The sequence below is a fragment of the Pseudoalteromonas sp. SG45-2 genome (assembly GCF_014164115.1).
GTDB classification, from domain to species: domain Bacteria; phylum Pseudomonadota; class Gammaproteobacteria; order Enterobacterales; family Alteromonadaceae; genus Pseudoalteromonas; species Pseudoalteromonas distincta.
The window spans coordinates 1-57671 of sequence record NZ_JACJEO010000022.1; the positions used below are offsets into that span (position 1 = coordinate 1).

At 38.1% G+C, this 57671-nt stretch carries 56 protein-coding genes and 2 pseudogenes (1 of these 58 running past the window's edge); 29 read left to right on the forward strand and 29 right to left on the reverse strand.

Features of this window, described 5'->3' with window-relative positions; translation table 11 throughout:
- The 10 genes and pseudogenes from H5116_RS20400 to H5116_RS15655 form a co-directional block, all read left to right on the forward strand.
- Positions 1-146, forward strand: a pseudogene (locus tag H5116_RS20400) (site-specific integrase); the annotation flags it as partial.
- Positions 143-1153: a transposase gene (locus tag H5116_RS15620; RefSeq protein ID WP_182716573.1), complete on the forward strand. Its 1011-nt coding sequence runs from the start codon at positions 143-145 to the stop codon at positions 1151-1153. The pseudogene H5116_RS20400 and the gene H5116_RS15620, both read left to right, overlap by 4 nt.
- A gap of 329 nt (positions 1154-1482) precedes the next feature.
- Positions 1483-1959: a hypothetical protein gene (locus H5116_RS15625; protein WP_182716574.1), complete on the forward strand. Its 477-nt coding sequence runs from the start codon at positions 1483-1485 to the stop codon at positions 1957-1959.
- A 60-nt stretch (positions 1960-2019) separates the two neighbouring features.
- Complete coding sequence (locus tag H5116_RS15630; protein ID WP_182716575.1) at positions 2020-2298, forward strand: hypothetical protein; 279 nt, start codon at positions 2020-2022, stop codon at positions 2296-2298.
- A 100-nt stretch (positions 2299-2398) separates the two neighbouring features.
- On the forward strand, positions 2399-2668 hold the full coding sequence (locus tag H5116_RS15635; RefSeq protein WP_182716576.1) for a hypothetical protein: 270 nt from the start codon (positions 2399-2401) through the stop codon (positions 2666-2668).
- Positions 2669-3142: 474 nt separating this feature from the next.
- Positions 3143-3508 (forward strand): annotated as a pseudogene (locus H5116_RS20405) (hypothetical protein).
- A 121-nt stretch (positions 3509-3629) separates the two neighbouring features.
- Positions 3630-4022 carry a hypothetical protein gene (locus H5116_RS15640; RefSeq protein WP_182716577.1) on the forward strand — a complete coding sequence of 131 codons (393 nt, stop codon included), beginning with the start codon at positions 3630-3632 and terminating at the stop codon, positions 4020-4022.
- 107 nt (positions 4023-4129) lie between these two features.
- The gene (locus H5116_RS15645) at positions 4130-4573 is read left to right on the forward strand and encodes a hypothetical protein (protein ID WP_182716578.1); all 444 of its coding nucleotides are present in this window, start codon (positions 4130-4132) and stop codon (positions 4571-4573) included.
- Positions 4574-4649: 76 nt separating this feature from the next.
- A complete protein-coding gene (locus H5116_RS15650; RefSeq protein WP_182716579.1) occupies positions 4650-4967 on the forward strand; it encodes a hypothetical protein in 318 nt (105 codons plus the stop codon).
- Between the two features lie 126 nt (positions 4968-5093).
- Positions 5094-5615, forward strand: a complete 522-nt coding sequence (locus H5116_RS15655; RefSeq protein ID WP_182716580.1) for a hypothetical protein — start codon at positions 5094-5096, stop codon at positions 5613-5615.
- Positions 5616-5758: 143 nt separating this feature from the next.
- On the opposite strand, the gene H5116_RS15660 is transcribed toward H5116_RS15655, so the two are convergent.
- From H5116_RS15660 to H5116_RS15670, 3 genes are all read right to left on the reverse strand, one after another.
- Positions 5759-7930, reverse strand: a complete 2172-nt coding sequence (locus H5116_RS15660; RefSeq protein ID WP_182716581.1) for a S46 family peptidase — start codon at positions 7928-7930, stop codon at positions 5759-5761.
- A gap of 98 nt (positions 7931-8028) precedes the next feature.
- Entirely contained in the window at positions 8029-10119 is a 2091-nt protein-coding gene (locus tag H5116_RS15665; RefSeq protein WP_182716582.1) for a bifunctional diguanylate cyclase/phosphodiesterase, read from the reverse strand.
- 197 nt (positions 10120-10316) lie between these two features.
- Positions 10317-12104 carry a M61 family metallopeptidase gene (locus H5116_RS15670; RefSeq protein ID WP_182694898.1) on the reverse strand — a complete coding sequence of 596 codons (1788 nt, stop codon included), beginning with the start codon at positions 12102-12104 and terminating at the stop codon, positions 10317-10319.
- Positions 12105-12308: 204 nt separating this feature from the next.
- Between H5116_RS15670 and H5116_RS15675 the strand changes: the two genes are divergently transcribed.
- The 6 genes from H5116_RS15675 (at position 12309) to H5116_RS15700 (ending at position 19401) form a co-directional block, all read left to right on the forward strand.
- Entirely contained in the window at positions 12309-13844 is a 1536-nt protein-coding gene (locus tag H5116_RS15675; RefSeq protein WP_182716583.1) for a GGDEF domain-containing protein, read from the forward strand.
- A 62-nt stretch (positions 13845-13906) separates the two neighbouring features.
- Positions 13907-15250 (forward strand): nucleotide 5'-monophosphate nucleosidase PpnN, encoded by a 1344-nt coding sequence (gene ppnN, locus H5116_RS15680; RefSeq protein ID WP_024596931.1) that lies wholly within the window; start codon positions 13907-13909, stop codon positions 15248-15250.
- A 10-nt stretch (positions 15251-15260) separates the two neighbouring features.
- On the forward strand, positions 15261-16034 hold the full coding sequence (gene xni / locus H5116_RS15685) for a flap endonuclease Xni (protein ID WP_024596930.1): 774 nt from the start codon (positions 15261-15263) through the stop codon (positions 16032-16034).
- 69 nt (positions 16035-16103) lie between these two features.
- Positions 16104-16487: a DUF3192 domain-containing protein gene (locus H5116_RS15690; protein ID WP_024596929.1), complete on the forward strand. Its 384-nt coding sequence runs from the start codon at positions 16104-16106 to the stop codon at positions 16485-16487.
- Positions 16488-16498: 11 nt separating this feature from the next.
- Positions 16499-18187, forward strand: coding sequence for a hypothetical protein (locus H5116_RS15695; RefSeq protein WP_182716584.1), 1689 nt, complete (start codon positions 16499-16501; stop codon positions 18185-18187).
- Positions 18188-18393: 206 nt separating this feature from the next.
- Complete coding sequence (locus tag H5116_RS15700) at positions 18394-19401, forward strand: isocitrate dehydrogenase (RefSeq protein ID WP_039487666.1); 1008 nt, start codon at positions 18394-18396, stop codon at positions 19399-19401.
- A gap of 70 nt (positions 19402-19471) precedes the next feature.
- Here the strand turns inward: H5116_RS15700 and H5116_RS15705 are convergent, their stop codons facing one another.
- Positions 19472-22486, reverse strand: a complete 3015-nt coding sequence (locus H5116_RS15705; protein WP_182716585.1) for an immune inhibitor A domain-containing protein — start codon at positions 22484-22486, stop codon at positions 19472-19474.
- 489 nt (positions 22487-22975) lie between these two features.
- On the opposite strand from H5116_RS15705, the gene H5116_RS15710 reads away from it, so the two are divergent.
- Positions 22976-24700 (forward strand): acetolactate synthase 3 large subunit, encoded by a 1725-nt coding sequence (locus H5116_RS15710; RefSeq protein ID WP_165742623.1) that lies wholly within the window; start codon positions 22976-22978, stop codon positions 24698-24700.
- A complete protein-coding gene (gene ilvN, locus H5116_RS15715; RefSeq protein ID WP_002960314.1) occupies positions 24700-25197 on the forward strand; it encodes an acetolactate synthase small subunit in 498 nt (165 codons plus the stop codon). Before H5116_RS15710 ends, ilvN begins: the two co-directional genes overlap by 1 nt.
- 92 nt (positions 25198-25289) lie before the next feature.
- Here the strand turns inward: ilvN and H5116_RS15720 are convergent, their stop codons facing one another.
- The 15 genes from H5116_RS15720 to H5116_RS15790 all read right to left on the reverse strand — a co-directional run bounded on the left by H5116_RS15720 (position 25290) and on the right by H5116_RS15790 (position 36570).
- A complete protein-coding gene (locus tag H5116_RS15720; RefSeq protein WP_002962474.1) occupies positions 25290-25565 on the reverse strand; it encodes an HU family DNA-binding protein in 276 nt (91 codons plus the stop codon).
- Positions 25566-25775: 210 nt separating this feature from the next.
- On the reverse strand, positions 25776-26315 hold the full coding sequence (locus tag H5116_RS15725) for a DUF3833 domain-containing protein (RefSeq protein ID WP_165724279.1): 540 nt from the start codon (positions 26313-26315) through the stop codon (positions 25776-25778).
- A 1-nt stretch (position 26316) separates the two neighbouring features.
- Positions 26317-26805: a chalcone isomerase family protein gene (locus tag H5116_RS15730; protein ID WP_182692608.1), complete on the reverse strand. Its 489-nt coding sequence runs from the start codon at positions 26803-26805 to the stop codon at positions 26317-26319.
- A gap of 53 nt (positions 26806-26858) precedes the next feature.
- On the reverse strand, positions 26859-27359 hold the full coding sequence (locus H5116_RS15735; RefSeq protein WP_182716586.1) for a DUF2878 domain-containing protein: 501 nt from the start codon (positions 27357-27359) through the stop codon (positions 26859-26861).
- The gene (locus tag H5116_RS15740; RefSeq protein ID WP_024596923.1) at positions 27337-28599 is read right to left on the reverse strand and encodes a cyclopropane-fatty-acyl-phospholipid synthase family protein; all 1263 of its coding nucleotides are present in this window, start codon (positions 28597-28599) and stop codon (positions 27337-27339) included. Before H5116_RS15740 ends, H5116_RS15735 begins: the two co-directional genes overlap by 23 nt.
- A 37-nt stretch (positions 28600-28636) precedes the next feature.
- Positions 28637-29374, reverse strand: coding sequence for a DUF1365 domain-containing protein (locus H5116_RS15745; protein ID WP_024596922.1), 738 nt, complete (start codon positions 29372-29374; stop codon positions 28637-28639).
- Positions 29367-30623 carry an NAD(P)/FAD-dependent oxidoreductase gene (locus tag H5116_RS15750; protein ID WP_002962467.1) on the reverse strand — a complete coding sequence of 419 codons (1257 nt, stop codon included), beginning with the start codon at positions 30621-30623 and terminating at the stop codon, positions 29367-29369. Before H5116_RS15750 ends, H5116_RS15745 begins: the two co-directional genes overlap by 8 nt.
- The gene (locus H5116_RS15755) at positions 30620-31330 is read right to left on the reverse strand and encodes an SDR family NAD(P)-dependent oxidoreductase (RefSeq protein WP_182692603.1); all 711 of its coding nucleotides are present in this window, start codon (positions 31328-31330) and stop codon (positions 30620-30622) included. Before H5116_RS15755 ends, H5116_RS15750 begins: the two co-directional genes overlap by 4 nt.
- 2 nt (positions 31331-31332) lie before the next feature.
- Positions 31333-31761, reverse strand: a complete 429-nt coding sequence (locus H5116_RS15760; RefSeq protein WP_182716587.1) for a nuclear transport factor 2 family protein — start codon at positions 31759-31761, stop codon at positions 31333-31335.
- A gap of 1 nt (position 31762) precedes the next feature.
- A complete protein-coding gene (gene phrB / locus H5116_RS15765) occupies positions 31763-33157 on the reverse strand; it encodes a deoxyribodipyrimidine photo-lyase (protein ID WP_182692601.1) in 1395 nt (464 codons plus the stop codon).
- Positions 33157-34110, reverse strand: a complete 954-nt coding sequence (locus H5116_RS15770; protein WP_024606012.1) for a DUF523 and DUF1722 domain-containing protein — start codon at positions 34108-34110, stop codon at positions 33157-33159. The genes phrB and H5116_RS15770 overlap by 1 nt, the downstream gene beginning before the upstream one ends.
- 8 nt (positions 34111-34118) lie before the next feature.
- Positions 34119-34799, reverse strand: a complete 681-nt coding sequence (locus H5116_RS15775) for a ChrR family anti-sigma-E factor (RefSeq protein WP_182716588.1) — start codon at positions 34797-34799, stop codon at positions 34119-34121.
- Positions 34792-35415 carry a sigma-70 family RNA polymerase sigma factor gene (locus H5116_RS15780; RefSeq protein ID WP_002962457.1) on the reverse strand — a complete coding sequence of 208 codons (624 nt, stop codon included), beginning with the start codon at positions 35413-35415 and terminating at the stop codon, positions 34792-34794. Before H5116_RS15780 ends, H5116_RS15775 begins: the two co-directional genes overlap by 8 nt.
- 68 nt (positions 35416-35483) lie before the next feature.
- On the reverse strand, positions 35484-36062 hold the full coding sequence (locus H5116_RS15785) for an LON peptidase substrate-binding domain-containing protein (RefSeq protein WP_024596915.1): 579 nt from the start codon (positions 36060-36062) through the stop codon (positions 35484-35486).
- A 235-nt stretch (positions 36063-36297) separates the two neighbouring features.
- Entirely contained in the window at positions 36298-36570 is a 273-nt protein-coding gene (locus H5116_RS15790) for a hypothetical protein (RefSeq protein WP_024596914.1), read from the reverse strand.
- Positions 36571-36868: 298 nt separating this feature from the next.
- Here H5116_RS15790 and H5116_RS15795 point away from each other — a divergent pair, with 298 nt between their 5' ends.
- Positions 36869-38560 carry an alkaline phosphatase gene (locus tag H5116_RS15795; protein WP_182712423.1) on the forward strand — a complete coding sequence of 564 codons (1692 nt, stop codon included), beginning with the start codon at positions 36869-36871 and terminating at the stop codon, positions 38558-38560.
- 60 nt (positions 38561-38620) lie between these two features.
- Here the strand turns inward: H5116_RS15795 and H5116_RS15800 are convergent, their stop codons facing one another.
- Positions 38621-40099, reverse strand: coding sequence for a cellulase family glycosylhydrolase (locus H5116_RS15800; protein ID WP_182716589.1), 1479 nt, complete (start codon positions 40097-40099; stop codon positions 38621-38623).
- A gap of 383 nt (positions 40100-40482) precedes the next feature.
- Complete coding sequence (locus H5116_RS15805; protein ID WP_182692446.1) at positions 40483-40833, reverse strand: hypothetical protein; 351 nt, start codon at positions 40831-40833, stop codon at positions 40483-40485.
- 185 nt (positions 40834-41018) lie between these two features.
- Between H5116_RS15805 and trhA the strand changes: the two genes are divergently transcribed.
- The 6 genes from trhA to H5116_RS15835 all read left to right on the forward strand — a co-directional run bounded on the left by trhA (position 41019) and on the right by H5116_RS15835 (position 44840).
- A complete protein-coding gene (gene trhA / locus H5116_RS15810) occupies positions 41019-41648 on the forward strand; it encodes a PAQR family membrane homeostasis protein TrhA (RefSeq protein WP_182716590.1) in 630 nt (209 codons plus the stop codon).
- A 253-nt stretch (positions 41649-41901) separates the two neighbouring features.
- Positions 41902-42261: a hypothetical protein gene (locus H5116_RS15815; protein WP_045899398.1), complete on the forward strand. Its 360-nt coding sequence runs from the start codon at positions 41902-41904 to the stop codon at positions 42259-42261.
- Between the two features lie 107 nt (positions 42262-42368).
- A complete protein-coding gene (locus H5116_RS15820) occupies positions 42369-42731 on the forward strand; it encodes a hypothetical protein (protein ID WP_182716591.1) in 363 nt (120 codons plus the stop codon).
- 167 nt (positions 42732-42898) lie between these two features.
- Complete coding sequence (locus H5116_RS15825; RefSeq protein ID WP_182716592.1) at positions 42899-43159, forward strand: hypothetical protein; 261 nt, start codon at positions 42899-42901, stop codon at positions 43157-43159.
- Positions 43160-43485: 326 nt separating this feature from the next.
- Positions 43486-43995 (forward strand): hypothetical protein, encoded by a 510-nt coding sequence (locus H5116_RS15830; RefSeq protein WP_182716593.1) that lies wholly within the window; start codon positions 43486-43488, stop codon positions 43993-43995.
- A gap of 266 nt (positions 43996-44261) precedes the next feature.
- Positions 44262-44840, forward strand: a complete 579-nt coding sequence (locus H5116_RS15835) for a DJ-1/PfpI family protein (protein WP_182716594.1) — start codon at positions 44262-44264, stop codon at positions 44838-44840.
- Positions 44841-44884: 44 nt separating this feature from the next.
- On the opposite strand, the gene H5116_RS15840 is transcribed toward H5116_RS15835, so the two are convergent.
- Together H5116_RS15840 and H5116_RS15845 are read right to left on the reverse strand one after the other, a co-directional pair.
- Positions 44885-45196: an MGMT family protein gene (locus H5116_RS15840; RefSeq protein WP_182716595.1), complete on the reverse strand. Its 312-nt coding sequence runs from the start codon at positions 45194-45196 to the stop codon at positions 44885-44887.
- Positions 45186-46082, reverse strand: a complete 897-nt coding sequence (locus H5116_RS15845; protein WP_182712431.1) for a LysR family transcriptional regulator — start codon at positions 46080-46082, stop codon at positions 45186-45188. Before H5116_RS15845 ends, H5116_RS15840 begins: the two co-directional genes overlap by 11 nt.
- Positions 46083-46204: 122 nt before the next feature.
- Between H5116_RS15845 and H5116_RS15850 the strand changes: the two genes are divergently transcribed.
- Together H5116_RS15850 and H5116_RS15855 are read left to right on the forward strand one after the other, a co-directional pair.
- Positions 46205-47287: an efflux RND transporter periplasmic adaptor subunit gene (locus H5116_RS15850; protein WP_165724062.1), complete on the forward strand. Its 1083-nt coding sequence runs from the start codon at positions 46205-46207 to the stop codon at positions 47285-47287.
- Positions 47288-47289: 2 nt separating this feature from the next.
- The gene (locus H5116_RS15855; protein ID WP_182716596.1) at positions 47290-50358 is read left to right on the forward strand and encodes an efflux RND transporter permease subunit; all 3069 of its coding nucleotides are present in this window, start codon (positions 47290-47292) and stop codon (positions 50356-50358) included.
- 110 nt (positions 50359-50468) lie between these two features.
- Here H5116_RS15855 and H5116_RS15860 read toward each other — a convergent pair whose 3' ends face one another.
- Positions 50469-50801: a PBPRA1643 family SWIM/SEC-C metal-binding motif protein gene (locus H5116_RS15860; RefSeq protein ID WP_182694918.1), complete on the reverse strand. Its 333-nt coding sequence runs from the start codon at positions 50799-50801 to the stop codon at positions 50469-50471.
- Between the two features lie 242 nt (positions 50802-51043).
- On the opposite strand from H5116_RS15860, the gene H5116_RS15865 reads away from it, so the two are divergent.
- Together H5116_RS15865 and H5116_RS15870 are read left to right on the forward strand one after the other, a co-directional pair.
- Positions 51044-51283, forward strand: a complete 240-nt coding sequence (locus H5116_RS15865; protein ID WP_259398839.1) for a MetJ regulator of methionine regulon — start codon at positions 51044-51046, stop codon at positions 51281-51283.
- 343 nt (positions 51284-51626) lie between these two features.
- Positions 51627-52211, forward strand: coding sequence for a hypothetical protein (locus tag H5116_RS15870; RefSeq protein ID WP_182716597.1), 585 nt, complete (start codon positions 51627-51629; stop codon positions 52209-52211).
- Positions 52212-52233: 22 nt separating this feature from the next.
- Here the strand turns inward: H5116_RS15870 and rluF are convergent, their stop codons facing one another.
- The 5 genes from rluF to glgC all read right to left on the reverse strand — a co-directional run.
- Entirely contained in the window at positions 52234-53259 is a 1026-nt protein-coding gene (gene rluF, locus H5116_RS15875; protein ID WP_182716598.1) for a 23S rRNA pseudouridine(2604) synthase RluF, read from the reverse strand.
- Between the two features lie 86 nt (positions 53260-53345).
- Positions 53346-54416 carry a DUF418 domain-containing protein gene (locus tag H5116_RS15880; RefSeq protein WP_182716611.1) on the reverse strand — a complete coding sequence of 357 codons (1071 nt, stop codon included), beginning with the start codon at positions 54414-54416 and terminating at the stop codon, positions 53346-53348.
- A gap of 30 nt (positions 54417-54446) precedes the next feature.
- The gene (locus H5116_RS15885; RefSeq protein WP_182716599.1) at positions 54447-55661 is read right to left on the reverse strand and encodes an EAL and HDOD domain-containing protein; all 1215 of its coding nucleotides are present in this window, start codon (positions 55659-55661) and stop codon (positions 54447-54449) included.
- A gap of 89 nt (positions 55662-55750) precedes the next feature.
- Positions 55751-57286, reverse strand: a complete 1536-nt coding sequence (locus tag H5116_RS15890) for a glycogen synthase (protein WP_182716600.1) — start codon at positions 57284-57286, stop codon at positions 55751-55753.
- 80 nt (positions 57287-57366) lie between these two features.
- Positions 57367-57671, reverse strand: partial view of a glucose-1-phosphate adenylyltransferase gene (glgC, locus tag H5116_RS15895; protein WP_002958601.1) — the 3' portion only. The gene runs 997 nt beyond the window's last position; only the last 305 of its 1302 coding nucleotides appear in the window; the start codon falls outside the window, past its right edge — the gene reads right to left on this strand; its stop codon occupies positions 57367-57369.

The window sequence follows — 57671 nt, forward strand, 5'->3', positions numbered from 1 at the left end:
ATCAACTTGAGTTAGGGATGCCGCTTCATCAACTTCAACATCAGCTTGGTCACAGTGACATTAGAACCACGCAAAGTTACTTACACTGGTTACCTGAATTAGGGCATGGTGGTATTGATTTACTCGCAAGTTGGGGAAACCAATGAGCGGCTTGCATCTCGCTGATATTTTAAATTCTGGCCTTGGGAATTATCGGCAGCACCACATAATGAGCTATCAACAACTGCGTGTCTGTCAGCACCTTCAATCATGCAGAACAGGTCAGCTCGGTTGCCAAGGTATGGCAACGGCTAAATGGGTGCAAAGACAACAAGAGGATTTATTACCGTGTCGGTATTTCCACCTTGTTTTTACGCTCCCCCATGAGTTGAATATCATTGCGCACTATAACCCAAACACGTTGTACCAGTGTTTATTTAAAGCCGCATGGCAAACGCTGAACAAATTTGCGAAACGAAAGAGGCATGGTCAGTTAGGCATGACAAGCGTACTGCATACATGGGGGCAAAACTTAAGTCAGCATATCCACTTGCATTGTTTGATACCCGCAGGTGCACTTGAAAAAACGCACTGGCATGAAATAGAAAAAAGCTATTTATACCCCGTGAAAGCGTTATCAACAGTCTTTAGAGGTAAAATGCTGGCGGCGTTAAATGAATGCGATAGTTCATTTACGAAGATAAACATGCCAACCAAATGGTGTGTTTATAGCAAAGCCTGTTTAACGTACAGTGAAAATTTAGTTAGCTACCTTGCTCGCTATACCCGAAAAGGCGTAATGTCAGAATCACGTTTAGTGAGAGCAAATAAACAAACTGTGAGTTTTAAATACCGAGATTATGCAGATAACAACCGCGATAAAGTAATGACACTGAGCTGTGATGAATTTTTACGGCGTTACTTACAACATGTATTGCCCAAAGGGTTTATGCGCATTCGTCACTATGGTTTTTTAGCTAATGCATGTCGCAAGCGAAAGTTAGCATTAATAAGGTCACAAGAATCACACATAGGTAAAGTGGAGAAGCTAAAGACAGAAAACGTAACACTGATACCGCATTGGCCTTGCCAACATTGTAAGGCAGGTATCTTGCGTTTAATTGGCGTATTCCAGTTATATGAAACAACGACCAAAGTAGAGCGAACGAGTTAGCAGCTAGGTAGCTGCTTAAAATCAATTAGTTAACCTGCTTAACTGCTCAGGCTAGCGGCCTCTGTACGTGTAAAAAATATAATTGCTTATTAAGGCAAATTTAGGTGTAATGAATACATAATAAGCGCTGAGCAATGCAGGGAAAGCTTACATAACACTAGCTAAGCTGATTAAATCAGCTAGGAAAGTGAGAGCCTCCAAAAAGCAAATTCCCATAGCATAAACAACACCAACTCTGACACACCGAGCAGGTAGCGGCTCAGTCCAACAAGCGATTATGCAACACAAACAGCGTGTCGCATAAATACTAAAATGTTAGGCAACGTTGAATGAGAAGACCTACAATAAACTTTTCTCAATGGAAATTTTCTGTTGATTTAAAAGAGACAAAGAGTATTCAAAACCAAGACGGATTACCGGCTTCGGGATGTGACTGTAAAGATTGCTCCGCTTGGCGAAAACATTATAGATACAATTTTCCCGATGATTTGTTAACCTCATTAAATCGAATCGGTGTGGATCTTAATCATCCTTCTGATTGTTATGGGTCTAATGGAAATTTAAGGGTAATTTTTCATTTTGTTGGTGAAATCCAAAGTGGGCCGGATTTCAAAATATTTGATAAAAAAATAAACGCAAATATTATGAATTATGTTCCCATACGTAAGGAACCGTGCTTATCTGTAATGGTGTTGCCAGCCCGTGATTCTTATGAATCATGCCCTAAGAAAACAAATGGATCGGAGGAAGGGGTTATATGTATTGATGTGAGGCTTAAATTAATCGAAGAAGGTGAAAATGCCTAACAAATGTAGTGAAGCGACAAATATTGCGCCTGCTACAGACGTTAGTTGCCAAGAGTGAATATGGAAATACCACAATATTTGGAAACACTGAGACAGACGTATCTGGAAAACCCATCAGATTATTCTTTACCAGATGAAAGTACTGTTCAAGTTGGCGGTAAAAGCTACAATCAGAATATTTGGCAAGATCAATCTGCTGATGCAGCGTTAGTAGTATTTGAACTTTCAACTAATAGATTACTCGTCTCAAAGCATTTTTGTGTAGGTATTAAACATAATGCAGAAGGTTTATATGAGCTTCTGTCCAATGAACAACTTTGGGAAATAGGAATTCCGTAATATGGCAACTAACAAAAACATCATGGTGGGAATTTTACTCGCTGAAAAAGCGCTCCTAAAATCCCCATATGTTAAGCGTTAGTGCTCAAAGGAGAATTGATTGTCTATCTATGTGAAAGATGAATCTGGCAATGAGCGATTGGCCCACTTGGCCAAAGAAGACTGGGAGTTACCATCCCAAATTGTCGAATTGGAAAAATGGCTAACTGAAAATGAAAGTGTAATTAGTCCAAGGGCATATACCGCTGATATAGGATTTTCTATGCGTAAAAATGCTTGCGGTGGTGGTGCCGTACTTTCAGTTGAGGCCATGAGAATTATGTCAAAACTAGGCATCAAACTATATTTGTCTGAGTATCCAGATGACTAATACCCAAAGCACTAACAAGTTTGTCCAGCCGACGTTTTGGTCTTCGCTCCTTTTTGTGCATGGCCTACGGCCATCTTTGCACAAAAATCCACTACAACCAAAACGCGGCTGACAAAGGCGTTAGGTATACAAGGAAGTATTGAATCTAGTGTTCATCCTTAAAGAAAAATTCAAAGCTATTTTTGAGTCTACTTTCTTAATCGTTGTATTCTCACTTGGTGGGCTGGCAATTAATGAAATCCTGATTCAGCCATTTGCAAAACTCGTATTCGTATCTCTATTCTTTTTAGGATGGTTTGTATTGCTAATTTATGGCTTAATTTACAAAGAGTCTTATATGTTTAAGTGTTCTGTAAAAAGTAGATTATTTATATACTTAGCCGAGCAATTTATATATTGTTCTTTAATAATAATTACAGGTATTGTTCTTTTTCGAGCAATGTATACCTAACAATGGTTTTCAAGTCGGACATCATGGCAAAAGCAGAAATAAGACGATTCATTAAGGATATACAGACTCGCTTTCCAGACACTGTTCCCTTAATGGAAAAACATGAGAGTTGGGCGCTTACTTTTCGAATGGAAGAGTTCGCGAACTTAACAACTTTTGCGTTTAACGAGCATAGGCTAGCCGAGGCTGAAAAACATTTATCATACATGAGCCAAAAATTAGACTCGGCCACTCTCGCAGAACTTGAGTACATCGACACGTATTAACTCGAACATTTATTTTGGAAAGCGACAGCTGATGGAATTAAATCAGGTTGGCCACTCATTCCAAACAACTTAAAAAAACTATACATAGATTTTCACGGTAAAGAACCTAAAGCGAGGTTATAAGTTGCACGCACCTAACAACTCATTTAACTCATTCACTTCGTTCACTGGGACGCATACACGCAGGGCGGCTTCGCCATTACGCCCTACATGCCTGCCCCCTTATTGAAAAGTTAGGTGTTTCATGGAGTTAGAGTACATCGTCGTGATCGGAGTTATTCTCATATTGCTCTTTTGGGTTGGTGACACCTTGCCTAAAAAGTATCGCAAGCGTAGTTGCATGGGCAAGAATTGGAAGTCAACATTTCCCAGTTCTAATAAAGAAGATATTCGTGAGTATCTCATAATGTTTACTGATGCTTTCGCATTCTCTCCAAGTGATAAGCTCAAATTCGAACCTGATGATAAGATATTAGATATTTATCACGAATTATATCCATCAAAACTGATGGCTGATGCTCTAGAAGTTGAAAAATTAGCTGAATATTGTGAGCAAAAATATAGTATTAATTTTAATGGGTTGTGGCATGATAACTTAACGTTAGGTGAGTTGTTTTTTAGTCTTAAAAACACCTAATAAGGCAAATCAGCAAGACTATAAACAGTTGGCTGTTGCTCGTGCCTCGCTATTTTAGCCAACACTTTTTAGCCTCTGTTTGAGGCGTTAGGGCACCTATTTAAACTATGGATGAATTCTCTAAAGAAATAGAATTGAAATTCAATTCGCGTTTTCCAAAATGGAAGAAGTTTGGCCGACCAACTGAATATGAAGGAGTCACTGTTTTTGAGGCTAAAGTCCCTTGCCCAAGTGGTAAGGCTGAAGAACTCTTAATTTTGGATACTTTTAATGAAGAAGTAACAGTATCTTTTGATGCCTATCATGCCCATTTTGACAACTTTGGAAACAATGATGCTTATGATGACGCTTTAGAGTTTATTCTTCAAGTTACTAGTGAAGAATGGGCAATTGTAAGTTACTGGTTAGATGAGCGATGGAATGGATCTTCTCTTTTAAAAGTAACAGAATTACCGCATGATAATTCTGACTATCCAGCAGCAAACATAATAAAAGTTAAATCATGGTTAGGTAACTTCGATAAGGAAATTAGATTTTCAGCTAAGAGTTAAAGATGCCCTAACAAATAATGTGTGGGACACGAAAAAGCCGCGTCCCATATTTGAGAAGTTATGTGCCTGAGGTGATATGAAAACTTTCGTTGCCATTTTATTTTTATCTTTGTTATCTGCGTGTGGTGTGAAATCTATAAATAAAGTGGGTTATGGCAAAATACTTGATAATGCTGTTTCTGAAAATTGTTTTGAAATCAAATTTAGCGAACTTCAGAAAGAGACAAATTATCAATTATCTGTTGTAGTTGAAAAAGCAGCTGGAAAAATTACATTTTATGATTTAACTATCGACGGCACCAAAACAGATGAAACACCTGAAGTGTTTACCCCTAAATCTTTTAAGCTATCAAAAACGTTTATGGCTAGTGTAATTAAAGAGTGCTCGGCTTAAAGTCGGCACATGCAAGCGCATAGACTCGCTCGCAAGCTCGCTGGGACAGTAATACATGGGCACTGTCGCTTCGCTTTAAGTTTTGCCCATGCATTACTGCCCGTTATGCGGGTGTTAAGGCTATACATGCTTCCGAGTATTTTAAAAAAGTCAGACACTCGTTATCAAGGTGACTTGAATTGGGAGTCATACCTAATCCAGGTTGGTGATTTCGCTGAAACAATTGATCGTGATTTTCTTAGCTCTATTTGCTTGGAACACTTTGATAGATTTAATCGTTGCTTCCCAGAATTTGACATCAACAAACACAGAGTAGAAAGGGTTTCATTCACGGCTGAGCAGATCTATAGCGAGGTTCGTTACGATGATAATAAGCCTCTAGATTTCTGGTATTTCCAAGTGGATGATTATTTGAATGGTACTAGCAGCCTTACTTATCCACTAGAGTATTGTCTTAAAAATAGAACATGGAGCTTTTCCCCAGTGGTTATTGATCATGCATTTGGTTGTGAGCTTGGTGGCTGTCGACTTGGGCATCCATATCACCTTATAGAAGGGACACATAGAGTGAGCTTTATAAACAGACTACTAGAATTAAATATAATTGATGCTAGTTCAACTCATGAAATGCTTATTATCAGACCTTAACAAACAACTACATTCCCCCCCTCTTGTGCGGGAGTTACCAATATCCGATCATGGCACTTAGCAGTCATAAATAAGCGAATCCAACATCAACAAAAAAGGCGCTTCCTTTACAGTAAGCGCCCTTCTGTTATCTCACTAATTACTTATTTTACGATTGTCATTTCGTCTAATAAGTTTTGTGCATTATCTACTTTATCCATTACCCACAGCATGTAGCGTGAATCAACGTGGATTGAGCGATTAAGTTCAGGGTTGTAATCCCAGTCACCAATAATACTTTCGTAAACACCGTCAAACAGTAAACCAACAAGCTCTGCTTTGCCGTTAAGTGTTGGCGAACCGGAGTTACCACCGGTAGTGTCTACATTTGATAAAAAGTTTACTGGTACTGTATTCATGCCGCCCGTGTAATCACCGTAAAGCTTGGCTTTAATTTGCTCTTGTAACTTTTTAGGTGCATTAAATGGGTCAACATCGGTGTTTTTAGCCAGTAACCCTTCAAGCGAGGTAAAAGGTGTTGCTACCAAGCCATCTTGAGGTGAGTAGCCACCTACGGTGCCATAGGTTACTCGTAATGTGCTATTGGCATCGGCGTATACAGGTTTGTTTTTAGCTTTGTTAAACGCAATTATTGCGCTCATTAGCTCTGGGCGAGCTGCTTGTAATTTACCTGCAAGTGCTTTTGATTTATCTTCCTGTGCTTTCATTACTTTAAATATGGCTTTAGCGTACTGCACAAATGGGTCTTGGCTTTGATTTAGCTGGCTAAACGATTGCTCAAACAATGAATTGCGAACAGTGGCATTATCAAGTCTTGACTGCTCATACATGCTATCAAGTAACGCGCTTTGAGTTGCTTTATCAAACCCATTTTGTACTTTAAATACGTTATCAACCTCGCTAAAACGCTCTTCTTTTGGAAGTGCTGCATACAGCTCTAAAAAGTGCAGTAAAATAGCTTTATCTACTTTGCTATCATAACGGCGGCTCATACGCTCAAGCCCCGCTTTAATGCGAGGTAAGTCACGTTCTTGATAACCAGATTCACGCTCGCTATTTGGCTTTTGTTTTTCGTAAGCTAGGCGGTATAAACGTCGTGCTGTGCTGATCATTTGTGAGCGATGTACATAACCTAACATTCGGTCGCGTTCACTGTGCTCTTGTGATTGTGCAATTAGCTCAGATAGCTCACCTAATACGCTTCCGTATTGCTCTTTACGCTCACTATCGCTATTGATCCATTGTGTTAACTCTTTCTCAAACTGTTTTTTGCGCTCAAGCATAGTGCCTTTTTTGAAGCTTTCGATCATCGAACCATAGTTTTTAATATAGTTGTTATAACCTGCAATGGTGCTTTCGTAAGCAATACGCGCTTTACTGCCGTCTTCTGAGTTTTCTTCAATAAGCGACACGTATTTTGAGTTATGAACGCGTGCTTTAGGGTAGCTGTCGTTAAATACGTTATCTACCTCTGTTGCAATGCGGTAGCGGTTAGTACGCCCTGGGTAGCCTGTAACCATTACAAAGTCGCCTTCTTGCACGCCTTTGGCACTTACTTTTAGGTAAGAGTCTGGTACGTAAGGTACGTTGTCTTCGCTGTACTCAGCTGGTTTTCCATCTTTGCCTACATAAGCGCGGTAAAAACCAAAGTCGCCTGTGTGGCGCGGCCACATCCAGTTATCTATATCGCCACCGTATTTACCTACGCCCATAGCTGGTGCGTAAGATAAACGTACGTCTTTAATTTCAAGTGACTTAATTAGGTAAAACTCTAAACCACCATGAAACGAATACACGTTACAACGGTAGCTTTCGTCGGCTTCACACTGGGCTACTAGCGCTTTTTCGTTTTTTACTATTGCGTCGTAGCGTGCTTTACCGCTTAGTTCTTCAATACCTTTACTAACTTTGTCAGTCACATTAGTAACTGTTTCTGTGACGTATACGCGTGAACCCGGCGCTGCTGGTAAGTCCTCAGCAGGGCTTTTAGCTAAAAAGCCATTTTCTAATATGTTGTTTTCAGGTGTTGAATTGTATTGCACCGAGCCATAAACACAGTGATGGTTTGACACAACTAAACCCTTAGGCGATACAAACGATGCTGTACAGCCACCTAGGCTAATTACCGCATTCATTGGGAATTCGGTTAATTTAGAAATAGATTCAACATTAATTTCAAGCCCTTTGGCTTTTAAAATTGATTCTAACTCTGGAAGTTGGTGTGGTTGCCACATGCCTTCGTCGGCTATGGCACTACTTGAAAGTGATAAAGAAAATGTGGCTGCTAATGTAGCTACAAGAGGTTTTAAACGCATTATAGAATCCTTTTTATTTGTTTCTATAACAGGTTACTCGTCAGTAGCTAATGAGGTCAATAGCCGTGCAATGAATTGTTACAATCGAGTGTTTAATCTTACTTTTTATCAAAATTCATCGAAAAATCAAGAAACTGTTTTGCTGGTATGGGTTTACTAAAGTAAAAACCTTGCATAAAATCACAGCCTAATTCGTTCAATAAAGTAAGCTGCTCTTTTGTTTCTACGCCTTCGGCTACCACTGTCAGCCCTAAACTGTGCGACATGGCAATAATTGCCTTTACGAGATTACAATCTTCATTGTTTAGTACAATACCGTCAATAAAACTTCTATCTATTTTGAGTACATTAAAAGGGTATTCTCTCAAATAACTTAATGATGAATAACCTGTACCAAAGTCATCCATTGATAAGTTAATGCCTAATGCAGTAATTTCAGTCAGTATATCAACAACATTAGTGTGGCAACTCATCAATACACCTTCAGTTATTTCAAGCTCTAAACTTTCGGGGTTTACGTTTGCTTCACTCAATGAGTTTTGAATAAAACTGAGCAGCCCTACGTCTCTAAATTGGCGAGGAGATAAGTTAACAGCCATTGTATATTTTTGTTGGCGTTTACAGGTACTTTGCCATGTGTTTAAAAAGTGTAATGCTTGGCTAATTACAAACTTGCCAATAGGTACAATTAATCCTGTATTTTCGGCAATAGGTATAAACTCATCGGGTGTTACATTACCTAGCACAGGGTTATGCCAGCGTAATAACGCTTCTGCACCAATGATGTGTTTATTTTTGGCGTCAAATTGGGGCTGGTAGAATAACTCAAATTCATTACGCTCAAGGGCGCCACGCATCTGCTCTTCTATTACTAGTCGGCGCTGAATAATTACATTCATTTTTTTAGTAAAAAATGAATAAGTATTACGGCCATATGATTTTGCTTGATACATTGCAGTGTCAGCGTTTCGTAATAAATCAGCTACTGTATTACCATTTTCTGGGTATATGGCTACACCAATACTCGCTGTAAGTATGTGTTCTCGGCCCTCAATTTTAAAAGGGGCTCTAAAGTTATTGACCAGTTTTTCAGTAATTTTTAAAGCAGAATGGTGATCAGTTATACCTCGTAGTAATACGATAAACTCATCCCCACCTAGGCGCCCTAACGTATCGTCTTTTCGCAGTGCCTCTTGTAGCCTTTGCGCTGATTCAATTAAAAGTTTGTCTCCTGTTTCATGGCCTAAAGAGTCATTTATTTTTTTAAAGTCATCTAAATCCAAAAACAGTACCGCAGCTTTCTCGTTATTTCTTTGTACTTCAATAAGCAATTGCGACAAACGATCAAGTGCTAAAAAACGATTAGGGAGTAAAGTTAGACTATCGTAATACGCTTGATGTCTAATTAGTTCATCTGATTTATGCTGTTCTGTAATATCTCGAATAATAACCATTAACTGGTTATGTTCTGTTATTTTATTTATTCTTGCTTCAAAAAAAACGAGCCCATGGGGTAAAGCTAGCTCATATTTAAAGCTCATCATCTGCTTTTTTTCTAATACAAGGCTGATATAGGTTTCAAATTTTTCGGCTACATCGCGCGGGAGTACATCACCCATTTTTTTACCAATAAATTGCTTGGGCTTGGTATAGAGATCGGTCTCATTACTGGCATGATACTCAATAATAGTTCCATCATTTTCCATCAAGAAAAATAAGTCAGGAATTGCCTCAAAAATAGTTTTTAGCATATCCTCATTAAATGATGCATCTGCTTGTGCCTTTTTAACCTCAAATAAGTCAATATCAATGCAATACATTTGTTTTGTATTATATTGATTTGTAAACATAACATGGCTAGAAAAAACGGATACACTTTCGCCATCTTTACCTTTTAGGGTAATTTCGGATGCTGGAATTTCTATGTCTTTTTCTACCCAATCACTGTGTGCGTCAATTACAAATTCACACATTGATTCTGGAATTATAAGGTCTTCTATTTTTTGCCCTATGGCTTCTTCTTTTGTGTATCCGTAAAGTCGCTCACTGCCTTCATTCCAATAAATAACACGACGTTCATTGTCATAACCTTGAACAGAAATTACATTTACCGCATCAAATAACTGATGCAAATAGTCGTTAATTACAAATTGGTTGGTTAAGTCTGAAGCAACGTCGTCTAATTTCATTTTGAGGCTATACCCATAGGTAATTTTATTTAGCAATAAAAAACACCAAATAATAATTAAATTTAATTTTAATTTTAATTTTAATATTAATATTAAATTTCCATGTACATTATATACGCCATTATACAAAACAAAAAAAGAGCCGAAGCTCTTTTTTAATACTTGTTAACTGTATTTAAGCGCTATAAAAACTGAATTTATTTTTTTGTCACATCATTTGGATGTTCCACGCCAATCCATGCTTTGAATAGTGCTTTTTGCTGTGGCGTTGCCTCTTTATCAGCAACTACTTTTTTAGGCTTATCGAAATCTTCTGATAATACTAATGTTAAGCTTTCAAGTGCATCGCGACGAAGATAGTCAACGGTTACTTTGTCGCCTGCCTTAAACGTTTCTAGGCTAGTTTTTAAATCTTTACCTACGTGATGTTTGTTTATAGCGACAATTTTATCATCGGTAGTTAAACCCGCTTTCCACGCACTGCCACCACGGCGTACATAACTTAACGTCAGTAATTCACCTGTATTTTTGGCGGTAGCATCAATACTTGCAAGTGCTTTTGCTTTTTCAGGACGCTCAAACTTTAAACCTACTTTAGTAAGTAAATCGTCAAAGTTAATACTTGCAGGCGACTCTACATTTTCTTGCCACCAGCTTGAATAATCACGTCCTGTTAAATCTTTTAAGATATTAAGTACATCTGTATCTGTAAATCCAGCGGGCATTTTATGATTGTTATAAAGTGCTTTGTGCACGTCGCGATAGCTTATTTTACCTTGGCTTTTTTCTAGTAAGTCAATATCTAAAGCAAGTGAAAGTAACGAACCTTCTGAATAAATATTGGTGCTGTAGTTACGTGCGTGATCGCCACCTTGATTAATCCATTTATCAAAGCTTGTTTCGCTTGCGCTTTGCACTTCACGGCCCGGTGTTTGCAAATGACGGTTAATGGTTTTACTCATTACTTTAAAAAATTCATCTGTTGTTTGAATGCCTGAGCGCACTAATAAATGATCTTCAAAGTAACTTGTTGAACCTTCTGCAATCCACAGCAGTTTTGAATAGTTCATATTAGTGTAATCGTATGGCACTAAACCTTGAGGGCGATATGCTTTAACATTCCATGTATGAACAAACTCATGCGCAGCGGTGCTAATAAAACCTAAGTAATCTTCGCGGCTACCAAATCGGTCACGTGGTCGTTGAATAATTGTTGAGTTTAAATGCTCTGTTGCACCACCAGCTCCTGATGTTGCATGCACCATAAATACATAACGCTCATACGGATAGCCATCCCAAATTACATTACCCGTGGCAACTAATTTTTTAAGATCGGTAAGCATTAGCTCTACATCGTAGTTACCATCGCCCCATATAACTAAATCATATTCACGCCCTTCTACTTCAAATGTGTGTAGTTGGTTAATACCCGTTTCGATTGGTGAATCAACAAGTACATCGTAATCGGCTGCTTTAAATGAATTTTTGCCTTTTAAATTATTCATACCCGATACAGAACGCCACTTTTTAGGCACGTCTAAATTAACGGTTACAGGCTCTTGGCGAAATGATTCACTAAACATAAAAAAGCCTGACGCATCTATAAATGCATGGCTGTCGTCAATGTGGCGAGCACGTTTACCAAGCTCATTTGCATACACCTGGTAGTCAACATTTACTTCTGTAGGTTCATTAAGATGTACACGCCATGTACTGTGATCTATTTTTTCCCATTTTAGTTCTTTGCCATCTTCATCTTTGGCTTTGAAGTAGCGAATGCCATTTGCAAGATTTAACATTTCGTAGCGACCCGTGCGCCACGCAGGAAGTTTTATATCAAGGTGTGCTTGCGCTGTTTTTGGAAACTCAACACTTACATCACCTAAATGATGCTGTGGTTGCGAGATTTCTAAAGAATAATTTACATCGGCAAATACAGGCGCTGAACATGCAGCTAAAATTGAAAGGGCTAATAACTTTTTCATAGAGACTCTTAGTGGAAACTTAATTGCTTACAAGACTAACAAGCCCCTATTTAAAAGTGAATTAAATACGATAAATGACCCTATATACGAGTTTATAAGTAGTAGCTTATTAAAATTTCTAAGTTTTTTACTAGATAACTACACATAATAAAAATTTGTTGTAAACTGAAGATAATGAAATTAATTTGATGGCGGTATGCTTAGGTGTCACAAAGATCTAACGCAACAGATAAAAAGCTAAAACAAGCAATTGATGCGCGTATGGCTGTTGAGAGTGCTCGTAAACATCAAGTAGATGTTCTATGTGACTTTACAGCTAAACTATCGTTGAGCTGTAAAGGACTAGATATCGAGTTAGATAATCGCCTCGCCAAATTTAGAAGTGCGCTTAATAAAGGCATGAGTTTTGAAAACCTTGCTCCCCTTATTAGTGAAACTTTAATCCTACTTAAAAACCAAGAATCGATTCAACAAGCTCAGCAACGTAATTTATACAACAGTGTGCAAAGTGCCGGTAAACAATTACAAAAAACCAAAGGTTTACCTGACGATACTCGTAGGACTCTAAGAAATTTACTCGATCACGAGATTAATAACGTTCATTCAACTCATGGTTACATTCCGCTACTTGATCAACTTATTAGCTTTTATCATGAAGCGTTGCTTACCAAACAAGACCCTCAAGTTGATCAGCAGCGCCCTGTAAAACAGGCGCGTGCAAAAAAACTGCTTGAGCTCGCTAATGAACTTATACTTGAAGAAGAAGCTACGCTACAAATTAATAATATAAAAAATAATATTATAGAAAGTGACTCAATCGATTCATTACTCGATGTTGCAATTAGTATTATTGATGTAGTGGTAAAAAATATAAGTAAAGAGCGTAAATCCGCGCAAAGCTTTTTAGTTTCATTAAATCAAACCCTCGAAGATCTTCATAACTCTATCGTCTCAACTAGCAAGCACTCTGAGTCTATGGAAGTTGAGTTTGACTCACTTAATAAAAGCATTGAACTAAAAATAAAAAATCTTAATGAGCAAACGCAAAAAGCTACATCAATCTCATCTTTAAAAGAACTCGTAGATAACGAATTAAAATCAATAAGCGAAGATTTTATAGCAAAAGAAAAGTTAGAACGAAAAGACAGAGAAATGCTTAGCGCTAGTTTTAATGAAATAAATACTCGAATTGTTACTTTAGAAGATAAGTTAACAACGTATAAAAAACGCTTAAACGAACAGCGCTTTAAAAGCTTACTAGATGGACTTACAAAACTGCCTAACCGGGCTGCATTTGACGAACGTTACAATCACGAAATGCATTTGTTTAATGTGCAGCCATCAGATGTTACGCTTGCAGTTATTGATGTTGACCACTTTAAATCTATCAATGATAGATTTGGCCACACCGCAGGTGATATTACCTTACAAGTTATATCAAAAGCGTTGCAAAAATCGGTAAGAAAGTCTGATTTTATAGCGCGTTATGGCGGTGAAGAATTTGTACTATTAATGCCAGGTGTGTCGCTAGAAAACGCAACATTACCCCTGGATAAAGTAAGAAAGGTAATTAAAAATATACCTTTTAAATTTAGAGAAAAACAAATTGAGATCACTATTTCGGTAGGTGCAACTCAATTTAAGAAAGGCGATACCCTATTAAAGGCATTTGATAGAGCTGATGATGCACTTTACGAAGCCAAAAATTCAGGGCGAGATAGACTTTGTACCAGTAAATAATGTCATAGCTATTATAACTTTTATGACAAGTAGTTTTACGATTTAGTAGTAGGAGCACGTCTATGTTAATACAGTTAAACCCAACTGGGGTTTTAGATTTACTGTCGCAATTAGAAGTTGATTTATTAGAGCAATCGTCTGCTAGTGAGCGTTATAAATTATTTAGAAACTGCGTACTTGCAGTCCTCAATGTAGGTAGTCATACCGACGACAGTAACGATATATACAACAAATACAAAGATTTTGATATTCGTTTAGTAAGCCGCGAACGAGGTATTAAAATTGAACTTGAAAACCCACCCGAAACCGCATTTGTTGATGGCGAAATAATTACCGGTATTCACGAACATATATTTTCTGTTATTCGTGATATTTTGTTTATTTGTCAAAAATACGAAAAAGATTTAAAAGAGCAAAAAGCCATAACCCATATGGTGTTCGATATGCTCAGAAATGCAGGTGCACTGCGTGTTAAAAGCGAGCCTAACATGGTTGTTTGCTGGGGCGGACATTCAATAAACGAGGTTGAATATAAGTACACAAAACAAGTAGGTTACGAACTTGGTTTACGTGGATTAAATATTTGTACCGGTTGTGGTCCTGGTGCCATGAAAGGCCCAATGAAAGGCGCAACTATTGGCCACGCAAAGCAACGTAACACCGATAATCGCTACTTAGGTTTAACAGAGCCAAGCATTATTGCTGCCGAGCCACCAAATCCTATTGTAAACGAACTCGTTATTTTACCTGATATTGAAAAACGCCTTGAAGCTTTTATTAGAACAGCTCACGCAATTATCATTTTTCCTGGTGGCGCAGGTACTGCTGAAGAGTTGTTATATTTATTAGGCATATTGTTGCACCCAGATAATACTAAGCAATGTTTACCTGTTATTTTAACAGGCCCCAAACAAAGCGAGGCGTACTTTAAAGAGCTATGCGAGTTCGTTGAAATGACACTTGGTAAGGAAGCGTTGGATAAGTTTGAAGTAATTATTGATAATCCTGAATTAGTCGGTCAAAAACTAAAGTCATCGATGGCTAATGTTCGTGATTACCGTAAAAGTGAAGGTGATGCTTATTACTTTAACTGGACATTAAAAATAGATAACGACTTTCAACAACCTTTTGCACCAACACATGAAAATATGGCAAGTTTAGATTTACACCTTGATCAGCCTAAACAGCTACTCGCGGCTAATTTGCGTAGAGCTTTCTCTGGTATTGTTGCTGGTAATGTAAAAGACGAAGGCGTTAGAGCCATTAAACAAAACGGTCCATACATTTTAAGTGGCGAACCTGCCCTTATGACAAATATGGATAAATTATTACAGGCATTTGTTCTTCAAGGTCGCATGAAGCTCCCTGGTAGTAAATATGTTCCATGTTACAAAATAAAAGCATGAGTTTTATAGTTTGAAACCCCATTTACTTCTTATAGATGCGCTTAATTTAATTAGGCGCATTTACGCCGTTGACGCGAATCAAAAACATCATAGCGACGAGCAAATGATACAAACGTGCTGTGCACGTGTAGCCCACGCCTGTAAAAAGCTTTTAGATACGAGTAATGCAACCCATGCCATTGCTGTGTTCGATGGTGACAAAAGCTGGCGTTATCATTTTTATAAAGACTACAAACATTCACGCGCGCCAATGCCCCAAGTATTAAAAGATGCTCTATTGCATTTTAAAGCCGCAATTGAAGAAACAGGTATTGTAGTATTTGAGCCTATTAACGATGAAGCTGATGATATTATTGCAACGCTTGCCTTTAAGGCATCAAATAATCAAATAACGAGCACTGTTGTTTCTACTGATAAAGGCTTTTTACCTTATATTGGCCCTTACATTACAGTTTACGATTACTTTAAAAAGCTATATTTAGATGAGACAAGTATAAAAGAGCGTTTTGGTGTTGAGCAAAATAAACTCGTTGATTTTTGGGCATTAGCGGGCGATAAAACAAATGATATTCCGGGAGTTAAAGGAATAGGTACTAAATCTGCGCAGCAAATAGTTAATAACTATAACTCAATTGAACAAGCAGCCGAAGATGAGTCTCTAAGCCCGAGTATTAAAGCAAAGTTAGCCGCTAATATGGATATGTACGTAATTTCAAAGCACTTGGTTAGTTTACGCACCGATATAAATTTAGGTTTTAGTTTAAAGCAGTTAAGACTTAATTAGTCGCAAGTTAATAGCCTCTAAACATTACAAAACGTATACTGATATTAGTTACCGGAGTCAGAGTAAGCCATATTGAAAAAATTTATCCGATATTTAATTTTAGGTTTAGGGCTATATGCACTGATAGCTGCATTGGTGATTACCTTTTATAAAGACGATCCTCAAGCTATGATTTGGCAAGACCGAGAGGCTTTCAATAAACGTTACATCGAAAAACTATCACTTGAGCAGCCAACAACACTAAATAGTGTTCTTGATTACTTAGGCAGCCCCGATCTTACTTATGCCAAACGAGATGGTGAACAAGTATTTCAGATAGTTTTTTATCGTACACAACATAAAACATCTGACGGTATTACCACTATGGATGAATGTACTGGCCTATTATTTAAAAATGGGCAGCTGTTTTTATGGGGCCCGAGTGCATACAATAAATACCAAGAACAAAATTAGGTGAAGGTTTAATGGATGAAGCTGTTTCAACTACCTTAGAGCAGCTGCTTAATAATACGCAGCTGTTTTTAAGTTATTATAACAATAAACAAAAATGGACAGCTCTATATCCAATGGCAAGTAAGCTAGCTGAGCAATATAGAGTGCTCTACAGCAAACAGCCATTCGCATTACAATCCCGATTAACGCTTTATAATCCAAGTTATTCTTATGCAACAAATTTAGTTGTTAGTCAGAGCGTCATAACTGCTGCCCTGTGTAAATCTCAAAATTATAATAGTGCCTTAAGTGAGCTATACATAGCCGCTACACTCATTGAACATTTATGTGTTGGAGCGCAATTAAACAAGCTTTGCGAGCAAACACCTTTTCAAGATTCTGATAAAAAAATTTGGAAAATGCGTCATCAGTTAGCAGCAAAAGTAATGTTAGCTAGTGGCGATTCAGCAAAACCTGTTACGCAGTTACTAGCTAAATTAAATAAGTATAAACAAGCATTGGTAAGTGCTCCTAAAATAATGCTTTACGATGGGGGCATAACGCTGATTGCTCTAGCAAATATTATTAGCATGAACATTACGAGCAACACGGCTAATAAACATATTAGCTTATATAAAGCACTTACCGATTTGTACATTCGCACACCTAACTTGTTCGCACTGCAATTAATTAAATCACTAATAGCGCATTTAGGGCCATTATTACCGGGAAGCCGCGTTTTATACGCTGAGCAAACCATGATTTATTTAGCAACTGATGCACAACAACGGCATGTTTTAATTAGTACAGAAAATCCAAATAAATTAACCTGGTACAGAGTAAAAGCAACGCTTAACGATAATCCAAAACAATGGCATTGCACTGATAAAACCATTAGCTTTAAAGTATTTAACAGTGAACATGTAAAACCACAAAGTGAGCTTGAGGTTGATAAGGCACAATCTTTACTTGAGCTAATAAGTAATATTAAGTTACAGCACGAATACAGCTATAAAGGATTAAGCCTACTGATGGCGCCTCACCCTCTCGTAATTGCTAATTTATGCGAGGCAGTAAAACCATATAATAAAGAACATCAGCCCGCAAAAGACTTAAAACATAGTTTATCTATGGTCGGTTATTATAATGCACCTGCAATAATTCAACGGGTTGTTTTTGAACAATTAGTTAATGTTACCCCACATCCATTGCAAGCCTACGTGACTAACAGATTAAATGGATTAGTAAAAATAATGGCTTTATTGGTTAGTAAAAATGACCATGACCAGTTTGAGCACATTACTTTACCTTTATACGCTTACGCCCATTTTTTATTAACGCAGTGCGGTACACAGCTTTCTCGTAAAACGCTGATTGACGACACACCAAATAAAACATTGAGTGCCCCTATCTGCTCCTTTTTTGGGGTAAATGCAATTAACACCGAACAACTAACACAACAGCTTACTCTTTTATTGAGTGATAACCCATGGACAGCAGCACTCTTAGAAGCAGAGCAAACACCTAAAAAGCACTTAACTGAGGCCCATAAACTTTGGATCACACTTAAGGTTGTTGCTCAAAATGTGTTTAAACCAGAACTTTCGCTAACTCCGTGGCAGCAGCAAACGTTAAATGAACAGCTAAAAATACTCAAGTGGCATAACCAAGCTGATTTTTATCAACAATTAGAATCTCTTGAGTTGTTTAATAGTATTTAGTTTATTAGAAGCTATTTTATGTCTTTATACCCATTATAACTTTCGTGTATACCCAGTATTTTTTGTATAAACTAGCAAAATGGGTGATAAATTGGTATAAATGCGCCCTTAAATTTTCAAGCACGTTCACATAAATGTTCTAACAAGCGGTTACTCTCTCAGAGTAATAATTTATGTGCAAATCAAACTCTTTAAAGGAAAAGTCAATGGCCAAACAAACCATCACAGTGATCAAAGGCGACGGCATCGGTCCGAGCATTATCGACTCAGCACTTGAAATATTAAAAGCCGCAGGTTGCGACTTTGATTATGAATTTGTTGATGCTGGCCTAGCTGCACTTGAAAAAACAGGTGAGTTATTACCGCAAGAAACAGTTGATACAATTGCTAAAAACAAAATCACTCTTAAAGGCCCATTAACTACGCCTGTAGGTGAAGGTTTTACATCTATTAACGTAACACTTCGTAAGCAATTTGGTTTATACGCTAACGTACGTCCAGTTAAATCATTTGTTGGTACTAAAGCGCGTTACGACGATATTGATATCATCACTATTCGTGAAAACACTCAAGGTATGTACTCAGGTGCTGGCCAAGTAGTAAGTGAAGACGGGAATGAAGCAGAAGCAAAATCGATAATTACGCGTGAAGGCGCAGAAAAAATCGTAACTTTTGCATACGAGCTAGCGGTACGCGAAGGTCGTAAAAAAGTAACTGCAGTTCATAAAGCCAACATTTTAAAATCAACATCTGGTTTGTTTTTAAAAGTAGCACGTGAAGTAGCTGAGCGTTACCCACAAATTGAATCAAATGAAATGATTGTTGATGCAACATGTATGAAGCTAGTAATGACACCTGAAGAGTTTGACGTAATTGTTACGACTAACTTATTTGGTGATATTTTATCTGACCTTTGTGCTGGTTTAGTTGGCGGTTTAGGTATGGCTCCAGGTGCTAACATTGGTGAAGACGCTGCAATTTTTGAAGCTGTACACGGTAGTGCACCAGATATTGCTGGCAAAAACCTAGCTAACCCAACATCTGTAATTTTAGCGTCTATTCAAATGCTTGAGCATTTAAATATGGGCGATACTGCAGAGCGTATTCGTAGTGCTGTTGCTGATGTAATTAAATCAGGCGACCGTACAACTCGCGATTTAGGTGGCAGCCACGGTACAACTGATTTCACTCAATCAGTAATTGACCGTTTATAATTAATATTTGTTATTAATTTAAATAGCCCGCTAATTTAGCGGGCTTTTTTATGTTTGCTAACTGCGTTTACTACCTAATGTATTTATGCAAGTTAGTATTAAACCTAAATAAACTTAACAGTAGTAATCCTAATAAACCCGCCAGTGATCCGCCACTTGAACCCGAACTACTTTGTTGTTTTTGTACAGTAGCAGATAACTCTTGAGTAAAAGTATCATTGGTTTGAGTATCAGTAACATTCAACGTTACGTTATAAGTCCCGTCAGCTTGATAAGTATGCCTTGGGTTTTGTAAATTTGATAACGCACTGCCATCACCAAAATCCCAACTGTAAGTGTAACTATTAAAACCGCCGGTTACTTGGGCATTAAATTGTGCGCTTAAATCACTAACTGTAGCGTTTGCGTTTATGCTAAGCGGAACATTAGCAGTTACATCAATCGCTTTTGATTGTTCAGTGCCGTCGTCATCTGTCACTGTAAGCGTTACTTGGTAATCGCCAGAGTACAAATAATTATACGTAAGCGATTGAGTCGCTAAAGTACTTCCATCTCCTAGCTGCCAATTATAAGTATACGGTGCGACTCCACCTGTAAGCGATGCCTCAGCTGTTAAAGTTCCTTGGTTTATTTCATATTCAATTTCACTTACAGTTAATGGTTCAACTAATGTAACTTGTGCTACAGCTACTTGCTGTGAAGTACCATTATCTGCCATAAACTCAACGTTATAAGTGCCATAGTCTTGGTATTCATGAGTAGGCGTTAACTCTGTGCTGGAGCTCCCGTCGTCAAAACTCCACGTAAATTTGTCCGCTGGAGTAAGTGCAAAACCTTCTACACTAAAATTAACGGTTAAACCGTTTTTAGTAAAATTAATTCCCTTAGTAACATCGTAAGTAAGCTCTACTTCTATATCTTCACTATCTGTTGACTGGCTTATAATACTAAATCCAAAACCAACCTGTGGAAGCACAACACCCGATGGTTTTTGCGCTGCAAAGCTATAATCGGTTTTATCAGTAAACCCGGTGATAGCTGATAAATCATCATCACCTAACCCTGCCCTTTGTTGATATAGGCTAAAAGCAGCATCACGTATTTGAATTGCTGAAGCTGCCGGAGTTTGCGTACTACCTTTATTTATTGATCGCTGATCGGCATCTACCACTAATGCAAAACCACTGCCTGGATGCTCGGTAGTATTATTATCTGCTTGAGATTCATTGCTGTACCACAATAATAACCCCGGTGAGTACTGCTCTGCTTGCAAACTACTGTCAACGCCTGTGTATGAACGCAGTTGTAAATAGTAATGTGATGGCGATGCATATGTGTAACTACCAACTTTTTCAAAGCCATTAAACACAGTGTTAACTTGATCTTGTGCATTATTTTGCCAAATTAAAGTATCACTTTGCTCAATGCGCATATCATCAACAACAAAACCATAATAATGTGTGTTCGCATCTGTTATGTATTCAATTTTTAAATCAATTGTTTGCCCAGCATAAGCTGATAAATCAAACTTATGGGTCAAATAGCCGTTAGGTTGCTTAGCATCACTATTAAGAAATGAATCACCTGAGATATACGGACCAATATCACCGTAGTATGGATTAAGCGCTTGCGTATAATTACTCGCGATTGGCTCGCCATTTACTTTTACTTGAACTAAATCGTAATCGCGCTCAATACTGTAATATGCAATAAAGCTTAAAGTAAGTGTCTCAGTTGTGCTTGGTAGCGCTATTGTATTAACTAAGCTATTGCTAATATTGTCGCCCGTATTTGAATAGTATTGAAAATCACCTTCTACTGGAGCCCTAAATTTTTCGAGCCTTGGTGGTAGTGTTATTTTTATTTGATTTTGCTGTTGTGAAGTACTCGCAGTATTAATTAATGTTTGCTGTGAGTTAGCCTCTATCTCATCCATATCAAGCGTAAGCTGGTTAACCCAGTTACCCTGGTACCGCTTTTGTAAATATTCAAGCGCATAAGGGCTAAACATAACTGGCTCTGAGCCTCTTGGCGAACCAGCCCAACTTCCTGTCGACATAACTGACCAAGATGCGACAGGCTCACCTACCGTGTTAGATTGTAAGTCGTATTCATCTAATAATCCTAAATCATGCCCAAACTCATGCACAACCACACCAATCCCGGCATCAATAGGGTTAATGGTATAACCAAAGAGCTTAATGTTGCTGCCTGCAATCTCGCTCGGCCCGCTATTTTCATCAAATACATAGTAGCGGTGCGACCAAATAGCATCGGTGCTTAGGTAACCGCCACCCGCTTCTTCGCCAATACTTGAATGAAATACCATTACATGGTCAATAATGCCATTAGGTTCATTAAGGATACCGTCACCATCAATATCATCTAAATCAGTTAAGTCATAATCCGCTAAATTAATATTAAACTTTGCAACTGCTTTCTCCACAGCCTCTTTAATTAAAGCGGGCGCATTTATATCCCGTGTACTGCCTTGGCGCTCACCATATATTTTTGCATTGCTATTAGCGGTTACCCAACCATATACCTGCCCGCTAAAGTTTAAGCTATTCCCCGAAGCCGCTTTATAATAATCAGCAGCCGTTTTTAAGCTTTGTCCATCAGGGCCTGTATAACCTTGAGTATTAAAAAGCATTTGCTGATAGTGCTCAGTTGAATAATCAGCGTAAAACATGTCGGTGTCTTGCTCTACAAGTTGATTGTCGTCATGTTTAAGATCAGGAAAATCAATTAAGATACCTAACACTTTTACATCATTAACGCTTTGATCTGGCACTAGCGACGTTGAAAAAGCGACCTGTCGTTTATTTGTGTTTGAAAAAAAGTTGGAAGAGGATTTAAATTGCCTAAAGCCATTTTTAATTGAGTGATTGGCAACGTCTTTGTTACTCATATATGACTTAAATGAACTATCTAACTCACTTGAAGATATTTGGTCTCTTTTTTTAAGCCAATATAAAATACGCTCTTCGTTAGTTATACCAACATCATGCGGACTTAAGTTATTAGCCGCCACCATAGGGCTTAATAGCGTAGTTAAAAGCGCAATTAACGTCACTTTTTTCACTGTGTTTTCCTCAAACATAATTATGTAGCAATCATACCTAATAATAGAAATTTAAACATGCGATAAAAACATATAGTTAACATATGCAATTAAAGCTAATGGTCTCTCACACTCTTTTATATCTAAAATCGAACTTACAACCTAAAATGCATAATTTCTGCCAGTAAACTCAATTAAACATAGGCTTTCTGCAGGTTTAAATTAAAAAAAGCCACAAAACGAATTTAAAATGCAAAAAACAGCTTTCAAGGTTGACATGAAGGCTCAAAACCCTTAAAAATAAACCTATACAAAATCTTTAATTTAAAAGCAGTGTTTTGCTAAGTAGAGTAAAAACTATGAACACACACATTAATCTTTTAGTCGTACTCGTACTGGTCTTAGTTATAAGCCCAGCGGGGATGTATTAAAAGGTGATACTGCTTTTTAAAAACCCTCGCACTACGCGGGGGTTTTTTTATGCATAAAAAAGCGCACAGAGGAATGAGGATGAGCAAACAAGAATATAATGGTTCTGAACTAGTAGTTCAGGCATTAAAAGAGTTAAAGGTAAAATACATATTTGGCTATCCCGGTGGTTCGGTTTTAGACTTATATGATGCACTTTTTCAGCAAGATGACATTGAACATATATTAGTACGTCACGAACAAGCTGCAACACATATGGCTGACGGCTATGCCCGCGCCACTGGAGACGTTGGTGTTGTACTTGCAACCTCAGGCCCTGGCGCTACAAACTGTATTACAGGTATTGCAACGGCCTACATGGATTCAATTCCTATGGTTGTGTTATCAGGCCAAGTGCCTACAAATTTGATTGGCGACGACGCATTCCAAGAAACCGATATTGTGGGTTGTTCTCGCCCTGTAGTTAAACACAGTTTTAACTGTAGAAGTGCTAAAGACATCCCTACAATCTTAGCTAAAGCTTTTTATATTGCTAGCACTGGTCGCCCAGGTCCTGTCGTTGTTGAGCTTCCAAAAGATATGCTTAACCCTGCTATTAAGTTTGAATACGAATTTCCTAAAACCACCGAGCTGAGAACGTACAGCCCTAATACTAAAGGGCACTCAAAACAAATTCGCAAAGCCGTAACAGCGATTTTAGAGGCCAAAAAACTGGTTATCTACTCTGGTGGTGGTATTGTTATTTCAAATACATCAGAGCAATTAACGCATTTAGTTGAATCATTAAATGCCCCCATTACAAATACACTAATGGGATTGGGTGGTATTTCAGGTGTGCATCCAAACTTTGTAGGTATGTTAGGCATGCACGGCACGCTTGAGGCAAACAAAGCAATGGCTAACGCCGATGTGATTTTAGCGCTTGGTGCCCGATTTGATGACAGGGTAACTAATAATGTTCAAAAGTTTTGCCCTAATGCCACAATTGTTCATGTTGATGTTGACCCAACTTCAATTTCTAAAACAATTAAAGCACACATACCAGTTGTAGGTTGTTTAGCAACCGTACTTGAACAACTACAAGCGGGTATTGATAAAAGCCCAATTAAAATAGACCGCAGCGCGCAAGAAGATTGGTGGCGACAAATTATCAGCTGGCGCGAACAAAAGTGCTTAAGCTACAACACTGCTGGCGACAAAATTAAACCACAAGCCGTGATAGAAGCGGTCTATAAAGCTACTAATGGCGATGCTTATGTAAGTTCTGACGTTGGTCAGCATCAAATGTTTGCAGCGCAATATTATCCATTTAAGCATCCTCGTCAATGGATCAACTCAGGCGGCCTAGGCACCATGGGCTTTGGTTTACCTGCTGCAATGGGCGTAAAGCTAGCCTTTCCTGATAAAGAGTCTGTGTGTATTACGGGTGATGGCTCTATTCAAATGAATATTCAAGAACTATCAACCTGTTTACAGTACAACCTAGCGGTAAAAGTTGTATCACTTAATAACCGCTCTTTAGGTATGGTACGCCAATGGCAAGACATGGTTTACGGTGGACGTCATTCATCATCTTACATGGATTCACTACCTGATTTTGTTAAGTTAGTTGAAAGCTACGGCCATGTAGGCATACAAGTAAACACACTAGATGAGTTACAACCTGCTATCGATAAAGCAATGTCAATTAACGACCGATTAGTCTTTTTAGATATAAACGTTGATGAAAAAGAACATGTATACCCAATGCAAATTAAGTTAGGCGGCATTGATGAGATGTGGTTACGTAAAGGAGTAAAAGCATAATGCGTCGTATTTTATCTATTTTATTAGAAAACGAACCAGGTGCCCTATCACGTATTGTTGGGCTTTTTTCACAACGTGCATATAACATCGACAGCCTAACTGTTGGCACAACTGACGATCAATCACTATCACGTATTACCATTACCACTATGGGTGATGACAGAGTTGTAGAGCAAATTACAAAGCAGGTTAACAAATTAGTCGACGTGCTTAAAATTATCGATTTAACAGAAATGAGTCACATTGAACGTGAGCTATTGCTTGTCAAGGTATTTGCTCAAGACGAGACTACTCGTGCAGCGGTTACGCGAGTAGTTGATGTGTTCCAAGGTGCTATTTTAGATATGGGCCGACAAAGCTATAGTCTACAACTAGTGAGCAGTACAGACAAAATAGAATCGTTTTTAGACACTCTTCGTCATGAAACCGATATTATTGAAGTTGTACGTTCTGGCGCTGTTGGCATTGGTCGAGGCGATAAAGCCTTAAAAGCATAAATTTATAATATAAAGGCATCAATTGATGTCTTTATTAAACATAAAAAAAAAGAGCTAATTAGCTCTTTTTTTAATTTAATTCGTTAAACCTATTAAGGGTTTACTTGGTCTTTAAGACCTTTACCTGCTTTAAAGCTTGGGATAGTTGCCGCTGCGATTTGGATCTCAGCACCCGTTTGTGGGTTACGGCCAGTGCGAGCTGCACGTTCTTTTACTGAGAAAGTACCAAAACCAACTAATGCTACTGAATCACCTTCTTTTAAAGAAGAAGTTACAGCACCTGTAAACGCGTCAAGAGCACGAGTAGCAGCGGCTTTAGAGATTTCTGCATCAGTAGCAATTTTTTCAACTAATTGAGCTTTATTCATTGTTAGATTCCTATTCGTTATTATTTTGCCTTCGCAAAACCTATCTTTATGCATTTTTAAAGAGTTAGCAACAGCAAATTGCATTTTTTGCTTAAATTCTTAAAAAATGAGTAAAATTTAAATAATTCTCTGTAAAATACAGCGTGTTGGGTTAACAAAGACTTAATTTGAGTACAATTTTGGCGCAAGTTAAGCAACTGGGTAAAGAAGCTATATTTTTTCGATCACTAAGGTCACTTCCCCGACCTCGACTCCAAACTTAACAATAGATGTGCGGTTTATCAAGCGCGATTGTGTAACCAGGTACATCCAATCATCAAAATTCACTTTTAAAGTACTGCCATCGTATGGAAGCTCTACATCGTAATTCCAATGAAATACGCTGCCATCACTTCTACCTTTTGCAGTACCTATAACATCATCTGCCACACCCGTTAAACTATTGTCTTCGTTTAACGTTATTTTCCAAATACGCTTTTGAGTTTCGCCATCGTCATAAACAAAGTCTTCTTCAATAACGCCCTGGTTACCATCCCAGCTCGCATTCATATCTACGACAAGCTTGCGGGTCAATTCACCCTTAAAGTCTTGTACAACACCGTAGGCTTTCAAATTTCCACTAAAAAATGTTTTAAAGTCAAAGTTTGGCGATGTATTTTTATAATGCTCTACATTTGGTGCCGAACAGCTTATCAGCAACAAAGCAGATAAGCATACAAGAGCTGTTTTAAACGCGTTAAATACATTCATATTAATTCCCTAATAGTTGCTTTCGTAGTTTCGGCTCTGAGGTTTTTTCATCCAGCCAAATGGCTAAAAAATCACTCGAAAATTGAGGTTCATTTATTTCGCCAATTTTTTCATCATTATGATAAAAAGTACTCATACCCTGCTCATTTGTGACTAACGTTAGCGAATCACCTTGTCTAATATCAGGCCAAATAGACAATAATTTACTGTCGTATTTGTCTGCTAGCTCTTTTTTTCCAATATGCTCCCACTGCTCATTTGTTGCTTTTACGATTTCTTTAGCTTCAAAGTCACGTAAATAGGTAAGTTTAAATTTAATAGGATGCGTTCCTGCGCTGTAATTACCTGAAGGGGTAAATAAAACCGCGTCATATACATCCCAAAATAAATACTCCATTCGTGCTTCGCCTACTTTGTTAAACTGTGTGTTAGCTAAAACAATTGAAGTTGTAAGCAAATAAAAAGTAACTGCCTTTAGTAAAAATTTCAAAATAAGCTCCCTTGAGTCAATGAGTAATGTTACGAAATGGGAATTGTGGGCGATCAGCGATTTATGAATAACTTGATTTTTTGGTTTATAAAAAGAATAACAGTAAACACTGTAGACCAAAGCGCACCGTAAACGAGCCAAAACTGCCATAAAGGTAAACCTAAACTTATTACTTCAAAGCGTGCTCCAGCCCAATAACTTGCTGGCGCAAAAGCCATGCATACTAAAAAGGCCTGCCAAAGCTTTAATTTACTCAAAAAAACCATAGAAGTATTTAAAGAAAGTAATAACGCAGCCCATAAAAAGACGAGCCATAGAGGGAAGGGATAAACTTTAAATTCTAACAAGCCTAACTTTACTGCTATAAATTCTAATAATAGTGCTAAAGGTAGGGCTTTAATAAGAAGTAAGGTGTCTTGTTTTTTTTGTTTTGACAACCAAAACATTAAAACAATAATCAATCCGCTAAAAAGTAGCGAATCAACTTCAAGCAGCAAGGATAAAAACCACACTGCTTGAAATAAAACAAAATTAGTAACCGAGCGCAATATCATCGTTATCGCTAACAAAACGTGGTTTACGCGCCATTAAATGCACCGTACTTGTTGCTCTAGCTCTAAACGCGCCTTCGCAATAAGCAAAATAAAACAACCATAAACGATAAAAACGTTCATCAAATTTTGAGCGGTCCAAATCAGGCCAACTTTTTATAAAACGGCTTCGCCAGTCTGCTAATGTTCTTGCGTAGTGTGCACCAATATCATTAACAGTATGAATTACCATGTCGGTATTATTTTTAATCTGCTCACTCATTTCATTAAGTGATGGCAAACACCCGCCTGGAAAAATATACTGCTGAATAAAATCAGAGTTTTTTAAGTAATGCTTATAACGCTGATCGCCAATAGTTATAGCTTGTATGAGCATGGCACCGTCATCTTTTAACAATTCACCACATTGGGTAAAAAAGCTAGGTAAGTACTCATGGCCCACCGCTTCTATCATTTCGATAGAAACAAGCTTGTCGTACTTTCCTTTCAATTGCCTGTAATCAAGCTTAAGTAATGTAATTTTACTTTCAAGACCAAGCTCTGAAATTTTATTAGCGACATAATCATGTTGCTCATCAGATATGGTTGTTGTTGTTACATGGCAATCGTAATGTGTGGCTGCATATATAGCAAAAGCCCCCCACCCTGTACCAATTTCAATTACTGAATCATTTTTTTGAAGCTCAACTTGCTCACAAATGCGTTTAAGCTTGTATTGTTGAGCCTCTTCAAGTGTCGCTTCTTTTGTAGGATATACAGCACTTGAATAAAGCATTTCTTTACTCAAAAATGATTCGTACAAATCATTACCTAAGTCGTAATGAGCAACGATGTTTTTCTTAGAGCCCGATTCAGAATTTTTATTTTTTATGTGATTAAACCGGTGTGCAATATTACTAAAAAATGCGAATTTCTTCTCAAACTCATCAAGTTGCTTCTCATTTATAGCAAATATCTCAATGAAAGAGGTTAAGTTGTCACAAGACCAATGCCCCAAAATATACGCTTCACCAGCGCCAACGCTCCCAGATAATGCAAATGCCTTATACATAGCTTTATCGTTTACTATAATCGTTGCTTTTAGCGCTGAGGATGGGTCACCAAAAACTGTACGCTCGTTTGCATCTACTAAAATAACTTGGCCTGTTTCAATTGACGAAAAGGCTTTAGTCACTAATTTTTTATATATGTTAGTTAACCAGTTTGTGCTTTGTTCGCAATTTAAGCTCGACACTTTATCCATTGAAATACCTATTAATTGTCCTGACTATCTACGTGCTTTATGGCTTGCCTGAGTGACCTAAAAAAGGAACTCGTTTTATAAACAACTTTAACGCTTGATAATAAATACCTTTGAAAATAGACCATGTCATGGCCGGAAAACGTTTAAATAACTTATTAACTTCTTCTTTAGTAAGTTCTTTACGCTTTAAGCGAAGTGTAGCATCAAATAATAGCTCTTCATTTCGCTTATTTTCAATGTGTATCAATGTTTTATCAGGCGATTGCTTAACATGCCAATGATAGTTCATATCTAGATTCATAAAAGGTGATACGGAAAAAACCTTTTTAAAGTTCACTTTTTTTTCTAAAGGTACTAAATAATAATGACGTTCGTTCCATGGTGTATTACTTACTTCAGCAATCATGTATTTAAAACGGATGTCATTATGACCAAAAAAGTAAAAATTAACAGGACTAAAATATACACCAAAACAACGAAGTTGCCCAAGCATGTAAATATGAGTAAAGGTTTCAGTAATACCTAAATTGGCAAGTTGTTCGTGTGCACGCTCAATAAGAGGACGTTTAGCAAGCTGTGAGGTGCCTTTAAGATAATCAGCTTCATTAAACTTTAACGCCTTTAAGCCTGACGTACCTATGTGTTTATGCACACCATTTAGTTGTTGAGGATTATTTAAATCTACCCACATCATATATAAAGGGTAACTAAAGCGATGTTCTTTAACAGCAAAACGGCGATGTTTAACATCGCCTAAATACACTGCACTAGTCAAATTCGACCCCAAGTTGCTTGGCTACATCTACACCACTGTGTACGCCATCTTCATGAAAACCATTGTACCAATAAGCGCCACAAAAATAACTATTGTTGTGTCCGTCAATACTGTGTTTAAGTTTTTGAGCTGCAATAGACTCTTGGTTAAATACAGGGTGGTGATAAGTAAACTCGCGCAAAATTTTACTTTGGCTTATTCCTTCAAGATGGTTAAGCGTTACACAAAACTGTGTATCTGATTGTATACCTTGCAAAATATTCATTTGGTAAGTAACAACAGCGGCTTTATCAGTGTTGTTGTTAAGTAGGTAGTTCCAGCTTGCCCATGCCGCTTTTCTATCTGGTAAAAGGTTTGTATCGGTGTGCAGCACCACTGAGTTCTCAGTGTAAGCTATTGCACCCAATACTGACTTTTCTTGCTCAGTAGCATCACCCAGTAGTGCAAGCGCCTGATCTGAATGACAAGCAAATATTACTTTATCAAATTTACTTTGCTCACCATTGGCAAACTCTATTGTTACTTCATCATTTTGACGCGTAACTGATTTAATATTTGTATTGAGGTTAATTTTGTCGGCAAAACCTCTGATCAGCGGCTTAATGTACTGACGAGAGCCTCCTGGTACTACATACCACTGTGGTCTATTGGTTACATCTAAAAGCCCGTGATTAAAGAAAAACTTAACAAAAAACTCAACGCCTACGTTTTCCATTTCTTTAATACTGGTAGACCAAATAGCCGCGCCCATAGGAAGAATATAATGGTATTTAAAAAAGTCATTAAACTGGTTATCGTTAAGCAATTGCCCTAATGACTGATCAGACTGGTAATCACCTTTTTCATGCATTGCTTTGCACAGTTTGTTAAACCTAACAATGTCGTACAATAATCGCCAAAACTTAGGTCTAAAAATATTACGACGCTGTGCAAATAAGCTTGTAAACGTATGTCCATTGTATTCAAAACCAGTGGCTTCGTTATGCACACTAAAGCTCATCTGGGTTGTTTGTTTATCAATACCAATGCGCGAAAGTAGCTTTTCAAAATATGGGTAAGTTCGGTCATTAAATACAATAAAGCCTGTATCTATTGCGTATTTGATGCCACACACATCAACATCAACCGTTGCTGTGTGGCCACCTATGTAATCATTTTTTTCAAATACGGTTACATCGTAATGTTTGTGAAGCAAATGCCCACATGTTAAACCAGATACACCAGTTCCTATTATTGCTATTTTTTTCAACGGGCTAATCCTTTTGCGATTTTAAGCCAAATCGGCAGTGGTAAAATGCGTAAAGCTTTTAATATAAGTGTAAAACGATAAGGGAAATGAACGTCTTTGCGGCGTTTTTGAATACCCTTAATCATGTAGTCAGCTGCTTTTTCAGCCGTAACGGCCATAGGCATCGGAAAATCATTTTTATTAGTAAGTGGCGTTTTTACAAACCCAGGATGAACTAAAGTCACATCAACATCATTTAAATCAACCGCTAAGCTTTTTGCTAAGTAACTTACACCCGCTTTTGATGCGCCATAAGCTTCTGAACGAGGTAGCGCAAGGTAAGTAACACTTGAGCTGACCAAAACAAGTTGGCCGCCTGGATTTATTTTAGGAAGTAACGCCTCAAGGCAATACCCCATAGAAAGTAAGTTAACGTTTATTACACGCTCAAACAACGCGCTATCAAAGTTGCGCGCATCATCTATATATTCACAATTACCAGCGTTTAAAATAACACGGTCAAATTGAGGAAAGCCAATAGTAGACTCTTTTATATCTTGCAGGTTAGTTGCATCAAATTTACATGCTTGGATATTGTCGTATTTAGCAAGCTCGGCGAGCTTATCACTATTACGGCCGCAAGCTATGACAGTGTCTCCTAGCTGTGCATATTTAATTGCTAGCTGCTCGCCAATACCTGATGTAGCACCCGTTATAAGTGTGATCATAATTAACCTGCCCTTTTATCAATTAGCTTTATAACGCTACCAAGTAAAGGAATGTGTTTGTATAACAACTCGCCCACATTAAAGTAGTCTCTGTGCTTAATAATTTTGCCATCTTTAAAAATAAGCTTACTATGACCGGCTACCGAGATAGTTTTACCTGATGAAAGCTTTGGATGTGCATAATGCATAGTCCAATAAATAAAAGCATTGTTACCGCTATTAAACGAATCACTAATATCAAACTGGCAATGCTTAACATTGCTGTATAAGTTAGCAAAGTACCTGCGCAATTCTACAATGCCGTTAATTTCATGCATCGGGTCTATAAACTGTATGTTGTCACAGTAAATATCACTCAATAAATCAAGATTAGTACTATTAAGCTGTTGGTATATTTCAACAAATTTATCTACTGGTAACTGGTTATCCATATCACACCTTAAATGCAGCAAGTGCACGTTCTCGTGCCGCTTTATGATCAACTATTGCTGGCCAGTAACATTCCTTATCTTTGCCTGTTGCGGCTAAATAAGTGTGTGGAAAATGAATGTGTTTATCTGGCACGTTTTCAAGCTCTGGCAAATACTTACGGATAAACTTGCCCGTTGGATCAAAGCGCTCGCTTTGTCTGATAGGATTAAAAACTCTAAAATAAGGCTGAGCATCACAGCCCGTACTTGCAGCCCACTGCCAACCACCATTATTTGAGGCTAAATCGCCATCAATTAAGTGCTGCATGAAAAAGCGTTCACCTTTACGCCAGTCTATTAATAAATGTTTAGTTAAAAAGCTTGCAACAACCATTCGTAAACGATTATGCATCCAACCGGTTTGCTTAAGTTGTAGCATTGCTGCATCCACTAATGGGTAACCTGTACGCCCTTCGCACCATGCTTTAAAATCGCTTTCACTTTTACGCCACACTACAGCATTATACTTTTCGTTGAAGTTATCGCCGCGCGAAAGCTTCGGAAATTCAGCAATTAAATGTCTGTAAAATTCGCGCCAAACAAGCTCGTTAATCCACGTAAACGTTTTACTTTTTGATGTAGTTAAAATATCAGGATAACGCTGCTGAATATTAATAAGCAGTTGCTTTGTGCTTACAATACCTAGTGCTAAATACGGGCTTAAACCCGATGTGCCTTTTACACTGGGAATATCACGCTGGTCGTCGTAACTTGTAAGTTTGTCGCATATAAAATTATCAACTACGGTAGAGAGTGTTTCGTCGTCAACCGGCCACTTATCTGAGCATCCATCACTTTTTAGTAAGTCGCTTTCATCAAATTTTATTGGCTCAGAAGTTAAAGGCCATTGTGGCAAACTAAAGTGTGTATCTTGATACTGCTTTAACCATGCACGTTTAAAGGGAGTAAACACTTTATACATTTCATTACTTTGATTTTTGACAGAGCCTGCAGGTGCAATTAAATCACCTTCGTACAAAGTAAAAGTAATAGAAAGCTCATCGCATTCATGCAAAATTGCTTTATCGCGGTTTACTTCATTAAGCTCATACTCTGTATTAGCAATTACGTGTTTTACATCGTTTGCTTTACAAAAGTTAATCAGCTCGCGCGTACAATCACTAAAGCTAGGCGCTTCAATAATATGTAAAGTAATACCGTAATCAGCAAGTTGTGATTGAAGATAAGTAACTCGGCGCTTGAGTAAGTCAATCTGAATAGGCGCAGCTTGGTGTTGTTGCCACTGCTTTTCAGACACAAAAAAAATGGCGTGTTTAGCGCCATTATTTAGCGCTTGAATTAACGCTTCATTAGAAAAAAGGCGCAAATCGCGCCTAAACCAAAATAATGTATCCATTAAATACCAAATCGTAGTTTTAAATCGTGAGGGTATGGGTTAAAAAACACTTGTTTTTCAAGGTACTCATTCGGATGAACTTTCAAATGATGTTTTAACAAGGTAAGTGGTACATACAATGGCACCAATCCTTCGCGGTATTCGTCTATCGCATCACGAAGTTCTTGTTTTTCAACCTTCGATAAATCGTTTTTAAAGTAGCCTTGTAAATGCATTAGGGTGTTGCAATTATTTCTGCGAGAAGCTGGCTTTTTCAGACCCGTCATCAAACCTAAAATATATTCATCCGCAACTGCATTTATATTGTCACCTACGAACGTTCCAAGCAGATTACCCAAATCTCGATAAGCTTGGTAATTATGAGCCATCAACAAGTACTTATACTGAGAATGAAATTGAGTAAGCTTGTGAACCGTAAGCGGCTCTTGTACTAATTTTTGCCAGTTTTTAAATACGTAAATTCTCATTACAAAGTTTTCACGTAAGTGCATGTCATTTAAACGTCCGTTTTCTTCACATGGCAATAATGGGTTGTGCTTCATTATTTGCTCAGCAAAAAAACCAACGCCTTCAGAAGTATTACCCGTGCCTGCTTCGTTGTATATTTTAATGCGCTCCATGCCGCAGCTTGGACTTTTTGCGCAAAATACAAACCCGCTCAACTCTTTAGCTTGTTCTGTTGCAACTTTTTTACCATACTCGGTAAGTTGTTGGCCTACGTCTCCAGTACCATCTGGGCGACATACTTTAATAGTATCTCCCACTTTAACTTGGCGAATAGTTGGTCGAGGTATTGGTAAACCTACCGCTACCTCCGGACAAAACCGTGTATATTCAACGTGTTTACCTAACTCATCCATACAGAAATTTGACTTTTTATGACCTGTGTCAAATCTAACTTTTTCGCCTGCTAAGCAGGCGCTTATACCTATTTTTATTATATCTGTGTGCATAAATTCTCTTAGTAAATCAAATTACCTATTGGATTTAGTAACTTGCTGAAGCCCTTATTAAAATGTAGCGCACTACTGACAACTGTAAAGCACAAACAACCATCTTTTGTTAAAGGTGTATGTTGGTGACTACCATCTTGCCATATAAAGTCACCTGGGACATATTTTCCTTCTTCATCACTAAACTCGCCATCTAGGAGTAAAGTAACTTCAAAGCCAGTGTGCGTGTGTTCTGGTATTTCACCACCAGCATCAATATGTAACAAGCTAGAACGTAATGGGCCATCATCAAGTGCAATACGAGATCTCGCAAGCTTACCCACTTGGGTAAATTTACTGTGAGAAATACGCGTTAGCGCACGTGGAAGCTGATAGTTATGCTCATTAACTTTAATAGAAACAGGCTCTACTTCATAAACTTCGTCGATAGAATCATCAGACATGATCATATCAAGCACATTCAATTCAAATTCTTCAAGTAACTCAGGTTGCTCAGCTTGAGGTTTCTCAAATTTAGCAGGCTCTTCACTAAATAATGCATTTGCATTACTTGCCTCAATTTTAGCTACTTTAGCTTGGCACACAGGGCACATATCTACATGTATAGAAACGGCTAAACTCAATGATGTAGCAAGTGATGCATCGCAATACTGTGTCAGTAAAGTTTCACTCGGGTGATGTTTAATCATGCTGATCTCCCATTTCATTACGTAATTTTTGCAAGGCCAAACGTAATCGTGATTTTACCGTGCCTACTGGAATATTAAGTTGATGTGCAAGTTGCTCTTGCGACATGTCTTGAAAATAAACGCCTCTTACCACTTCGCGTTGAGCAATAGGTAATTTGTCTAAATAACGTTTAATTTGTTTATCTTCTAAATGATCACTGTATTCGTGATGTGTATCTTGTGATTCGTTTAATAACGGCCAAATATCTTCGCTTATGTTTTCTTCTTTATTACTTTTCATTTTACGAAGCATATCGAATGAAGCGTTACGCATAACGGTATAAACCCACGTAGTAGCCGCACCTTTATCACTGTGATACAAATGTGCTTTACGCCAAACAGATGTTAACGTCTCTTGCACAAGCTCCATTGCTTGAGCTTCAACACCAAATTGCTTAATTCCAAAGCGTTTAATTTTTGGCGCAAAGTATTCAAATAAATAGGAAAATGCTTTTTTATCGCGTGACTGTGCAACATCTATAAGCGCTTGCATGAGTTCTTTACTCGGCGTTTCTGGCATGGCAGTGTACTTACCTGTATTAGGTTCACAACGTGGTGATTGTTGTTGACTTACCATAATAATTTATCCCGTTATTGCTTTTGTATTAAGTAATACGGGCAATAATTAATTTAGGATCATAAAATTTAGGCAAATTCGTTATTAATCACAGTATGGAGGAAATTCAGTAAGTTATCAAAGTTCGTTTCAAACGCAAGTTGCTGTTTTTTCTCAATAGAAATAGGTAGGAGCTCAAGCCAACGGGCTGCAATCCAAGGCAATTTGTCAAAGTGAGTTTTTTTGTACAGTAAATTAAGTTCCGGATTACTTTTAAACACGTTTAAAAGCGCATCATGCAATAAGTCATGTTCGCCAACTGAGTTGTTAGAATCCTTATACCAATATGGCGTATTGCAAGAAGACACCAAACCATGTCGCAGTTCGTCCTCGTCTTGATAAACGTCATTTATTTGAACGCTTTGAGAAGCAAACACATCGATTAATAATACATCGTTGTCGTCTTGGTCAAAATCAATAATATCAACAAGGCAACCTTGCGCGCTTATATTAAATGGCGTGTCGTGCTCAAATGTACAAAGCACAAACCCTGTATTGTTTTTTAATGCGGTTTTAACCATATTTAAATAGCGAGGCTCAAATATGCGTAATCGCGTATAGCCTTCAGGTAACATAAAAATGGGTAATGGAAAAATCGCACGTTTCATAAAGTCTACTTCTTTCAAACACTCTGCCTTTATTTACGTGCGCTTTTGCTAAGTCGATCAGCTTTGTATGAATCGAATTAATTACCAGCTATATAATTGGCTAAAGATTAAACCAACCTCCCATAGCTTTAAACACTTGAACCGAGTAATAAGCGCTAATCATACTGACTACGGGTGCTAACATTAATGCAAATAATCCAAGTTCACTGCTCATCGTTTTAATCCTTTAAATAATTTATTTTACGTTTTTTATACTAGTGTCAGTATTTTTAAGCGTTGTGCTATGTGTTAAAACGGGCTCATCTAATAAACCCTCTAAAACAGTTTTAGCATCAAAATAAAGCGTTTCCTTTAGTGATTTTTCAAGCTCGATTGTGGTTTGCTTTACGTAGCTTGCTACACTTTGAGTTAATATATCAGTTACATCTAGGTCCACTTCTGTTGCATGTACTTGCGCAGAACCTAATACTAATAAACTTGCCATAGCGATTTTAATTGAATGTTTCATAATGGTATTCCTTGTTTGTGTATTGTTTAGACGTAGTTAGATACTCAAGGGTTGTGCCAACATAAAAATAAATCGTAAGCAACTGTAATTAAACAATTTTACATGCATCTCTTTAATTTAAAAAATTCATACCTTGTTAATTTAACCATTTAATTTAATTTTTTGACTACTTTTTAGTTAATAAATAAAAGGGTTTAAATGTATTAATACCGTCACACTAAATACATTTAGCGTTTATAAAAACGTCATATCTACCCGCTAAAGTGCACACCACTATAAATAATTCAAAAAGTGCAGTATGACCCTTTCATCACGTCGAAATTTCTTAAAAACCTCAGCAGCAAGCATATTTACCGTCGCAGTATCGAGTGCCATTACAGGTTGTGCTCAAACATTAACAAACAAACCACTATCGGCTATTGAATTTAAACACGGTGTAGCCAGTGGCGATCCGCTCAGTAATGCTTTAATAATTTGGACACGTGCAACTACTTCTCAATCAAATTTTGAAGTTACTGCTGCTTGGGAACTGGCAAGTGACTCTCAATTTAAAAACATCATCCGCAGCGGGCGCGAACAAACAGATAAAAGCAGAGACTTTACAATAAAAATAGATGTGCAAGAACTTGCTCCAAACACAGAGTACTTTTATCGGTTTATGGGTTTAAATACACAAAGCCCAATTGGCCGTGCTAAAACACTACCAATAAATAACATTGAACAAGTAAAAATGGCTGTTGTGTCGTGCTCAAACTATCCTGCTGGGTACTTTAATGCCTACACCGATGCCGCTAAACAAAAAGATTTAGATGTGGTACTGCATTTGGGAGATTACATTTACGAATACCCAATGGGCGGATACGCTACCGAAAATGCTGAAAAAATTGGCCGCCAATTAGCAGCCGATAACAGTAGTGAAATTATTACCCTTAGCGACTATCGTAAGCGCTATGCTATTTACAGAACAGACCAAGGCCTTCAAGCTCTTCACGCTGCAGCGCCTTTTATTGCAATATGGGATGATCACGAAGTTACCAACGATACCTATAAAAGTGGTGCTGAAAATCATACCCCTGATGAAGGTGACTTTTTTAAGCGCCGTGCAGCAGCTATTCAAGCCTATTACGAATGGCTGCCAATTAGGCCGCCAATGGGCGAACAAAGCCCGCAAATATACCGCACCTTCGATTTTGGTAATTTAATAAGCTTACACATGCTAGATACTCGCGTAATAGCACGCGATAAACAACTCGCTTACAGCGACTATAAAAACCTAGAGACCAAACAAATGGATGTTGCTCGCTTTGCCAGTGATTTAAATAATCCAAAAAGGCAGTTACTAGGTAACACACAACTTAACTGGCTTACGAGTGCAATAACTAAATCGAATGCAAAGTGGCAAATATTAGGCCAGCAAGTATTGATGACTAAAATGTGGCTACCTACTGAAATATTCTCGCAATCCGATCGCACCAAAATACCCCAGGTGTTAAAAGAGCTTGTTGCCATTAAAAAAGCCGTGTTAGCAAATAAAGCGGTAACACCCGCGCAACTCGCACGCGTAAATACTTTAATGCCTTACAATTTAGATGCGTGGGATGGTTACCCAAGCGAGCGCGAAGCATTATACAAAAGCGTTACTGCATTAAATAAAAAGTTAGTTGTGGTTGCAGGTGATACGCACAATGCGTGGCATGGCACATTAAAAAATGCAAAAGGCGAAAGCGTAGGAGTAGAGTTTGCAACACCAGGTGTTACATCCCCAGGTATGGAGCATTATTTAGCGCTTAATACGGCACAAGCAAAACAAATGGCAGACTCGCTTTCATTGCTAATAAACGACTTAAACTATTGTGACTTATCACACCGTGGATATATGTTACTGACGATTACTAAAGAGCAAATCACAACCGATTGGCGTTATATAGATAACATAAACTCCCCAAGTTATAACATAGTTAACCAGCATCAAAGTGTTTATAAAGGCTAATACTTTTAAAAAGAAGGTAAATGTATTATTTACCTTCTTCGCATATTTTATAAAACGTGCTTAATTACAACTATAAAGAAGCGTCCACGAAGCATCACTTCCTGGAAGGCTATTTGTATACCAATTTGCGCTGTATGCATTGCCTTGATATTGCATTTTATCGTCGGTGTTATTGTGAGTAAACGGACCACCTGAGTAATCTTTGTTCACCCAATTAGGGTATGCATTAATACCATTACAATCTGTTGAACTTACAACACTGCATCCGTTTGTATCAACACTAGTACCTGCAGGTGTATCTGGGCACTGATCAATATCATCATTCACTCCATCGTTATCCGCATCGCTTTGTGGTTCAACTACTTCAACAACGCAACCTACATTATTAACAGCTTCACCTACTGGTGTATTAGGACATTGATCAACATTATCGCTTATACCATCGGCATCGCTGTCAGTTACTGCACAACCAATACTATCAACCGTTGTACCTGCGGGAGTATTATCGCACTGATCGTTACTATCACTGATACCATCGCCATCAGAGTCTAAAGCAATCGTACTACCACCCCAACCTTTAATGATCTCTTTAACTTTAGTGCCTGACGCGGTTAGTGAATTCCAACTACCGCCTGGAGTAAATAACGATGCACCTTCGTTTTTATCGTTTAAAGCCCAGTTAGCGTGGCTAATATTGTTTGTTTTAAAAAATGCCATCCATGCATCGGTTTCATTAATATTAACACCACCATTGCCATCAGCATTAACTGTACCCCACTCTGTGGCGAATAGTGCAATGCCGTTATCGAGTGCAGTTTGTGCTTTATTTCGATACGATTGGCCATGCGTGCCAGCATAAAAATGCAGAGTGTAAGCAATATTGGCGCGATCAATTGGGTTTTGTGATGCCACATCCACATCTTGTGACCACGTAGGCGTACCAACCACAATTAAGTTATCAGGGTCGATTGCTCTAATTTTATCAATAACTGTTTCTGCGTAAGGCTTAATATCGTTAGCCCACGAGATTTGTAACGGCTCATTATAAATTTCATAAATAACATTGTCGTACTGCCCATATTTGGTAGCTACGTCTTCAAAAAAGCGAATTGCAGTTGCTTGATCGGTATGTGCTTCATGGCTATGAAAATCAATAATAACGTACATATCTTCGCTAATAGCTGCGTTTACAACAGTATCAAGACGGCTCATATTGCCCTCCCAATCAAAGTTCAAACTACCACCGGTACTCGTACCATGGCCAATAGCTGCACGAATTAATGTTGCATTAAATTCAGTTTTTGCCTTTGCTACTGTTTCTGCGGTGTAAAATTTTTCAGCGCCCCACCCCGTATTACTCCAAAATAGGCTAGGTCCTGCAAAGCTTGTGTTTTCTCCACCCGCAAGAACTTGGTTCCCACTCACCGTTAACTTCTCAACAGCGGCATTGGCCATTGCTGAGCATCCTAATAATAAAGCTAACGATAAGCTCGCCACTTTAAAATCCTTTCTTTTGTGATTATTTGAACTGTTATTCATCGTATTTCCTTAAATTGAAATTATCAGTCGTCATTGCTTGATGTAATAAATTGACACAAAACCAATACTTAATAGCTAAACAAAGTTAATTTGGCGAGCAGAAAGTATCATTTATTTATTAACATTAAATGAATAAAAAGGTACAAGGAGAAGGAATTTAATTAACTAAATATCAACAAATGAGCAATTTAACGAGGTTTGAGGATTTTACTGGGTATATACAGGCATTTACACGATGTTTACATGGTGCAGGCAAAAATCTCGGTTACAAAAAATATGTATAAAAATGGAAAAAGCGGTAATAATTATTACCGCCATCAATAATAGCTAAATATCAGAGTAAATATTAATAAGCCAACCAAACCGAGTTCTGATTAACTGGCTTATTTTTTAGTAGGCAGCGCTTTTCTGCCCAAACGATATGCATCCAGCATACTCAGCACCCAAATTATAATCATTAAAGGTACATACTTATATTCAGCGAGTTGAGCGCAGGCGTCAGAAGGTTGTTGCGCGGCTTTTAAAATGGCCGTAACCGACATGGGTATTTTTCCGTTTACAATTTCATTTGCAGTACACTGTGCAATCGCAAATATATCTTGAAAGGTTAAAATTAAAAGAACAGAGAATACACCCGCAAAAATAGCGCCTATAAGGTGTTTTTTTAAAGAAAAATGCCCCGCTCCAGGATAAACAATGGCGGTAAGTAAAGCAGCTTTTAGATCTTGTTTCATGGTTATTTCAGCTCGTAATATGTATTACACTAGACACCAACATAGTGAATTAATTCTCTTTAAAATCAAGTAAAAGCTAAAGTAGTGTATCAAATAAAGTTATTTAGAATTACTCACAGCTAAGATTGAAACTTTCAGCGTACAGCTGTACACTGAAATTAATTCCAATAGTGGTAGGAACAGTTATGTCGTTAGAAGCGCCTTATTCCCGTAAAGAAGAGAAATTAAACGTAATCAGCCATGCACTCGGTATTATATTTGCCGCATTTGTTATGTGGGATTTATTTAGCCAAGCCACCAGCACTAAAGCGTATGTTAGTACTGCAATTTATGGCAGCAGCCTATTTGTGCTGTTTTTGTCGTCCACTTTGTACCACGCCAGTATTCAACCGCGCTTAAGAGCCTTTTATAAAAAGTGCGATCACTGCGCCATATACTTATTAATTGCCGGCACCTACACTCCCTTTTTATTAATCTCATTATCCGGTGCTTGGTCATGGGCCACACTTACATTTATTTGGGCGGTGGCACTGGCGGGCGTGGCGTACAAAGTATTTGTAAAAAACGGTAATAAAAAAATATCACTCGCCACCTACTTACTCATGGGCTGGTTTGCACTGGCTATTGTATATCCGCTTTATTCAAGTGTTGATGTAAAAGCACTTTACTGGCTACTTGCCGGCGGCATTTTTTATAGTTTAGGTACATTATTTTACAGCGCTAAAAGTACCCAATTTAGCCACGCTATTTGGCATTTATTTGTTATTGCTGGGTGTGTTTGCCATTATATTTCAATTAGTAATTATGTTTATTAGGCAGGTAAAGCCAATTAGAGTGGTCTGGTTTGAGCGATAACCGGACATTCAGGTGAGTTATCATTAACTTAATAAGAGTCAGGGATACTTTCCTCTTTTTTACATGTTTATATAAGCTACATAAAGCATAATATTTATAGTTGGCAATAATTTACACTATTTGCTATTAGTATACGTTCATAAAATAAGGACGTTTTCACGCTAAAATAGGGAAGTGTCCTCTGATAAAGATGTTATGTGCAAGGAGTAAATTTTGGATTCTATGGATGGAATTGATCTTCAAGATTCTTTCGTATTGGGATGGGAAGTTTCAGAAAATCAGTTTTCCATACAACTTGAAGCAAGTATTTGGCCTTCATCAGTTCATTATGCTGAACCCAAAGCAAATGAATACACTTGTTACAAGAAAGCCGTTTTAACCTTTTCTGACTTTTCATCAATATCTTGTGTTAATGGGCAATCGGCAATCGAACCGACAACCGACATTGACGGTTCGATTGACTATGGCAACATAGATAGCTTCATTAAAACAGAGTCAGGTTTTTTCATCTCGGCATGCTTTGGTAATGTCAGTATTAGTAATGGCAAGGTTGTTTTGAATGTTTGCACATAACAAAAAAATTAAGTCACTCACTACGTTCGCTGGGACGCATACACGCGGGGCGGCTGCGCCATTATGCCCCGCATGCCTGCGCCCCTTATTTAAAAGTTAGGTATTACATGAGGTTTGGAGTCACGCTACTATTTTTAATTTTTTCTTCGCATTCGTATGCGTGTTTTAGTGGTGTTGGTTATGAGCAAAATTGGAGCGATTCAATTAACTTACTTTTTATATCTCTTGTCGTTGGTATTCTTGCAACGATTATTAGGTATTTTCAAAAAGTTAAACGGTTGTATATTCCTATAACATTACTCGTGCTCGCATGTATTCCTTCTGGATTAGAAATGTTGCGTTATGGTAATGGCGATTGTGGCTCTAGTCTAATGCAAGTTGCTACCTGGCCAATTTATACAATGTCTATTGTTTTACTTTACGAGGTTGTAAAGCTACTAAAATTAAGGCTTGGTGTAGGTAATACCTAACAAGCTGTTAAAGCAGGACAAAATTCAAAATTGTGCATATTTTCTGGAAATTACTTTTCGCTAGATAAGGTATTTGCCTGAATTAAAGATTTGTAAGTTATGTGAATTTCTATTAGCTACGGAATTTACTTAACTTCGGAAGAACTTAAATACAGAGGGTTGATGGAGTGTCTCAAGAACAAGATGCATGGGAAAAGTTTTTAAGTTTATGCCAAAAAGGCTTCATCAGTTGTACGTTTTCCGATGAACTTACTGAAGTCTGTGGTGGAGATGCTAATGTTGCTTCAGTGGTTTATTACCACAACAAAGGCAATGCATTGAAATGGATGCGGTCAAAAATGCCTGCACTTAAAGATAAAACTCCAGCATTTTGCGCAAGGTCAGATATGCCCTTACTAAAAACTGTACTAATGTCATTTCCGTGTTAATTTATCAGAAAGAAACATTTTATAAGGCCATCCACCCAAGCTCCGGTGAGTGATGACGCGTTAAGTGCTAGAGGGTGAATTTGAAAATCTAACAAGTTAAACAAAAAATAGATTTACTGGAGCTCTTAGGGTTAAAACTCGATTTGATAATAATTCACTCAGTAAGTTTGTTAAGTTTTACGCACTCAAAAAGACAAGTGGTCAAATCATGACTTCAGACATTACAACTACTGACCGTCTTCGTATGGCACATTAATGCCCTTGGAATTGAACTTGAAACTGTTTCTAAATGTTTGAACTAACAAGGAGCTTGTTTGAGTTAAAAAATGACAAAATTCACATATTATAAAAATTTATCTTTATCAGTTATTTCCATCGCATTAGGCCTAGCAATCGGGTTTGTAAATCTAAATCAGGTTAATAGTGGCTTTCCTTTTAAAAGTGACCTTGTAGAAAAAAGTGGTCCTGTTGATTGGGTTCAAGCACATGATTATGGAATACGCTTCGGGTTTGTTAATGATCCAATGAATTTTAATTACCCGTCAAAATCAAATGGGCAAGGCATTGTTGAAGAGTCTCTTTTGAAATCAAAAGATCAGCTTGTTACTATTTTATTTGAGGCTTCTGATACGCATTCGCCAATCTACTCTTCGAAGATATATCATAATTTTTTTGAGTTAAAAGTGAATGGACTGCTTGTTCGTTCTTATGAAGAATCTGAACAAGCTTGGAAGTCAGACAACAAATTGACACCTTTAATTGTTGCTCTATTTTTGTTTGGAGGAACATATATTTGGCGCAAAACAAAAAAAGAGTACAAATATACTCGATATTGAAACACAGCTAACTCTCACATCATCAGGCCAGAAGATGCAAATTTAGACTTTACATATCATGATTCATCAATATCTGCTCGTGACACTGTGCGACACCCGCATATTGTTACATTTAGCTTTACCTAAGATAATAGAAAACTTAGTAATAGTAATATTTTAGGTAATTTGTTAAAACTATATAAAGCAGAAAAATGAGCGTGACAACAGCAGAAGTATTCGTGATTAGCGCATTTTAAGATTGTTATGTGTAATGGAGTATACAGAGTATGAATATCGGAATATACATATACGATGACGCAGAAGTTCTTGATTTCTCTGGACCATTTGAAGTGTTAAGTACTGCAAATCGTTTAGGCAATAAAAATTGGAATGTATTTTTGGTTTCTGAAAAACCTGATGTTGTAAAAGCTCGTAGTGGTTTTCCAGTGCACGCACATTTCTCGTTTGAGACTCATCCGAATATTGATGTGCTTATAGTTGTTGGAGGTATACATACAGAGGAAGTTAAAAAGCCTGCTGTAATATCTTGGATTTCGAATGTTGCTAGTACATCAAAAAGAGTCGCATCTGTCTGTACAGGAGCGTTCATTTTAGCTGAAGCTAATTTACTAAATGGTTTAACAGTTACAACGCATTGGGAAGATATAGCCGATCTCAGTGCTACCTACCCGAAATTAAATGTTGTGAGTGATCATCGTTGGGTCTCTCAAGGTAAATATATAACTTCTGGTGGCATATCAGCTGGAATTGATATGAGTTTACACTTAGTGTCAGAACTATCGACCTTAAATTTAGCTGAGCAAACAGCTAAGCAAATGGAGTATCACTGGCAAAAATGCACATAACAACAGGCTAAGTCGTCGTAGTCAGCTTGCCAATAATAGTCATATCACTCCCACCGGCACTCGCGCATATTCACTTTGTCGTTTTTAAACAGTACGCCTTCTGATAATAGCTTTTCGCGCTGTTCTTGATATTTTTCGCTACCTTCAAGGAATGATATTTTACCTTGGCTATTCACTACCCTGTGCCAAGGTATAACCGAGTCGTTTGGCATCATTTTTAATAAGCGCCCAACCAACCGTGAGTTTTGCGGGTAGCCCGCAAGAGCTGCAACTTGCCCGTAGCTTGCTACTTTACCTATTGGTATGCCTGCGATAACAGTATAAATGAGTGTTTCTTTATCAATATCAGCGTTCATTTAAATACGCCTCACTAAGTACTTTAAATTGCTCCCAAATAGTACGCGCTACAGGGCCGTGGTGCACTGCATGTTGTCTAAAGGCTCTAATTTGCGCGCTAAATTTATGCTCTCGGTCAGTTATGTGTATTTCTTGAAGTAAGCCTGCTTTTATTTCAGGAGCGCAGTGTTCTAGGCTCATCATTGCCCAACCTGCGCCTGAAAGTAAAAACGATTTTAAGGTCGATACATCATCAATTTTCATCATGGCGGAGCCTTTTGAGTACGATAGTCTGTCGCTGTCGATACTCAAATCACTTTCAAACATGGCTAAACACGGATACGTTTGTAGTTCGCTATAGGTGAGCCTTTGAGGAAGTACGCCTTTGGCGCTGACAATGCCAATATCGAGCCTGCCAATTGGTACGCTTTCTAAATCGCCTGTTGCATGAAATAAGTCAAACCACGGGCCAATGCCTAATTCGGCTTGCCCACTATTTACTTGCTCTAACGAAATAAAGCGCTTCCCGCTTGTTAAGCTAAATTCGGTGCTGGTAAACAATCTAAAAGTATTACTTATGATCTCGTTGTAACTCTGCGTATGGCAAAGTTGTTCGTAACAAATTCTAAATTGGGGTTCATTTCCGAGTGCCAATTCTTTAGCAAGCTGCGCTAGCTCGTCGTTGGCATGCAGAAGTTGCTGCGCCTCGCGGTGAAAAATTCGCCCTTTTTCAGTAAGCTGTAATCGGTACTTACTTCTGTCTAGCAACTCAAACCCTATTTTTTCTTCTAGATTTTTAATAGCAAGTGTAAGCGCTGGCTGCGTTTTATGTAGCTTTAGTGCTGCCCCGCTTAAGCTTGCGCTTTGCACTATGGCATCTAAAATTATTAATTGATTCAGCTTCATATAGCACTCTGCAACATTATAAGTAAAACTTATTGAGTTTCTAAAATTTTATGATTTTTATTTTATATGTTTGCAGCGTATGCTGCACTTAATTATTTTGCCATCATTGCAACGGAGAAGACATGAAACTCTTTCGTCTATGTTTTTTAACTACGACTTTACTAAGCTTAATAGCCTGTTCTGAGCCAGAACAACAAGTTAAAGAAGAGCCCATTCGCCCTGTTAAATTATTCAACATAGGTCATGATTCTCAAACTAACATTCGCAGCTTTCCTGCTGAGGTTGTTGCAAACCAAGGCTCTTACCTTGCTTTTAGGGTAAATGGAGAACTTATTAAGTTTCCTGTGCTTGCTGGTGAACACGTTGAAAAAGGTGATTTATTAGCAAAACTGGACCCTGAAGATTTTCAGTTGCAGTTTGATGAGCGCAAAGCGCGCTTTGAATTGGCAAAATCACAACTTGGCCGTATTGAGCAATTGTTTGAGAAAAAAATCACTAGCCAATCAGAATTAGATCAAGCCACTGCTAATATGCAAATTGCTGAATCTGCATTTAAAATTGCACAAACAAACCTTGAGTACAGCGAGCTACGCGCGCCATTTTCAGGCACAGTTGCAAAAGTATTTGTTAAAAACTTTGAAAACATTCAAGCCAAACAAAATATATTGCGTTTAGAAACACGCGATTTAATGGATGTAGAAATCCAAGTTCCTGAAAAAATAGTCGCTCGTTTTCAAAAAGGCACTGATTACCACCCTACTGTAAAATTCGATGGCTTTGACGATAAAGAATACACACTTGATATTAAAGAGTGGGATACCCAAGCAGACCCTGCAACACTTACCTATAAAGTTGTGTTTTCGCTACCAGTACCTGAGGACTTTAATTTACTAGCGGGTATGACGGGCAGTGTATTTATTGATTTAAGTAAAGTAACGCGCTCGCAAGTGTCTTACACAATACTGCCAATCGAATCAGTGTTTTCTGAACCTCAAGAGTCTATTAAAGATAACGCCTACGTGTGGCTTTTTGATTCAGAAACTAGCCAAGTACATAAACAAGCGGTAAAAATTGGCCAGCTACACCGCGATGGTATTGAGGTGTTAAGTGGTATTAAAGAAGGCCAAATTGTTGTTTCTGCCGGTGTGCATTCACTAAAAGAAGGCATGAAAGTAAGAGCATGGAATAAAGAGCGAGGCTTATAATTATGAGCTTTGCACAACTCTCCATAGAGAAAAAAGTAATCAGTTGGATGTTTACGCTGCTGCTATTAATTGGCGGTACCGTGTCGTATTTTGACTTAGGGCAATTAGAAGACCCTGAGTTTACGCTTAAAAAAGCCATGGTTATTACCATGTACCCTGGCGCATCGCCGCAACAAGTAGAAGAAGAAGTAACTTTTCCTCTGGAAAACGCGATTCAGCAATTACCTTATGTTGATTACGTTACTTCTATTTCATCTAACGGCAAGTCGCAAATTTCGGTAGAGATGAAAAGCACTTATCGAAAAGAGCAACTTCGCCAAATTTGGGATGAAATGCGTCGTAAAATTAACGACCTCTCCCCTTCGCTGCCCAGCGGCGTTTACCCAAGCACTATTTTAGATGACTTTGCCGATGTTTACGGTGTTATGTATTCGGTAACCGGTGATGGCTACTCATATGACGAGCTTAAAGACTACGTAGACTTTTTAAAGCGCGAGCTAGTCTTGGTTAAAGGCGTAAGTAAAGTAACGGTTGCAGGTGAGCAACAACCGCAAGTAATGGTTGAAGTCTCAACGCGTAAATTAGCTCAATTAGGTATTGCACCAAGTCATATATTTCAGTTACTCCAATCGCAAAATACGGTTTCTAATGCGGGTAAAATTCGCGTGGGCGATGAGTCAATTCGCTTGCACCCTACTGGCGAATTTAAAGATGTAAAAGAGCTCGAAACGCTATTAATTTCAAAACCTGGTGCAAGTGAGCTTATTTATTTAGGCGATGTTGCAAAGGTTTACAGAGAGTACGCAGAAGTACCTAACAATGTTATTCGTTATAATTCTCAGCAAGCTTTGCTTATTGGCGTGTCGTTTATGTCGGGAGTTAACGTAGTTGATGTGGGTAAACACATTGACGATCACTTAGCCTCACTTGAGTATCAACGCCCTCATGGTATTGACATAAATTCGGTATACAACCAACCACAAGAGGTTCAAAAGTCGGTTGATGGTTTTATTATCAGCTTACTTGAAGCCATTGCGATAGTTATTGTAGTACTGCTGTTATTTATGGGTTTAAAAAGCGGTATTTTAATTGGTGGTATTTTACTGCTTACTGTACTGGGTACGTTTATATTTATGAAGTTGTTTGCCATCGACTTGCAACGTATATCACTTGGAGCACTTATTATTGCTCTTGGGATGCTGGTTGATAACGCAATAGTTGTAACCGAAGGGATACTAATCAACCTTAAACGTGGGCAAACAAAACTCAAAGCGGCGGTTAATATTGTTGAGCAAACAAAATGGCCCTTACTAGGTGCAACAGTTATTGCAGTCACTGCATTTGCGCCAATTGGTTTAAGCTCTGATGCCAGTGGTGAATTTGCCGGTAGCTTGTTTTGGGTGTTGTTTATTTCGCTTTTATTAAGCTGGATAACAGCCATAACGCTAACGCCATTTTTTGCCAATTTAATGTTTAAAGAAAACGAATTTAAAAACGAAGAAGGCCAAGAAGATGAAGACCCATACAAAGGTTTTATTTTTAACGGTTACAAAGCGATTTTAGATTTAGCGCTGCACTTTAGAAAAACCACGCTTATATTAATGGTTGTTTTACTGTGTACAGCGGTTGTTGGTTTTGGCTCAGTAAAACAGTCGTTTTTTCCTGCCTCTAATACACCTATGTTTTATGTAGATTACTGGCAAGAGCAAGGATCTGATATTCGCTCAACCCTAGAGGGCGTTAAAAAACTTGAAGAGTTTTTACAAAAAGAAGACCTTGTTGAAGAAGTAACAAGTACAACAGGCCAAGGTGCACCGCGCTTTATGCTTACCTACGCGCCAGAAAAATCATACCCCGCGTACGGCCAATTAATTATTCGTGTTGCCGACAGAGAAGCCGTAGCGACTGTAATGCAAACTGTACGTGATTACTCAAATAATCATGCACTCTCTGCACAGCTTAAAATTAAACCGATGGAAATTGGCCCTTCTACTGATGCAAAAATAGAAGCGCGTTTTTCGGGCCCTGATCCTGTTGTTTTAAGACAACTAGCCGCTAAAGCCGAAGAGCTGATTGGTGAAGACGAAGGTGCATATAATATTCGTGATGACTGGCGTGCACGTACTAAAATGATTCGCCCGCAGTTTAACGAGCAAAAAGCACGTCGATTAGGTATTAGTAAATCAGACTTAGATAATGTGTTGCTAACGAGCTTATCGGGTAAACAAGTGGGCGTATATCGCGATGGCACGCAGTTGCTGCCTATTATTGCTCGCTCTCCTGCTAACGAGCGCTTAAACGTAGAAAGCGTACACGACCTTCAAATATACAGCCCAGTTCTTGGTGTATTTATACCAGTGACTCAAGTTGTAGACGAATTTGATGTGCAGTGGGAAGACAGCCTAATAATGCGCCGCGATCGCAAACGAACTATTACAGTAATGGCCGATCACAATGTATTAGGGGACGAAACACCCGCTAAATTATTTGCACGTATTCGCGGCCCAATAGAGAACATGGAACTACCACGTGGTTACCAACTAGAATGGGGCGGTGAGTTTGAGTCATCAAGCAAAGCGCAAAAAGCAATATTTGGCTCATTACCACTGGGCTATTTAGCTATGTTTGCAGTAACCGTACTACTTTTCAACTCGCTCAAACAGCCACTTGTTATTTGGGCAACTGTGCCTTTGGCTATTATTGGTGTAAGTGCGGGATTGTTAGCGATGAATGCTCCGTTTAGCTTTATGGGGCTACTTGGTTTGTTAAGCTTAAGCGGTATGCTAATTAAAAACGGTATTGTATTAGTTGATCAAATAAACCTTGAATTAAGGGAAGGTAAATCGCCCTATGAAGCCGTGTTTGACTCTGGTGTGAGCCGTGTACGACCAGTTGCAATGGCAGCTATAACTACTATTTTGGGTATGATCCCGCTGTTATTTGACGTGTTTTTTCAATCAATGGCGGTAACAATTATGTTTGGTTTGGGCTTTGCTACAATTTTGACTCTAATTGTAGTGCCGGTACTGTACACCGTGATATTTAGAATTGATTACGAGCCACGTAAGTAGTTAAACATATAATTGGTTAACATTAAAAAATGCCACAGGCTCAAAATCCTGTGGCATTTTTATTTAATACCGATAAAAAAAGAAAGGCTACATATTTAGTTGTTAAGAAACTAACCGCAACACTTTTTATATTTTTTGCCACTACCACATACACAAGGTGCGTTACGCTCTGGTACTTTATCAAATACTTGTGGTGTTGATTTACTAAGCGCAAAGTCTAGTTCGCGAATATCTTCTGGTACGTCTGCTTTAACTTCAATTGAAGCAAACAGCGAATGCTCTTCTAATATGGCTTCTATTTCTGATTGTCGTTCAGCTGAGTTTACAATTAGCGTTAACGGGTGTAACTCTGTGCCTGGCTTTGCGGTACGATTTGGCGCAAATCCATTACTGTTATTTTTACCCATTATGTCGGGCTTACCCATAAAGAAAAATTTTGACATGTTACTTCTATAACCTTTCTACATTATTAAGACGGCGCATCTTAACAGCTTACCCAACATATAACTAAGGTGTACTTGCTAATGCACAATATAAATCAAGCTTTAGCGTATATACGCCTAATATAGCGACAAAATGAGGACATTTAATGGATTTAGGCAAAATTTGAATTCGAAATATAGTAAAATTATACTAGCTAGACTCAGTGGCGTTTTAATATCTAACTCAATATTATGGAAAAGCCTTGGAAAACTTTAAAATTGCAGTACTAATAGCGGGCAGCCTTTTTATACTTTTTGGTTATCTACGCTTTATAACTGACGATAATGGTAACGTGAACTTAAACAACTACCGTTTTACAGGGGGCATACTACTGGTTATTTCCGGTATGTTTGATGGCACACGCGATCTAGGGCGTGTTGATCTTTGTGGATTGAAATTTGTTCAATCTAGGGGCGATTTAATCGCGGCGCGAGGTTTGTAACCTAGTGGGCTAAGTAAAAACTGAGCAACAAAGAGTTAATCGTCCCTAGAAAGAACCCAAAGGGCAGCGCATGTTTGGTCTTTATGCTGCGTTATCGCCAATTTATGGGGAATAACCACACTACATAGGCTCCGCCTTGCCTAAAAATCAAACACGCTGCTGCAAAATCAATCACGAAAGGTCAACACGCCCTAATTAAGCGCCTGCGCTCTAAAAACTCGTTATCGGCGATTGCTGTTTATTTAGGTATACTCTTATTTTATATTGGCTTTAGCATTTAATAGCGAAATATTAAGCGCTAATTTGGGCTTTATACAAGCAACATTTTATAAGTGAATACCCTTTGACCTTTAAGCAACTCTTCAACAGCGCCATATTACTCTTAGTAACAGCACCTCCGCTGGTTTTACTTGCATGGGATGAACAAGCCGACCCCGCTTTTATCCCCAACAGTATATATAACACCTTAACATTTACGTTATTTCCAATAACGGCGATAGTGTTGTCGGTTGTTTTATTAAGGCACCTATATAAAAAATACAATAATAACTTTGAATTTAAACATACAGTTAAAAATTATATTGCTGAGCATGGGAAGTTCCGCAGCGCATTTATACCACTGTTTTTGCCTATTTTAATTTACTTATGGTTATGGACGTCAGTTTGTATTTCTGTGAAATTATGGGCCAATAAATACAGCAATAATACATGGCAGCAAGAGCATCAATTACTCGAGGTAGGTAGTTGCCCAAATGATTATGAGTACAGTTGTGCAACGCTAACTGTGCTTAGTTTACAGAACTACAGAAAATACACTTTTAGATGGTATTTAGATAAGAATAAATTGGTGACTTTACAAAATAACAATATAAATTTAGTGGGCGTTACAAGCCCACTTGGTAATATAGTACAAGAAATACAGTGGTAGCAGAATACCACTTAGGTGCAGATTATTTTTTTAAGCTAAGGGTACGCCCCGAGCTAGGTTTTGACTGTGACGACTTGTTCTCTTTAATACTTTTTGGCTTACCAACATACTTGGTTGAACGCTTTTGATAAGGTGCTTTACTGCGCTCATTTTTGCGCTCGCCATTAGCATTACTGCGATCAGAGTTGCGACTTGAATTTCGCTCAGTACTACGCTCGCCACTTTGTTCGCCTTTATTAAAACGGCGAGGATTTTCACCCTGAAAATCACGCTTTTTAGGAATCGACGGCGTATTATTTTCTGATTGTTTATTAGCATCAAGCGAATGTTCTTGAGTTTTACCTGAGTCAGAAATCGAGTCGTTTATTTGCGCCATTTCAGTATCAGATAAATGACGCCACTGCCCTACCTTTAAACCTTTTAGTGTGACGTTCATTATACGAGTGCGCTTTAACGTCACCACTTCGTAACCTAAATATTCACACATACGGCGTATTTGGCGGTTTAAACCTTGTGTAAGTACTATTTTAAATTCTTTAGGGGCAGTTTGTGTCACTTTACACTTTTTAGTCACGGTATCTAAAATAGGCACGCCATTGGCCATTTTTGTAACAAACTGACGATTAAGCGGTTTATCAACCGTAACAACATATTCTTTTTCGTGGTTATTACCCGCACGCAAAATTTTATTAACGATGTCGCCTTCGTTAGTTAAAAATATAAGCCCTTCAGAAGGTCTATCTAAACGCCCTATTGGAAATATACGCGTAGGATAATTTACCGCGCGAATAATATTACTTTGAATTTTACTTTCGGTAGTACACGTAATACCAACGGGTTTATTGTAAGCGATATAAACGCGCTTTGGTGTGGCTTTAAGTGGCTTGCCATCAACCAATACAACATCGGTAGCAGCAACTTTTACGCCCATTTCAGGCGAGTAGCCATTAACGCTGACACGACCTTGCTCAATATATTTATCGGCTTCGCGGCGTGAACAAAATCCTGTTTCACTAATAAATTTATTTAAACGTTTTAATTCGGTCATGGCACTTATAGCGTAGTAATTTTTAAGGCGAGTAGTGTAAACCACCCACACTATTTTTTCGCCCCTAATTTAAAATTTATAGGTGTTTAAGCATTAATTTTTGCTTTCGTTAATTTACGCCATACAAATTCAAGCGGGCCTTGGTTAAAATAGCGGCTGTATATAAAGGTAAATATGAGCTGCAGTGCAACTAATGACGTTGCAACTAACCAGTAGTCAATACGATCAAAATTGAGCACCCAGTGTGTAAATAGCACTTTATATAACAACAGTTGTATGAGTGTTTGGCTAATATATAAAGTAAATGCTAAGCGCCCCGCTTGTTGAATAAGCGTGCCAACGTGTGCGCTGTTATTGCAAAATTTAACAATTAAATGAATATACAGCGTAGCCATACCTAACGCCGCAAACATATTTATAAATTCCTGCACCCCATATCCTAAGCTGCCATTAAGCTGTGATGCATAAAGCCTGATTCCACAAAAAACAAGGGTCATTGCACCGCAAACTATTAATTGCTGAGTCGTTAAGCCTTTACTAAAAACGTCTTGTTTATATAAATAAATGCCAATGAGCATAAGGCCCACGCACATCCACATTGTCATTATTGGCACCATAACAAGCATTAACGTGTTCATAGCAAGGTTACTAATAAAGTAATCAATATAGTGTGGGTTATATAATTCAATAAACTGTGCTGTATCGCGGTAAATTATTTCATCGGGTACGCTAGATATAACAAGTAAGGTAACCACAGCCGACAACAAGGTAAATGCAAACCCTCTTTTTAAAAGTACGTTGCTATCACTTTCTAAATATTTAATAACAAACCATCCAGATACACCGTAAACAAATAAAATATCACCGGCCCAAAGTAAAAAACCATGCGCTAAACCAAAGAGGATTAACCAATAGAGCCTGCTTTTTATTTGCACTTCAGACTTGTAACGTTGCCACTGAATGTAAAGCCCAGCACCAAAAAGCAAACTAAACAGCGTTCTAAAACGTCCGTCTACAAACACGCTGCTAAGGGTGTGAATAATTGAGTCGCTAACAGGAGGATTAGTTAAGGAGCTATACCCATATTCAAAAATGCCGAAGGCGTAAGCATTCATGTAAACAAGGCCAAGCACGGCAACGCCGCGAATAAAGTCCATATTATAATTGCGCATTAAAGCTATTATCCGTTAAATATTATTCTTATAACTGTCAGCCCAATCGACTGACTGCTGGTAAAGTGGAGGTAGTATAGCACTGTCTATATTTAGCAAAAGTACAGCTTGTTCAAGTGCCCACCAGCTTCCTGTTTCATATGCTTTAACAACGTTCAAAATATAATAAAGTGTGTTTTTGTCCCCTAATAATGCCGTTTTTATTTCATCAGGGAAAGGTAACTTTTCAACAAGCAAGCTCATTGGTTGATCAAGGATTGCATCTAGTAACGAGAATAACCCTGTTAAAAATGCTTCGCCTGACTGACTTTTATTAGCCTTTTTTGCCACAAGCTCACAAAAGCGAGCACGTACAACACATACTTGCATTAGCTCTGCTGGCTTTTTACCCGCTGTATGAGCAGTAACAATAAGGCTCACAAACTTTTTCAGGCGTTCGTGTCCTAAATACACAAGCGCTTGCTTTAATGACGATATTTGGCTTTGTATAGGAAACACACCGCTGTTTATTAATCTTAGTAACTTATATGCGAGTGCAGCATCTAGCTCAAACAGGCTTGCGATGGTTTTAATGTCAGGGCTTTGCTTCATTATTTCTGCGTAAATAGCGACGACTAAACCATAATTATAATCAATGTCGTTTTGCTTGATCATGGTAGGCTTTGCAAAAAAATAGCCTTGAAAATAATCAAACCCCATATCAAAGGCAAGCTCATAGTCTTCTTGTGTTTCTATTTTTTCGGCTAGTATTTTTATTTGTTTATGCGCTTGTAACTTAGTAACTATGGGCTGTATTTCGCTAAGAGGTGTAATTGCAATATCAAATTTAATGAGCTTCACAAGCTTTAAAAAACGATCCCATTGTGGTTTATATACAAAATCATCGAGCGCGAGTTTGTAGTTACTATGAAATAAACCTCGGCATAGCTCATAGTTATCGTCGGTAGGTTCTATGGTTTCGAGCAGCTCAATCACAACGTCTTGACATGGTAAGAAAGCACATAAATCGAGTTTTAGTGATTCTGGTCCTATATTAATAAGCGCTTTTTTGCCTGATGTAATATGGCGTGTACCTAAATTTAATTGATTTTCCATAATAAGCCTTGCTGTTGCTTGGCCTTCTGCAATATCTGGAAAATAATTTTTTGGACTATCACGAAAAAGTAGCTCATAGGCTACTACTTTTTTACTTCGATTGAATATTGCTTGCCTTGCAACAAATACAGACACATTACCTACTTCTTAGCTTTTATATAATACTAAGTAATTAAACCCTAAGCAGGTAGATTTGTCACTAAACTTTAAAGTACAGAAACGATTTACCGGTATAAGGTTGTTATATAATCAGTTGCCACTTGTGGCCACGAAAAACGCATTTGCTCTGCGCTGTGCTTAATTTTATGCCATCTTTTAGGATTTTGCTTTTTAATTAAGAGAGTTTCGTCTAAACAGCTAATTAAATTACGCGTTTGCGTTGCCAACGTGCCTCCATTAAAGCTAAAACCATTTTCGTGGTGTTTAACAGTATCTTTTAATCCGCCAACACTGTGTACTAAACACGGTTGCCCCGCTCGCATTGCTAGCATTTGGCTAATACCACACGGTTCAAACGAGCTTGGCATTAAAAATAAGTCACCTAATTGATACATTAAATCGCCAACACCTTGCCCATACCCCTTTAAAAATAAAAGATTGGAATTACGCGCCATTGCTTTGGTAAATATGCTTTCGAGCTCTTTGTCACCCGAGCCGAGAATAATAAGTCTGCCGTTATGTTCATTAATTAATTGGCACACTTTATCAATAGCTAAAACCCCATTAACCTGCTGGCACAATAACAACACTTTTTGCTCAGTAAGACGGCCAACGCTTGTAACTAATGGACCGTTATTAACCGTTGCTTTAAATTGTTGTAGTCGTTGGTGGGCAATATAGTAACCACTTTGTAACTGCTCGTAATTGGTCATCCAACCAAACAAAGTACTCTCAGCTTGGCTATAAAAATCAGCGAGAGTTGCTCCTTCAAGTGCATTGCTTGGATATTCGCAGCCATTTAAAATACCAACAAGCTTGCCTTGGCTTGCTGCATTTTGCAGATCTTGCTCAAGCCCTTCGCCACCAAAAAAACCATGTTCGTAATTACTAGGTTCAAGAACCTCTTGGCTGTAAGTTGGCGATACAACATGTATTTTATCGCATAGATTTATTGCACTGCGCATGGGATTAAAACAATGAGGGTAACGCGGGTCGCATAATTGCTGGCCATTATAACTAAGTGATGGAAACCACGCCTCTAAGCTTGAATCATCATGTTTGAAAGGCCTAATACCTTGCAGTGCAATATTATGCACTGTGAAGGCAATGGGTAAGGTATTAAGTGAGCTATAACGTGGCTCAAACTTAAGTAAAACTGCAACGCAGGCACTGTGCCAATCATGTAAATGCAGCGCTGTAGGGCGCTTTAATACACCTTGTAATAACGCTTCGCAGACGGCTGCGTTAAATAGAGCAAATTTAGTCGCATCAGTTGCAAAAGGCCTCCCCGGTGCATCATTACAATATACACTGCCTGATTCACTAAATAACGGGTGGCTAATAACAATTTGGCTTACATTATTTTCGGCTTGTTGTACTTTAAAAATGGTTAATACATGGGGTTGAGCATTAAATGCAACGGTTACTTCACCTATATAAATACGCTCAAGCGGCTCAAACCCGTAATCAGGAATAACAACATCAACCGTTATACCTTGCTTTGCGAGAGCCTTAGGTGCATCGCGTACTACATCTGCCACACCGCCTACTTTTGCGCCTGGTAACGCGTCATTTTCTGCTGCAACCATTAATACATGCATTAATTTATTATTTCCTTTAAACCTGTGTGAGCTTGCTCACAAATGAGCAAGCTATGTTGTCGTGCTTATCTAACTTGTTGTTACGCTAGCTTTTTATTTTCTCGCGCTTGGCGTTCTAACTTTTTTGCAAGCTCAGTGAGCATATCACGTGTAACAAGAACGATACCTTTTTTAGATACCCTAAAGCCGTTTTCTTCATCTGTTTTTTTGTCAAAACCTATTTCAAGACCTGCCGGTATTTCACAGCTTCTATCTATTATTGCGCGTTTAATTTTACAACCTCGGTTTATAACCGCACCGGGTAAAATAACCGACTGCTCAATGGTACAAAATGAGCGAACGTGAACGTTAGAAAACAACAGGGATTTTCTAACCGCAGAGCCCG

What these genes read in the sequence shown, in the direction of transcription:
- H5116_RS15620 (WP_182716573.1), top strand. Translation starts at nt 143, where the DNA reads ATGAGCGGCTTGCATCTCGCTGATATTTTAAATTCTGGCCTTGGGAAT.
- H5116_RS15625 (WP_182716574.1), top strand. Translation starts at nt 1,483, where the DNA reads ATGAGAAGACCTACAATAAACTTTTCTCAATGGAAATTTTCTGTTGAT.
- H5116_RS15630 (WP_182716575.1), top strand. Translation starts at nt 2,020, where the DNA reads ATGGAAATACCACAATATTTGGAAACACTGAGACAGACGTATCTGGAA.
- H5116_RS15640 (WP_182716577.1), top strand. Translation starts at nt 3,630, where the DNA reads ATGGAGTTAGAGTACATCGTCGTGATCGGAGTTATTCTCATATTGCTC.
- H5116_RS15645 (WP_182716578.1), top strand. Translation starts at nt 4,130, where the DNA reads ATGGATGAATTCTCTAAAGAAATAGAATTGAAATTCAATTCGCGTTTT.
- H5116_RS15650 (WP_182716579.1), top strand. Translation starts at nt 4,650, where the DNA reads ATGAAAACTTTCGTTGCCATTTTATTTTTATCTTTGTTATCTGCGTGT.
- H5116_RS15655 (WP_182716580.1), top strand. Translation starts at nt 5,094, where the DNA reads ATGCTTCCGAGTATTTTAAAAAAGTCAGACACTCGTTATCAAGGTGAC.
- H5116_RS15660 (WP_182716581.1), bottom strand. Translation starts at nt 7,930, where the DNA reads ATGCGTTTAAAACCTCTTGTAGCTACATTAGCAGCCACATTTTCTTTA.
- H5116_RS15665 (WP_182716582.1), bottom strand. Translation starts at nt 10,119, where the DNA reads ATGAAATTAGACGACGTTGCTTCAGACTTAACCAACCAATTTGTAATT.
- H5116_RS15670 (WP_182694898.1), bottom strand. Translation starts at nt 12,104, where the DNA reads ATGAAAAAGTTATTAGCCCTTTCAATTTTAGCTGCATGTTCAGCGCCT.
- ppnN (WP_024596931.1), top strand. Translation starts at nt 13,907, where the DNA reads ATGTTAATACAGTTAAACCCAACTGGGGTTTTAGATTTACTGTCGCAA.
- H5116_RS15695 (WP_182716584.1), top strand. Translation starts at nt 16,499, where the DNA reads ATGGATGAAGCTGTTTCAACTACCTTAGAGCAGCTGCTTAATAATACG.
- H5116_RS15700 (WP_039487666.1), top strand. Translation starts at nt 18,394, where the DNA reads ATGGCCAAACAAACCATCACAGTGATCAAAGGCGACGGCATCGGTCCG.
- H5116_RS15710 (WP_165742623.1), top strand. Translation starts at nt 22,976, where the DNA reads ATGAGCAAACAAGAATATAATGGTTCTGAACTAGTAGTTCAGGCATTA.
- ilvN (WP_002960314.1), top strand. Translation starts at nt 24,700, where the DNA reads ATGCGTCGTATTTTATCTATTTTATTAGAAAACGAACCAGGTGCCCTA.
- H5116_RS15720 (WP_002962474.1), bottom strand. Translation starts at nt 25,565, where the DNA reads ATGAATAAAGCTCAATTAGTTGAAAAAATTGCTACTGATGCAGAAATC.
- H5116_RS15725 (WP_165724279.1), bottom strand. Translation starts at nt 26,315, where the DNA reads ATGAATGTATTTAACGCGTTTAAAACAGCTCTTGTATGCTTATCTGCT.
- H5116_RS15735 (WP_182716586.1), bottom strand. Translation starts at nt 27,359, where the DNA reads ATGATATTGCGCTCGGTTACTAATTTTGTTTTATTTCAAGCAGTGTGG.
- H5116_RS15740 (WP_024596923.1), bottom strand. Translation starts at nt 28,599, where the DNA reads ATGGATAAAGTGTCGAGCTTAAATTGCGAACAAAGCACAAACTGGTTA.
- H5116_RS15755 (WP_182692603.1), bottom strand. Translation starts at nt 31,330, where the DNA reads ATGATCACACTTATAACGGGTGCTACATCAGGTATTGGCGAGCAGCTA.
- H5116_RS15760 (WP_182716587.1), bottom strand. Translation starts at nt 31,761, where the DNA reads ATGGATAACCAGTTACCAGTAGATAAATTTGTTGAAATATACCAACAG.
- phrB (WP_182692601.1), bottom strand. Translation starts at nt 33,157, where the DNA reads ATGGATACATTATTTTGGTTTAGGCGCGATTTGCGCCTTTTTTCTAAT.
- H5116_RS15770 (WP_024606012.1), bottom strand. Translation starts at nt 34,110, where the DNA reads ATGCACACAGATATAATAAAAATAGGTATAAGCGCCTGCTTAGCAGGC.
- H5116_RS15775 (WP_182716588.1), bottom strand. Translation starts at nt 34,799, where the DNA reads ATGATTAAACATCACCCGAGTGAAACTTTACTGACACAGTATTGCGAT.
- H5116_RS15780 (WP_002962457.1), bottom strand. Translation starts at nt 35,415, where the DNA reads ATGGTAAGTCAACAACAATCACCACGTTGTGAACCTAATACAGGTAAG.
- H5116_RS15785 (WP_024596915.1), bottom strand. Translation starts at nt 36,062, where the DNA reads ATGAAACGTGCGATTTTTCCATTACCCATTTTTATGTTACCTGAAGGC.
- H5116_RS15790 (WP_024596914.1), bottom strand. Translation starts at nt 36,570, where the DNA reads ATGAAACATTCAATTAAAATCGCTATGGCAAGTTTATTAGTATTAGGT.
- H5116_RS15795 (WP_182712423.1), top strand. Translation starts at nt 36,869, where the DNA reads ATGACCCTTTCATCACGTCGAAATTTCTTAAAAACCTCAGCAGCAAGC.
- H5116_RS15800 (WP_182716589.1), bottom strand. Translation starts at nt 40,099, where the DNA reads ATGAATAACAGTTCAAATAATCACAAAAGAAAGGATTTTAAAGTGGCG.
- H5116_RS15805 (WP_182692446.1), bottom strand. Translation starts at nt 40,833, where the DNA reads ATGAAACAAGATCTAAAAGCTGCTTTACTTACCGCCATTGTTTATCCT.
- trhA (WP_182716590.1), top strand. Translation starts at nt 41,019, where the DNA reads ATGTCGTTAGAAGCGCCTTATTCCCGTAAAGAAGAGAAATTAAACGTA.
- H5116_RS15820 (WP_182716591.1), top strand. Translation starts at nt 42,369, where the DNA reads ATGAGGTTTGGAGTCACGCTACTATTTTTAATTTTTTCTTCGCATTCG.
- H5116_RS15830 (WP_182716593.1), top strand. Translation starts at nt 43,486, where the DNA reads ATGACAAAATTCACATATTATAAAAATTTATCTTTATCAGTTATTTCC.
- H5116_RS15835 (WP_182716594.1), top strand. Translation starts at nt 44,262, where the DNA reads ATGAATATCGGAATATACATATACGATGACGCAGAAGTTCTTGATTTC.
- H5116_RS15840 (WP_182716595.1), bottom strand. Translation starts at nt 45,196, where the DNA reads ATGAACGCTGATATTGATAAAGAAACACTCATTTATACTGTTATCGCA.
- H5116_RS15845 (WP_182712431.1), bottom strand. Translation starts at nt 46,082, where the DNA reads ATGAAGCTGAATCAATTAATAATTTTAGATGCCATAGTGCAAAGCGCA.
- H5116_RS15850 (WP_165724062.1), top strand. Translation starts at nt 46,205, where the DNA reads ATGAAACTCTTTCGTCTATGTTTTTTAACTACGACTTTACTAAGCTTA.
- H5116_RS15855 (WP_182716596.1), top strand. Translation starts at nt 47,290, where the DNA reads ATGAGCTTTGCACAACTCTCCATAGAGAAAAAAGTAATCAGTTGGATG.
- H5116_RS15860 (WP_182694918.1), bottom strand. Translation starts at nt 50,801, where the DNA reads ATGTCAAAATTTTTCTTTATGGGTAAGCCCGACATAATGGGTAAAAAT.
- rluF (WP_182716598.1), bottom strand. Translation starts at nt 53,259, where the DNA reads ATGACCGAATTAAAACGTTTAAATAAATTTATTAGTGAAACAGGATTT.
- H5116_RS15880 (WP_182716611.1), bottom strand. Translation starts at nt 54,416, where the DNA reads ATGGACTTTATTCGCGGCGTTGCCGTGCTTGGCCTTGTTTACATGAAT.
- H5116_RS15890 (WP_182716600.1), bottom strand. Translation starts at nt 57,286, where the DNA reads ATGCATGTATTAATGGTTGCAGCAGAAAATGACGCGTTACCAGGCGCA.